Below are 57,671 nucleotides of genomic sequence, written 5' to 3'. Positions count from 1 at the left end.
TAGGTCATTGAAATTATATTTTACTTGATTGCGGCGATGTCTTTCTGATGCTGGCTGGGAGCGATTTGCTAACGGTTTTGTAGCAGGAGGGATTATAAAAAGTTGGCAGGAGCACAGGGTTTAATTTTTTTATGCTAAGCGGTAAAGAGACAAAGGCTATATTTTATAACTAAAAAGTCTCTACTCTCAAAGGAAGTTATATTAATCAGAGTCTGTATTTTTACCTTGAGTTCATTGGTTTTACACCTGTAGTAATTGGTTCCCGATGGAAGGATTAGCCAACCTCCTGTATGAAACGTGCATTTTTGAGCGGTAATAAGGTAAAATTAATTCTAATAGCTAACGGCGAGGTCGGAATATGGAACCCATTCTCATCTATTCAACAGAGAGACGATTTAACGATAGCAGTTCAGATGATATGAGATATGGTGATCTAACAGAGACATATCTGCGAAATCATCTCAATCTCCGAGATGTGTCTACAGTAGTTAATCCCTGTACGATGGAACTTATCTCTCCTTTTAGCCACCCTCAGAATCGTTTTTACTCACCAAAACCAGGGAAAAAGCTTAGTAAACAGCAATGTGTGCAACTGATGTTTGATGATTTGAGAAAACTGACATTGCCTTTTTCTTTTTGGGGGCCTTATAACAGAATTATAACGGATATGTTTACTCATATGCAGGTGGCAAACGGACACCGTTTCAGTAATGCACTTTTGAATGCAGCACTTAATCATAATATTATTTCTGATAAATCACCAAATAGTTCAATAAAAAGAATTAAGGAAATATTGGACAGAAATATCGATTGGGAAAAAAAAGAGTCTGCCTTCGGAAGCAATACCTCAAATATCAATAAATATCAAAGGCGGTATGCTTCCGAAATTTACAAGAATTCAGGATAACTTTATGGGCTGGGTTTAGCTGTACATGATACTTACAGCACAGCGATCTGCATAAAAGAGCTTGATATTGGTCAGAATGAATATAGAGCTTTAATAAGATATAAAATTCAGGGTCATTTCGGATTGGACAAGGACGATATAAGAAACTGGAAATTTAGTCAGCTTTATTTTTTTAAAACATGGTTTGTACTACAACGCTCTAAAAACTACGGTTTTAAACCTTTTTTACAGATATGGAAACCTATGTCACAATCAAAGGAAAAAAATATGCTTAAAAATAAAATAGTAATCTTAATGGCTATATTATTAGTTATTGCTGTGATTTATATTATTTCTAACAGTCGCGCCGAGATAATAGTAACCGATCAAGAGTTAAATTTTTCAAATATTGCTGTTAAACATTTTCCTGTGACTGAAAAAGGGAAAATAGCGTGGTGGAAAGAAAATAAACAAAAATTAAAGCATGAATTTAATATTCCTGTTCCAGCGAGAAATGGTGACTGGTATATCAGTATCTGGAACTATGGCGAAGGTTTTAAAGCACCACCTGAAGGTGATGTCAGAATTTTCAATTCCGAAACGCGCGATATGATGTGCTTTAATAAAGATATAAATAAGTGTATTGAAAAAGAGCTGTTGATGAGAATTGAAAACAACAGAAAGAGTGAAGTGAATCTCATAATGGACGATACTATCATAACGGTTAAATAAAAAAGAGCACTTTAAAAATAATTGTCGGAGCAGCCAAAGCAGGACGATGATGTTGCGACTCATTTTCCGCCAGCAAATCAAACTATATATCTGCACCATTCTTTTCGCCTTGGCCCTTCCTTAACCTCCACGCCGTGCTTTTTGCCTGTCTACACTTATCCTTTGGATAAGCAAAAAGGATGAAAAATGAAGCCGTTAAATTGGGCCATTATTGGGCCGGGCGCCATTGCCCGGCAGTTTGCCGCCGCAATGGCGGCAATGGAGAGAAAAGTCTATGCGGTTGGCGCCAGAAACCGCGAGAAAGGGCTGGCCTTTGCACAGCGCTACGCTATTGAGCGTGTGGATGACGATATTGCGCGGCTGCTGAGCGATCCGCAGATCGATGCGGTCTATATCTCCACGCCGCACGCCAGCCATTTCGGCTGGATGAAGCTGGCGCTGGAGCAGGGTAAACACCTGTTGGTGGAAAAAGCGATAGTGGTCAGCAGCAGCGAGCTGAATGAAATCAACCGGCTGGCGCAGCAGAAAAAGCTGATCGTTGCTGAAGCGATGACGCTGTTTCATATGCCGCTGTATCATCAGCTGAAAGCGCTGATTACCGCAGGTGAGCTGGGAAAAGTGAAAATGATCCAGGTCTCCTTTGGCTCGATTAAAGAGCCCGATCCAGAGAACCGTTTTTTTAACCCTGAGCTGGCGGGCGGCGCGCTGCTTGATATCGGCACCTATGCGCTATCGTTCGCGCGCTTTTTCCTCTCCAGCCAGCCCGATCGACTGTTGACTACCGTAAGCCAGTTCAGCACCGGCGTGGATGAACAGTCGGGCATACTGCTGCAAAATAACAGCAATGAGATCGCCACCATTTCACTGGCGTTCCGCGCCAAAATGCCGAAGTGTGGCCTTATCGCCTGTGAAAAAGGTTCCGTCACCGTGGATGATTTCCCGCGCGCGCAGCGGGCTATGCTTAACTGGGCGGATGGCAGTAGCGAAATCATTGAGGCAGGTGAAAGCGAGCGTGCCTTGCAGTATGAAATTCTCAACGTTGAACAATATATCGCGCAGGGCAGCAATCCACTGCACTATCTGACGGAAGATGTGGTCGCGCTGATGACTGATATCCGCCAGCGCTGGGGCATCCGTTTTCCTTTTGAACAGCAAGCGTGAATACAGACATCGGTCAGCCGGGCCGATCTCAACGGGGTTAAATAAGGTGAAGCGATGAAAATAACACCGCTATGGCTGATATCCATCATGTTCCCTGCTGTCGGTATGGCGCAGCAGCCGGGAGAGGCGATCGATAAGCAGCTAGAGAACTGTAAAATGCAGGCCAATACGACCGTTGAAAATAGCCAGTGCTATGTAAAGGCTACCCGCCAGTGGGACGACGAACTGAATAATCAGTACCGGCTGCTGCTTAAAGATCAAACTGAGAGCGCCCGGCAAAAAATCAGGGCCGCGCAGCGTAGCTGGATTCAGTATAAGGAGAGCTATAACGAGGCGATCGCCGCCTATTATCAGCAACAGCAAGGAAGCATATGGCCGCTGGTGGCGGCGGAAGCCAGGATGAATGTTATCCGCGATAAGGCTATCGATCTCTATAGGCTGCGTGTCAGCACCAGTCTGGCGGGAGAGGAAGGATAAGTATTTGCCGGCTGTCAGCGCCAAGCTCTTGTCCCCGGCTGGCGTAACGGGCAAAACGCCGCCGCTTTTACTGCTACCTTTACGCTAAGTTTCCCTGAGGAGCGCACAATGATACGTCCGTTAATTTCTCTGGCAGCAGGCGCGGCCCTGCTGGTGACCACGCCGCTGCTGGCCGCGCAGGTAACGGTGCAGCAGCTACAGGATAAGCTCGATCATCCCTGGGCGCTGGCCTTTCTGCCGGATAATAAAAGCCTGCTGATTACTGAACGTTCAGGAACGCTGCGGCTGTGGCAGCCGGATAAAGGGCTGTCGGCGCCGATTGGCGGCGTGCCTGAAGTATGGAGCCAGCGTCAGGGCGGCCTGCTGGATGTGGCGCTGGCGCCCGATTTCGCGCAAAGCCGCCGTCTCTGGCTGAGCTATACCGAGGCAGATCGTCAGGGAAACGCCGGCGCGGTGGTTGGCTATGGTCAGCTTAGCGCGGACAGCCGCCAGCTGAGCGATTTTAATGTCGTGCTGCGTCAGGAGCCGAAGCTCTCCGGCGGCGCCAACCTGGGCACCCGTATCGCTTTCGATGGTCAGGGATATCTGTGGATCGCCTTTGGCGATAACTTCCAGGCTCAGACGGCGCAACAGCTGGATAAGCTACAGGGTAAGCTGGTGCGCCTGAATGCCGACGGTTCGGTACCGCAGGATAACCCTTTCGTCGGGCGTAAAAATGCGCGTCCGGAAATCTGGGCTTTGGGCTTACGCAACCCGCAGGGGCTGGCGCTTAATCCCTGGACGCAGCAGATATGGGAAAGCGAGCATGGCCCGCGCGGCGGCGATGAGGTGAATATCCCGCAAAAAGGCAAAAATTACGGCTGGCCAGTTGCCACCTGGGGCGTTGATTACAGTGGTGAGAAAGTGCCGCAGGCGCAGGGCGGCGAGGCGGCGGGCACCGAGCAGCCGGTTTACTGGTGGAAAAAATCGCCCGCCGTCAGCGGCATGGCGTTCTATCACAGCGCACGCTTTCCGTCGTGGAAAAATTCGCTGTTTATCGGCGCGCTGAAAGAGAAAAGCCTGATTCGTCTCAGCCTGGACGGTGAACGGGTAACGCAGGAGGAGCGCCTGTTGCAGGATCGCGGCGAACGCATCCGCGATGTGCGGCAGGGGCCGGATGGCTACCTCTATGTGCTGACCGACGAGCGCAACGGCAAGCTGTTAAAGGTAGGTCTGGCGCCCTGAGGTTACGCGCGCCTGGCGTCGCTTATTTCACCCAGCGGGCTATTTCCCAGCCGCGCTGCTGCGCTTCCTGTAACAGCGGCGCGTCGGGATTGATGGCGCAGGCGTGATCCGCCAGCTGCAACAGCGGCAGATCGCTGACGGAGTCGCCGTAGGCCCAGGTGTGTTGAAAGCGCTGCTGCTGCTGACGCGCCCGCCAGTCGGCCACGCGCGTCGCTTTGCCGTCGCGCCACGCCGCTGCCGCGCCCGGCGCGCCGCTGTAGCGATCGGCGATAATCTCCACGCCGACGCCCAGCGCGCCGTGGGCGCCGAGCCGTTGCGCAATCGGCGCCATCAGATGTTCGCCGCAGGTGGAGATCAGCATAATGGTATCGCCGCGTCGGTGATGCCACGCGAGCCGCTCACGCGCCGCGGGATAGACGCGCGGGACGATATCGCGCTGAATGAATCGTCGCGTCCAGCCGCTGACCGTCAGGGTCGCCATACCCGTCAGCGGCGCCAGCGTACGCTGCATATAGATCTCCAGCGGCAGCGCGCCCTGGCAATACTGCGCCATCAGCACTTCTTCTTCAGCGATCAGCGTTTCGGGCGCATAGCCCTGCGAAACCAGCCAGCGTATCCACAGGCTGTTGCTGTCGGCGCAAATTAACGTTCTGTCTAGATCGAACAGCGCTAAATCCACGGTGGTTCTCCTCCGGCCAGTTTTTTTCAGGTTAGCGGAGTTTTGTGATCGTCCTGGCGCTTTTCTGCAAAATCAGAATCAGTCGCAGGTAATAAGTGCTGCATTAATACGCGCGCTAAGGTTTATCTAATAAAATCTAAAAAACTTTACGATGTAACGGTTTTAATCGCTGCGCTGACGGGTTAGCGTAGGATGCTGCGTTTCATATCCTTATGAAACATATGATTTTTCCACAGGTTATCCGATCTCAACATGAAAAAAATGCGCCTTCATGCCAGCTTTTGCACCCTGGCGATAAGCGGCACGCTGCTGCTGCTTCCCGTTGTAGTTAACGCCGAACAGGCGCCCGATGCGCCGCAGATCGAAGCTAAGTCGTGGATTCTCATGGACTATGCCAGCGGACACGTACTGGCCGAGGCCAACGCCGACGATCGGCTCGATCCCGCCAGCCTGACCAAAATGATGTCCAGCTATGTTATCGGCCAGGCGCTGAAAAGCGGCAAGATTACCAGGGACGATATGGTTACCGTTGGTACGGATGCCTGGGCTACCGGCAACCCGATACTGAAAGGCTCTTCGCTAATGTTCCTGAAGCCTGGCGATCGCATTCCGGTGTCGGAGCTGAATAAAGGCATAGTGATTCAGTCAGGTAACGACGCCAGCATTGCGCTGGCCGATTATGTGGCGGGCAGTCAGGATGCCTTTGTCGGGTTGATGAATAATTATGTGCGCGCGCTGGGGCTGAAAAACACCCATTTTAAAACCGTACACGGCCTTGATGCGGAGGGGCAGTACAGCACCGCGCGCGATATGGCGCTGATTGGTCAGGCGCTGATCCGCGACGTGCCGGAAGAGTATGCGCTGAATAAAGAGAAATCTTTTACCTTTAATAATATTACCCAGCGCAACCGTAATCGCCTGTTGTGGAGCAGCAATCTTAAGGTTGACGGCATCAAGACCGGCCATACGGCCGGCGCCGGCAACAACCTGGTCGCCTCCGCTACCGAGGGCGATATGCGTTTGATTTCGGTAGTGATGGGCGCGGCTACCGACAGTATCCGTTTCCGTGAAAGCGAAAAGCTGCTGACGTGGGGCTTCCGCTTTTTTGAAACGGTGACGCCGATTAAGGCCGATGCGCCGTTTAATCAGCAGCGCGTCTGGTTTGGCGATCGTAATGAGGTCAACCTTGGCGTGGCGAAGGATGTGGCGCTGACCATTCCGAAAGGGCAGATGAAGAACCTTAAGGCCACCTTTACGCTCAGTACGCCTTCCTTACAGGCGCCGCTGAAAAAGTATCAGCCGGTGGGCACTATCGATTTCCAGCTGGAGGGGAAAACCATTGCGCAACAGCCGCTGGTGGTGCTGGAGCCGGTGGCAGAGGGAAGCTTCTTTAGCCGCATCGTCGATTATGTGATGATGAAGCTGAACGGCTGGTTTGGACAGTGGTTCTCATAACGTGGCGCGGCGCGGAAAGGCGCCGCAGCCGCCAATAAAAAAGGTCGGCATCGCCGACCTTTTTTATCTGTCGCCCTCTCGCTGGCAAGGGCGAACTTTGTGTGGGGCTAACCACCTGCTTGCAGGTGGTTTTTTTTACGTCAGGATTATCCCAGCAGCGACCAGACGATAGCGGAGATGGAAATCAGTCCGATCAGCACCACGAAGATGTTGCTCAGCGCGCCGCTGTAGCGACGCATCGCCGGCACTTTATTGATGGCGTACATCGGCATCAGGAACAGCAGCACCGCAATCACCGGGCCGCCAAGCGTCTCGATCATACCGAGAATGCTGGGATTCCAGGTGGCGACCAGCCAGGTCGTCAGCAGCATAAACAGCGCGGTCAGGCGGTTCAGCTTGTTTTCATTGATGGTTTTGCCGCGTCCGCGCAGTGATTTAATAATCAGCCCGTTGAAGCCTTCGCGTGCGCCCAGATAGTGGCCGAGGAAAGATTTGGTGATCGCAACCATCGCCACAATCGGCGCCAGCCACGCCATCATCGGCGTATTAAAGTGGTTCGCCAGATAAGAGAGGATCGAGATGTTTTGCGCTTTCGCCTCTGCCAGGTTGGCGGGAGAAAGCGAGAGCACGCAGCTGAAGACGAAGAACATCACCGTCAGCACCATCATCACATGGCTGAACGCCAGGACACGTGAACATTTCGCCTCGGCCTCTGCGCCATATTCTTCACGTTTCGCAACGGCGAAAGCGGAAATAATCGGCGAGTGGTTAAAGGAGAACACCATGACCGGCAGCGCCAGCCACATGGTCATCACCAGGCCGTCGCCGTTGCCGCTCAGCGAAGCCTGCTGAAAAATCGCCGTGCTCCAGTTAGGGATCAGCCACAGCGCCAGCAGCATCAGCACGGCGACAAAAGGGAATACCAGCAGGCTCATGGTTTTGACAATCGCTTCTTTACCGAAGCGGATAATCATCATCAGGCCGACAATCAGCAGCAGCGACAGCAGCACGCGCGGCGGCGCCTGGATATGCAGCTGATGGGTAAGGAAACTCTCTACCGTATTGGTAATCGCCACGCTGTAAACCAGCAGAATCGGGTAGATGGCAAAAAAGTAGAGCAGCGTAATGATTTTACCCGCGCCCACGCCGAAATGTTCTTCCACCACCTCGGTAATATCTTCGCCAGGATTGCTGCCTGACAGCACGAACCGGCACAGGCCGCGGTGCGAAAAGTAGGTCATCGGAAAAGCCAGCAGCGCCATAATAATAAGCGGCACCAGGCCGCCGATCCCGGCGTTAATCGGCAGGAAGAGCACCCCTGCGCCAATTGCTGTGCCATAAAGTCCCAGCATCCACATCGTATCGGTTTTACGCCAAGTTCTGGCATTTGCTGTCGTCTGTCCGGTCTGGATTGCGGTTTGCTGTGAGGCCATTACCATCTCCATAAATAACGTATAAATACAAAACCCTCGGCATTGGGCGTCGTACGCGCAATATTTCGCTTCGGGTAAATAAAAAATGGGAGTCCACTTTCGCGGCACACTCTACCATTATCGAAATAAGTTAAAAGTGCTGACATATCGGTAACAGGTGATAAAGATCACAATCCTGAGAATAATTCAGGTCTGATAATCTGGATGTTTAATAGTTTTTAATTTAATTATCTGGCTTTGTTGGGGAATGTGGATAAAAAAGCTGTATTTTAGCTAATGTTGCAGCGTGATATAACGTCCGGAGTGTTTGTTTTTTATACAGATCTTTGTTTGCGAGATTTATTTATCAGTTACTTAGCCGTTTATCATGGTGATTTTATTGATTTTGCGCAACGAAAAAGGGCAAACATACCCATTAGCCGGAGCAGTTGCGCAATAAATAAGGGATGACGATAAATTAAAGCGAACGGAAAAAGATAAAAACGGGCCCAGAAATGGACCCGTAAGCCAGACGCATTTAATTACGTACCCAGCCTTTTCTGATAGGAACGGAAAAAAGCAGACGATAAACCTGCTGCAGATATTTCATTAAAGGTTCGCCATACCAGGGCCATGCCAGCTGTGAAAACAGACAGCCCAGCATGCCAACCAGCAGCCCGCCCAGCATATCCATCGGCCAGTGTACGCCCAGATAGACGCGCGACCAGGCGATAGCGCCGCCGATCGCCAGCAGCAAAATGCCGGACCAGATGCGATGCCAGCTGATAAACGCCAGCGCGAAGGTAAAAATGGTGGTGCCGTGATCGCTGGGCCAGGAGTCGTCCGGCGCATGGGCAAGAAACTGATGGCCGAAGCCGATAGCGAAAGGACGCGGATGAGGGAACAGCTGGCCCATGCACCAGGATATCGTCAGCGCACAGAGCAGGGCGATGCCGGTTTTCAGCACCAGCACGCGCGTTGCGCTGTGCGGCCCCCACAGCCAGAGCGCTACGATCAGCAGCGGAACAATGGCGATTAAATCTTTGGCGATAAAGGTCGCCAGCTGCAGTAACCAGGCCGCAGAGTGTGGCGTGGCGTTGATCCAGAGAAACAGCATCCGGTTCAACTCTTCTGTCATTGTTTTATCCTCATCTTTTCAGTCAGGCGCGTAACGCACCAATAAGTCAGCAGCTGTACCAGCCAAACCCACCAGCCAGCCCATAAATTATGGGAAAGAAAGTGCGCGCCGCGCATCATCTGCCCGTAGCCCATGATCAAACCCAGCGCGACCGCGCCGCCCCAGCAGAGCCAGGCCATTTTCGGGCGCGTCGGCCAGTAAAGAAAAAACAGCGCCATTAAACTGAAGCCGCTGGAGGCATGGCCGCCGGGAAAACAGCGTCCGGGGCCGCTTTCCGCCGGCGCGGCGCCCAGCAGCGGATAAGAGAACGCCCTGCCGCCGTAGGCTGCCAGATCCCACGGACAGGAGTGCGCGCTGGCGGCCTTCAGTATGCCTACCGCCAGCGCCCCGACGCCGGTCAGCAACGCCACCAGTATCCAGCGCGGCTGGCGGCGCAGCACGCCGGCAACCAGCAGCGTTACGCCAGCGGCGATAATCAAATCTTTCAGCAGGCGATGGTTAATCAGATCCAGCCAGCGGTTGTCCTTCCACGGAAAGCTTTGCGTCAGCGGATCGAACCAGTAGCCGGTCAGCGCGTTATCCAGGCTGCCGTCCCGCGCCAGCCATAAAAACAGCAGGCCGAAAAACGTCAGTAAAACAGCGTGGATAGCGTAGAAGCGTCGCGATAAAGGGTAAAGCGCCTTAATCCTAATCGCGGACGATGTTTCGGGTTGGTTTAACTTTGATGTCAGTTGCATGACCGTGCCCGTGCAGAAGCCAGGCTGGCTATAGTGGCGATTGGCGCTTAAGAAAACATTAAGAGGGGATAATGAATGGCGGGCATAAAAAAACCCGCTAATCATCGATTAACGGGCTCCACAATTTGGGATTTCAAAGAAAAGCAGTGGCACTTATTCAGACTACCCGCCCTGCAAGAAGTTCGGCCGGACGTTAAATTATTTTTTAAGCGCCGAGCGCCGGCCAGATAATCACAATCAGCGTACCCGCCAGGGTCAGCAGAACGTTGGCGATGGCGTAGGTGCCGGCGTAGCCCAGCGCCGGAATATTGCTGCGTGCGGTATCGCTGATGATCTCCATCGCCGGGGCGCAGGTGCGCGCGCCCATGATGGCGCCGAACAGCAGCGCGCGGTTCATGCGCAGCACATAGGCGCCGAACAGGTAGCAGAGCACCACCGGCAGCAGGCTCACCGCCAGGCCGCTCAGCAGCATCAGCAGGCCGGTTTCGCCCAGCCCCTGGCCCATTCCGCTGCCCGCGCTCAGGCCGACGCCGACCATAAAGACCATCAGACCAAACTCTTTCACCATCGTCAGCGCGCCCTGCGGAATATAGCCGAAGGTCGGGTGGTTGGCGCGCAGGAAGCCGAGCATAATACCGGCGAACAGCAGGCCCGCCGCGTTGCCGATGCCGAAGCTGAAGGCGCTGAACTGGAAGCTCACCATGCCGATCATCAGGCCGATAATAAAGAAGGCGCAGAAGGCGAGCAGGTCGGTAACCTGGCTATGAATAGAGATAAAGCCGATGCGATCCGCCAGGCTTTTTACCCGCCGCGCCTCGCCGCTGACCTGCAGCACATCGCCCTTGTTGAGCATAATGCTGTCATCGATCGGCATTTCAATCTGGCTACGGATTACGCGGTTAAGGAAGCAGCCGTGATCGGTCAGCTTCAGATGGCTGAGGCGTTTGTTTACCGCATTATGGTTTTTCACCACAATCTCTTCGGTGACGATGCGCATATCCAGCAGATCGCGATCGAACACCTCTTTGCCGTTGCGGAAGCTGGGATCGAGCCGCGCGTGAGCCTCAGGGTAGCCCACCAGCGAGATTTCATCGCTCAGCTGCAATACCGCATCGCCGTCGGGGCTGGCCAGGATGCCGTTGCGGCGAATACGTTCGATATAGCAGCCGGTCTGGCGATAGATGCCCAGCTCGCGCAGGTTTTTACCATCCGCCCAGGCGACCAGCTCCGGGCCGACGCGATAGGCGCGAATCACCGGCAGGTAGACCTTGCGCTGGCTGTCGGTATCCAGACCGCGCTCGCGCGCGATTTGCTGGGCGCAGGTAGAAAGATCCTGATGCTGCAGGCGCGGCAGGTAGCGGGCGCCGAAGATCAGGCTGACCAGGCCGACCAGATAGGTCAGAGCGTAGCCGAGGCTAAGATGATCCTGCATCTGCCCCAGCAGCCTGCTGTCGCTCATCGACTGGCGCAGCGTATCGCCCGCGCCAACCAGCACCGGCGTCGAGGTCATCGAACCTGCCAGCATACCCGCCGTCAGGCCGATATCCCAGCCGAACGCTTTGCCCAGGCCCAGCGCCAGCAGCATAGCGCTGCTCACCATCACCAGCGCCAGCATCAGGTAATTTTTGCCGTCGCGAAAAAAGATGGAAAAAAAATTAGGCCCGGCCTCTACGCCGACGCAAAAAATAAACAGCATAAAGCCCAGGCTAAGCGCATCGGTATTAATTGCAAAGTGTTGTTGACCAAGTAATAGCGAAACCACCAAAACACCAATGGAATTACCAAGTTGCACCGAACCGAGGCGTAATTTACCCAGGCACAGCCCTAAAGCCAGTACGACGAATAATAACAAAATATCATTACGGCTTAACAAATCTGCGACGTTTATATTCACGTATTAACTTCTTGTTTACCAGTAACTTGTTGAAAGACCTGAATTTCCAGGCTAACGTTAATTCCTGTAAGCGCTATGGCGAACCGTGCAGGCTACAGTTTCGAAAGCGATATTCAGGAGCGTAGAACAAAGGCGTTCATTTTATTCATTTATCCTACAGACCACCAGCAGAAAGCCATAGTAAAACAGATCTTTTATTAACTTTTTACTGTTAGAACTTTAACAGATTTATCGTAAGCGATTATTTTTTTGGAAGGTCCTGGTTAGCAGAAATAAACGAGGAAATTTTATGCTGTTGTATAGCGTCCGCTGGCCGGGCGTAATGCTGTGTACGACACTTTATTGCGCAACCTTTTTGCTGGCGCGTTATAGTGGCGGCGAGGAGGCTTCCGGGCACTCTTCTGAGCAAACCGGCCTGCTGCTGTTTATGTTGCCCGGCCTGATCGCCGCGCTAATTAACCGTCGTACGCCGCTGTTGCATGCCTTGTTAGCCGCGCTGGCGGCAACGCCCTGCTGTTTAATGATCGGATTTAGTCGGGCCTTTATTTCTCAGTCGCTGCTGCAGGAGCTGGCCTGGCTGACCAGCGCGGTGTTCTGGTGCGGCTCCGGCGCGCTGCTGGTGATGCTGTGGCGCGCGCTGGCGGCTTCCCGCCTGACGCGCTGATCGATGAAAAAAAACCGGCCCGCTGAGGCGCAGCGAGCCGGTTTTTTTATGCCTGAATACCAGCTGGTCAGTTGGCTTTGCTCCAGGCGTTGAAATCGGTAAAGCCGCCAATATGCCGGTCGTCGACAAAAATCTGCGGCACGGTTTCCACCGGTTTGCCGACGGTTTTTTCCAGATCCGCTTTGCTGATGCCTTCCGCCTGGATATCGACGTAGCGGAAGTTAAAGTCGTCGCGTTCGGCGCTCAGCTTCTCCGCCAGCTCCTTCGCCCGTACACAGTAAGAGCAGCCTGGACGACCAAAAATAACTGCAAGCATCGGTATCTCCTTTATGTCACATTTTTGTGTGAAATATGTCACACTTTTAAAATTGCTGGATGCATGATGAACCCTGATGCGCGCCGTTGTAAAGAAGGCTCTGCCTGTTGATCCGATGCGTGCAGGCTATTCATCATCCGTCCGGTTACGCTTTAATATAATCGCGGCAGTCGCAGCCGAAACGCCAGAGAGGAGAAACCCAGTGAAATATGCTTTGCAGCTGCCTGAAAGGGTGCTGGTGCTGGAGGCCGCTGGCATTTTGCTGCTGCTGCTGGCTTTTTTAATCGTACAGCGACTGCTGCCGTTGCCCGCCGGCTGGTCCGGGCGGGGCATCGCCACCGCGCTGTTTTTTACCGGTATCGCCCTGATGCTGCCCGCCGCCGTGACGCTGATCTGGCGTACGGCGCAGGCTATCGCTCCTGAGCTTTTTGGCCGCCGCCGCGGCGATACTGCAAAACCTGATGGAGATTCTCATGACGCCGACCATTGAGCTGTTACGCACGCACCGTTCGATACGTTCCTTTACCGATCAACCGATTAGCGAGGAGCAGCGTGAGGCGATTATCGCCGCCGCCCAGTCGGCCTCCACCTCCAGTTTTCTACAGTGCTCTTCTATTATTCGCATTACCGATAAGGCGCTGCGCGAGCAGCTGGTGACGCTGAGCGGCGGCCAGCAGTATGTGGCGCAGGCGGCGGAATTCTGGGTATTCTGCGCGGATTTCCAGCGCAATCTGCAAATCTGCCCGCAGGCGCAGCTGGGCATGGCGGAACAGCTGCTGCTGGGCTGCGTCGATACGGCGATTATGGGGCAGAACGCGATGATTGCCGCAGAGTCGCTGGGGCTGGGCGGCGTCTATATCGGCGGCATTCGTAATCATATCGCCGAAGTAACCGAGCTGCTGCAGCTGCCGCAGCACGTACTGCCGCTGTTCGGCATGTGTCTCGGCTGGCCGCAGCAGGCGCCCGATCTGAAGCCGCGTATGCCCGCCAGCATGCTGGTGCATGAAAACCGCTATCAGCCGCTGGATCCTCAGCAGCTGGCGGCGTACGATCGTCAGCTGGAAGCCTATTATCAGCAGCGCGACAGCAATCAGCGCAGCGATAACTTCAGCAATCATATTCGTCGCACTATCGTGCGTGAAAGCCGTCCCTTTATTCTTGACTACCTGCATAAGCAGGGTTGGGCAACCCGGTAATTGCAGGCGGAGATTTTCGGTTGAAAATTGCCATTCTGTCGCGCGACGCCGCGCTTTATTCCTGTAAGCGTCTGCGCGAGGCCGCGCTCCAGCGCGGCCATCAGGTCGAAATTGTCGACCCGCTTTCCTGTTATATGAATATCAACCCCGCCTCGGCGGCGGTGCACTACCGCGGGCGGGCGCTGGACGATTTCGACGCGGTTATTCCGCGCATCGGTTCCGCCACCACCTTTTACGGCACCGCGGTGCTGCGTCAGTTTGAGATGTGCGGCAGCTATCCGCTCAATGAGTCGGTAGCGATTACCCGCGCGCGCGATAAGCTGCGTTCGCTGCAGCTGCTGGCGCGTCAGGGCATCGATATGCCGGTTACCGGCTTTGCCCATTCGCCTGACGATACCCGCGATCTGATTGAAATGGTGGGCGGCGCGCCGCTGGTGGTTAAGCTGGTCGAAGGGACTCAGGGCATCGGCGTGGTGCTGGCGGAAACCCGCCAGGCGGCGGAGAGCGTTATCGATGCCTTTCGCGGCCTTAACGCGCACATTCTGGTACAGGAGTTTATTAAAGAGGCGAAGGGGTGTGATATTCGCTGCCTGGTGATCGGTAACGAAGTGGTGGCGGCCATTGAGCGTAAGGCGAAAGAGGGCGATTTCCGCTCTAATTTGCATCGCGGCGGCAGCGCGCGGCGCGTTGAGATTACGCCGCGCGAGCGCGAAATCGCCGTGAAGGCGGCGGCTACGCTTGGCCTTGACGTGGCGGGCGTGGATATCCTGCGTGCGCGGCGCGGTCCGCTGGTAATGGAGGTTAACGCCTCGCCGGGGCTGGAAGGCGTGGAAAAAACTACCGGCCTGAATATTGCCGCGATGATGATCGCATGGATAGAGCAGCATGCGCGTCCCGGTTTCAGTCTGAAAACCGGCGGATGAAACGCCTTTTTGACCGCGGGCCGTGGTTTTCAGCCCGCTTTTTCCGTAAGCTATTGCCCTTATTTTAGCGGTATAGGGCAGTAGCATATGGATTCACTCGTCGTTCCAGACTTAGACGTATTGCGACGTTGGCTGGATCAGCAAAATATTACCTGGTTTGAATGCGACGCCTGTCAGGCGCTGCATCTGCCGCATATGCAGAATTTTGACGGCATTTTCGATGCCAAGATCGATCTGGTCGATAATATTATTCTGTTTTCCGCGCTGGCGGAGGTGAAGCCGACGGCGCTGATCCCGCTGGCGGGCGACCTGTCGCACATCAACGCCGCTTCGCTGACGGTGAAAGCGTTTCTCGATATTCAGGATGACAATCTGCCTAAGCTGATTGTTTGCCAGTCCTTACTGACTGAGGCCGGCATTACCTACGGGCAGTTCGTTCATTTTATGCAGCAAAGCGAAGAGCAGATTTCGATGATCGTTATGGAAGCCTTCGCCAATAATCTGCTGATGTTGGGCGAAGAAGAAGAGCCCGTCGCCGCCGGCAGTCGTCTGCCCGTTCTGCACTGATCCTTCTCCTCGACGTTCAGCGCCTTTCCTCCCTTGCCTGCGCCTCTTCCTGCGGTTAACGCCGCACAGGCGGCGCAATTCACGTTTTTATGCTGCCATTTCCCGGTTAGCGCCAGATATTTCTCGCCTTTCAGGCCGGCTTTGGCCGATCACATAGATGTAATATGCATAAATAGTCGATAAAAGGCGTTTTTTACTCCGGGGTATGGCTGGAATGGCAAGCTGCGGCTATGCTTGCGCGGCTGCATGACGGCAGCGTTTAATCCTCACGGCTGCGGCATTGCCTGCCTGAGGCGCAGGATGAATAACGATTCACTGCCGCCGTTGATGCGCAAGGGGAGGCCTGCCGGCCTCTTTTGTTCTGCATCGTCAAGAGTGCCCGATTCTGGAGGAAGGAAACATGTTAAACAACCACGGTAAGAAATGGTTGTCTGGTGTGGTAGCTGGCGTGCTGATGGCGGCTTCCGCCGGCACGATGGCGGAACAGAAAACCCTGCATGTCTATAACTGGTCTGATTATATTGCGCCCGATACGGTGCCTGCGTTTGAAAAACAGACCGGCATCAAAGTGGTGTATGACGTTTTTGATTCCAACGAAGTGCTGGAAGGCAAGCTGATGGCCGGCAGCACCGGCTATGACGTGGTGGTGCCATCCTCCAGTTTCCTGGCGCGCCAGCTGCAGTCCGGCGTTTTCCAGCCGCTCGATAAAAGCAGGCTGCCGAACTATAAAAACCTCGATCCTGAACTGCTGAAAAAAGTGGCGCAGCACGATCCGGATAATAAATATGCCATTCCCTGGCTGTGGGCGACCACCGGCATCGGCTACAACGTCGATAAGGTGAAGGCGGCGCTGGGGAAAGATGCGCCGGAAGAGATTTTCGCCACCGTGCTGAACTACCTGGGTAAGGATCCCAACAGCAGCGATGCGAAAGATTACACCGGTCCGGCGACCGATCTGCTGCTGAAGCTGCGTCCGAACATTCGCTATTTCCATTCGTCGCAGTACATCAACGATCTGGCGAACGGCAATATCTGCGTGGCGATCGGCTGGGCCGGCGACGTGCTGCAGGCGAAAAACCGCGCGGCGGAGGCGAAGAACGGCGTCAACATCGCCTACAGCATTCCGCAGCAGGGGGCGCTGGCCTTCTTCGATATGATGGCGATCCCTAAAGATGCGAAAAACGTGGATGAGGCTTATCAGTGGCTGAACTACATCATGGATCCGCAGGTGATTGCGCACGTTTCCGACAGCATGTTCTACGCTAACGGTAACAAGGCGTCGCTGCCGCTGGTAAGTGCGGATATCCGCAATAACCCCGGCATCTTCCCGTCCGCGGAAACCATGGCGAAGCTGTTTGTGTTGAAGGTGCAGGAACCGAAGCTTGACCGTGTGCGCACCCGCGCATGGACCAAAGTAAAAAGCGGTAAGTAGTTCGCAACGCGCGAATACCATCGCAGGCGAAAGGCAGCAGAGGCGCGGTATCGGCCTCTGTTGTCTCATTTGTGCGGCCCGGAGCCGTGGTTATCCGCTTAGTGCCGGAGAGTAAAGTTAGTGAACGACGCGATTCCCCGTCATCCCCATAAAACGGCAAAGGCGCTGACGCCGCTGCTGGAGATCCGTAACCTGACCAAATCTTTTGAGGGTCAGCACGCCGTGGACGATGTCAGCCTGACCATCTACAAAGGCGAAATTTTTGCGCTGCTCGGCGCGTCCGGCTGCGGTAAATCAACCCTGCTGCGTATGCTGGCCGGCTTTGAACCGCCGACCCACGGGCAGATCCTGCTTGACGGGCAGGATCTCTCGCACGTGCCGCCCTATCAGCGGCCAATTAATATGATGTTCCAGTCCTACGCGCTGTTTCCCCATATGACGGTGGAGCAGAATATCGCCTTTGGCCTGAAGCAGGATAAATTGCCGCAGGGTGAAATCAGCAGCCGTGTCGCGGAGATGCTGGCGCTGGTGCATATGCAGGAGTACGCGAAACGCAAACCGCATCAGCTCTCCGGCGGACAGCGGCAGCGCGTGGCGCTGGCGCGCAGCCTGGCGAAGCGCCCCAAGCTGCTATTGCTGGATGAGCCGATGGGCGCGCTGGATAAAAAGCTGCGCGACCGCATGCAGCTGGAGGTGGTGGATATTCTGGAGCGCGTCGGCGCAACCTGCGTCATGGTTACCCACGATCAGGAAGAGGCGATGACCATGGCCGGGCGCATCGCCATTATGAACCGCGGCAAGTTCGTGCAGATTGGCGAGCCGGAGGAGATCTATGAACATCCCACCAGCCGCTACAGCGCCGAGTTTATCGGCTCGGTTAACGTTTTTGAGGGCCTGCTGCGCGAGCGTCGCGCCGATGGGCTGGTCATCGACAGCCCCGGCTTGGTGCATCCGCTGAAAGTGACTTCTGACGTCTCGGTGATGGATAACGTGCCGGTTTCCATCGCGCTGCGCCCGGAAAAAGTAATGCTGTGCGACCAGGTGCCCGCCGACGGCTGCAACTTCGCCGTCGGCGAGGTGGTGCATATCGCCTATCTGGGCGATCTGTCGATTTATCATGTGCGGCTGCACAGCGGACAGATGATCAGCGCGCAGCTGCAGAACGCGCATCGTTTCCGCCAGGGCGCGCCCACCTGGGGCGATGAGGTGCGTCTCAGCTGGGACGCCGACAGCTGCGTCGTGCTGACGGTATAAGAGGGCGGATATGAAACAACCTGCTGTCGCGGCGCCTGCCGGCACCCTGAGCCGTACGCTGACCCGCTTAAAAATGGCGCACGGGCGCAAGCTGGCGATCGCGCTGCCTTATCTCTGGCTGGCGCTGTTTTTCCTGCTGCCGTTTCTTATTGTGCTGAAAATCAGCTTCGCCGAGATCGCCCGCGCCATTCCGCCCTACAGCGAGCTGATTAGCTGGGCGGATGATCAGCTGACGCTGGTATTTAACCTCGGCAACTATCTGCAGCTGACTGACGATCCGCTCTATATCGACGCCTATTTGCAGTCGCTGAAGGTGGCGGCAGTCTCGACGCTGATCTGTCTGGCGATCGGTTATCCGCTGGCCTGGGCGGTGGCGCACAGCCCGGCGTCGACGCGCAATATTTTGCTGCTGCTGGTAATTCTGCCCTCCTGGACCTCCTTTCTGGTGCGCGTCTACGCCTGGATGGGGCTGCTGAACAGCAACGGCATTCTCAACCGCTTTCTGCTCTGGCTTGGCGTTATCGATCATCCGCTGGCGATTCTCTATACCAATACGGCGGTCTATATCGGCATCGTTTACTGCTATCTGCCGTTTATGGTGCTGCCGATCTATACCGCGCTGACGCGTATCGATTATTCGCTGGTGGAGGCGGCGCTCGATCTTGGCGCCCGTCCGCTAAAAACTTTCTTCAGCGTGATTGTGCCGCTGACCAGAAACGGCATTATCGCCGGTTCGATGCTGGTGTTTATTCCGGCGGTGGGGGAGTACGTAATTCCCGAACTGCTGGGCGGGCCGGACAGCATTATGATTGGCCGCATTCTCTGGCAGGAGTTTTTCAACAATCGCGACTGGCCGGTGGCCTCGGCGCTGGCGGTGATTATCCTGTTGATTTTGATTCTGCCGATTATCTGGTTCCACAAGCATCAGAATAAGACTCTGGAGGAAAAGGCATGAGCAATCTGCCCGCTGTTCGTTCGCCGTGGCGGCTGGTAATCCTGCTGCTCTGCTTTAGCTTCCTCTATGCGCCGATGCTGCTGCTGGTAGCCTACTCCTTTAACAGTTCGCAGCTGGTTACCGTCTGGCAGAGCTTTTCGCTGCACTGGTATCGCGTGCTGTTTCAGGACAGCGCGATGATAAGCGCGGTAACGCTCAGCCTGACTATCGCCGCGCTCAGCGCCACTATGGCGGTGGTGCTGGGCACCCTGGCGGCGGTGGTGATCGTGCGTTTCGGACGCTTTAAAGGCGCTACCGGCTTCGCCTTTATGCTGACCGCGCCGCTGGTAATGCCGGATGTGATCACCGGACTGTCGCTGCTGCTGCTGTTTGTGGCGATGGGGCACGCCATCGGCTGGCCCGCCGATCGCGGTATGCTGACTATCTGGCTGGCGCACGTTACCTTCTGTACCGCCTATGTTGCGGTGGTAATCAACGCGCGCCTGCGCGAGCTGGATCGCTCTGTTGAAGAGGCGGCGATGGATCTCGGCGCGACGCCGCTGAAGGTGTTCTTTGTGATTACCGTCCCGATGATCGCGCCGGCGCTGGTTACCGGCTGGCTGCTGGCGTTTACGCTGTCGCTGGATGATTTGGTTATCTCCAGCTTTGTCACCGGCCCAGGCGCTACCACCTTGCCGATGGCGATCTTCGCTACCGTGCGGCGCGGCGTTAATCCGGAAATTAACGCGCTGGCCTCGCTGATTCTGTTTGTGGTGGGGCTGGTGGGCTTTATTGCCTGGCGGCTGATGGCGAACGAGGAAAAAAAGCGCGTACGTGATATTCAGAAGGCGAGACGTGGCTAAATTCTGAAACTTTTGCCAATATTGACAGCAGAGCCTGGGCGTTGTCAGGCCGCGTCCGGCAAGGTGTCAGGCGCGTTCTGCCGCCATGCCGGGCGCAGAAGCTGCTGCGATGGAGGGGATGCGAATAATGTCGGAAGTTTTCAGAACCGGTAATGCGGTCGTTCGTCGTCAGCAGGCGCCTGTGCCGGTGACCATCGCCGGACAGGCGATCGTCGCTACCCGCTGCATCAGCCTGCTGCTGTTAGTCAATGAGCTGGGCTATGACGGCGTGGCCGATTTGGTGCATCGCAGCGCGCAGTCATGGGATTCCACCCTGATTCTGATTATCAGCCAGCTTATTTTCTGTATCGAACTGCGCTGCGCGCTGACGCTGATGCGCGGCTCCCGGCGCGGACGCTGGGGCTATGCGCTGACCCAGGCGGTGGTGGTGCTTTATATGTGCGCCGCTTCGGTGGGTGGCGTCTATGCGGAAATTTTCAGCATCAGCGGCGCTAACCGCTTCGAGATACTGCACAGCCTGATGATGCATAAGGTGCCCGATCTGCTGGTGCTGGCGCTGCTGTTTCTGCCTGCCAGCAGCCGACAATTTTTTCAGCGCAGCTGAGCGGACTGGTGGTACAATCCTGCCCCGCAACAGGTACACCCACTCATCACAGGCTAAATCATGCATTGCGCACTTTACGATGCAGACCGCTGTCGCTCCTGCCAGTGGCTGAAAATCCCCTATTCACAACAGCTGGAACAGAAACAGGCGCATCTGCAGGCGCTGCTGGCCCCGTTTCCGGTTGCGGCATGGCAGGCGCCGGTAAGCTCGGCGCAGCAGGCGTTTCGCAACAAGGCAAAAATGGTGGTCAGCGGCAGCGTTGAACGCCCGGTGCTGGGGCTGCTGCGGCGAGACGGCAGCCCGGTAGATCTGACCAGCTGTCCGCTCTATCCCGCCAGCTTTGCGCCGGTATTCGCGGCGCTGCAGCCCTTTATCGCCCGCGCCGGTCTGACGCCCTACAACGTGGCGCGCCGGCGCGGCGAGCTGAAGTTTCTGCTGCTGAGCGAAAGCACGCTGGATGGCGCTCTGATGCTGCGCTTTGTGCTGCGTTCCACCAGCAAGCTGGCGCAGCTGCGTGCCGCGCTGCCGTGGCTACAGCAGCAGCTGCCGCAGCTGGCGGTGATCTCCGCCAATATTCAGCCGGTGCCGATGGCGATACTGGAAGGGGAGCAGGAGATTGCGCTGACGGAAAATCAGGCGCTGGCTGAACGGCTGAATCATGTTCCGCTCTGGGTGCGCCCGCGCAGCTTCTTTCAGACCAACCCTGCCGTGGCGGCACAGCTTTACGCTACGGCGCGCCAGTGGGTCAGCGAGCTGCCGGTGAAGGCGATGTGGGATCTGTTTTGCGGCGTCGGCGGCTTTGGCCTGCATTGCGCCACGCCGGAAATGCAGCTGACCGGCATTGAGATTAGTGCGGAGGCGATCGCCTGCGCGCAACGTTCCGCGCAGCAGCTTGGACTGGATAAGGTGCGGTTTGCGGCGCTGGATTCAACCCGCTTCGCCAGCGGCGAAGAGGCGGTGCCGGATCTGGTGCTGGTCAATCCGCCGCGGCGCGGTATCGGCGCAGAGCTTTGCGCTTACCTGAGCAGTATGGCGCCCGCATGGCTGCTCTATTCCAGCTGTAACGCAGAGAGTATGGCGCAGGATATCGCCCGTCTTGAGGGTTACCACATTTGCCGCGTTCAGCTGTTCGATATGTTTCCCCATACCGCGCATTATGAAGTGCTGACGCTGCTGCAGCGTCGATAATATGCCGCGCCGGGCGGGCAATGCTGACCGGCGCGGAGGCCGCTTATTTGGCAAACCACCTGTCGTTGATTTTTTTCAGCGTGCCGTCAGCGGTGATGGCATCCAGCGCGCCGTTCAGCTTGCTCAGCAGCGCCTGATTATCGGGGCGTACCGCAATGCCCAGCCCAACGCCGAAATATTGCGGATCGGTGACCGCTTCGCCGACCGTGCCCAGCTGCGGGTTCTCTTTCAGCCATTCGTTTACCACCGCCGTATCGCCGAATACGCCGTCAAGACGACCGTTTTTCAGATCGAGAATGGCGTTCTGATAGCTGTCGTAAGCTACGGTGATCACTTCCGGATGTTTATCCTGCATATAGCGCTGGTGCGTGGTGCCGTTTTCCATACCGATGCGTTTGCCTTTCAGCGCCGTCATCGTCTGGTATTTATCTTTTGCCGCAATCACGATGGCCGAGTTGGCGTAGTAGGGGCGGGTGAAGGCTACCTGCTTGCTGCGCTCCGGCGTGATATCCATACCGGAAATCACCGCATCGTAGCGACGGAATTTCAGCGCCGGGATCAGGCTGTCGAAGGCGTTATTGGTAAAGGTGCAGTCCGCCTTAAGATGCTGGCACAGGGCTTTAGCTAAATCGATGTCGAAGCCGACAATTTGATTCTCGCTGCTCATGGACTCAAACGGCGGATAGGTGGCTGAGGATGCAAAACGAATTTTTTCCGCTGCGCCAGCCTGCATTGCCACACCCGCCAGCATGGCGGCCAGTAACCATTTTTTCATCGAAAGCTCTCCTTTTTCTCATTATCATTTTTTGCCCGGCGGCGAGAACTAAGATGCCATTTAATGCATGGTTATGCAATTAAAATGTATAAGTAATGAAAAAAGGCGGGGTACGCCCGCCTTTTTATACGTGATGTCAGGCTGCGCGCTTTAGCTGCGGCGCTCAAAAGCCAGCGCGCGATGCTCAATTAAACGCATCAGCAATGTCAGCAGGCCGTTAACGCACAGGTAGATCAGCCCGGCGGCGGCAAACACCATGACATCGTAAGTGCGGCCATAGAGCATCTGGCCGTGGCCCATCACTTCCATCAGCGTAATGGTATAGGCGAGCGAGGTGCTCTTAAACACCAGCACGACTTCGTTAGAGTAGGAAGAGAGGGCGCGCTTAAAGGCGTAGGGCAGCAGAATACGCAGCGTATGCTGGCGCGTCATGCCCAGCGCCGCGCAGGATTGCCACTGCCCCGCCGGAATAGCGCGTACCGCGCCGTGGAACAGCAGCGTGGTATAGGCGGCGCTGTTCAGCGACAGCGCAAGCAGGGCGCACAGCCAGGGCTGAGAAAAGAGCTGCCACAGCCAGGGAATATTCTGGATGGAAGGGAACTGCCCCGGTCCGTAATAGATTAAGAAAATCTGCACCAGCAGCGGCGTGCCGGTAAACAGGGTTATATAGCCCCTGACCAGCAGATTGACCACCGGCGTTTTCAGCGCCAGCACCACGGTGAACAGCAGCGAAAGCAGCAGCGCCGCCGCCAGCGAGGCCAGGGTCAGCGTCAGGCTGGTATGCAGCCCTTTCAGTAGCTCAGGCAAGTAGTCCAGCATCAGCGGTTCCCCCGTTCAAAGCGCGTGGTACGCAGCTCAATACGCTTCAGCACCGCCTGGCTCAGCAGGGTGACGACCAGATAGATCGCCGCCGCCACCAGATACCAGGTAAAGGGCTCCTGGGTGCGCGTGGCGATGCTGCGGGTTTGCAGCATCAGATCGTTGACGCTGATCAGCGATACCAGCGCGGTATCCTTCAACAGCACCAGCCACTGGTTGCCCAGCCCCGGCAGGGCGTGGCGCCACATCTGCGGCATAATCAGGCGGAAGAAAATCGCCGATTTTTTCATGCCCAGCGCCTGACCCGATTCCCACTGGCCGACCGGCACCGCCTTCAGCGCGCCGCGCAGCGTCTGCGAAGCGTAGGCGGAGTAGAGGATCGCCAGCGCAATCACGCCGCACAGGAAAGGGCTGACGTTGAAATCATCGATCTGCATCTGCACCGGCAGCGTAAACAGGCCGAAATTAATCACAAAGCCGTCGGAGAGCGTCAGCAGCAGCTGGGAGGCGCCGAAGTAAATAAACAGCACCACCAGAATTTCCGGCAGGCCGCGCAGCAGCGTGACCAGCCCGGTGCCGAGCCAGGCGACTGGACGCCAGCGCACCGATTCCCAGCCGGCAAACAGCATCGCCAGCGCCAGGCCAATCACCAGGGCGCATACGGCAAGGCCGACGGTCATGCCGGCGGCGCTTGCCAGAGGAAGAAATTCGTTCATCTAATTACTGTTGGAACCATTTGCTGTAGATAGTTTGATAGGTGCCGTCGGCTTTGATCTTAACCAGCGCGGCGTTAAATTTCTCCTGCAGCGCGCTGTTGCCCTGACGAACGGCAATGCCCAGACCGGTGCCGAAGTAGGCTTTGTCGGTCACCTTGTCGCCTACGGCGGCGAGGTTCGCGTTTTGCTTCAGCCACTCGTTGACCACGGCGGTGTCGCCGAAGACTGCGTCGATACGGCCATTTTTCAGATCGAGAATGGCGTTCTGATAGCTGTCATAAGGTACGGTGTTGATATCGCTCTGTTTATCCGTCAGGTATTTCTGATGGGTGGTGCCGTTCTGCACGCCGACGCGCTTGCCTTTCAGCGCGGCGATATCCGCCACTTTGCCTTTTTGCGCAATAAACAGCGCGGAGTTGTCATAGTAAGGGGCGGTAAACAGCACCTGCTTTTCACGCTCCGGGGTGATATCCATGCCCGCCATTACCGCATCAAAACGGCGAAACTTCAGGCTGGGGATCAGGCTGTCAAACGCCTGGTTGGTGAAGGTGCAGGTGGCCTCCATCTCTTTACACAGCGCATTAGCCAGATCGACATCGAAGCCGATAATATTGTTGCTGGCGTCAACAAACTCAAACGGAGGGTAAGAGGCTTCGGTGGCGAAACGGATGGCGTCAGCGGCGGAGGCGCTCAGGCTGATGCCGGCGATCAGGGCAGCAAGAACAATTTTTTTCATCTTTATGGCCTTACTTAGTGCGAAAGATAGTTGGCAAACGCTTCGGTTTGCGGCTGTGTAAAACGGCTGGCGTCACCCTGTTCAACAATATAGCCGTTCTCCATGTAAACCACGCGGCTGGCCGTTTTTCGGGCGACCTCGACTTCATGGGTAACGATCACCTGGGTGATATGGGTTTGCGCCAGTTCGTGAATAATGCTGACGATCTGCGCGGTGATTTCCGGATCGAGCGCCGCGGTAGGCTCATCAAACAGCAGCACGGCGGGCTCCATCATTAACGCCCGCGCGATGGCGACGCGCTGCTGCTGACCGCCGGAAAGCTGTAGCGGAAAGCGATCGGCATGCGGCGTCAGGCGCAGACGCTCAAGCAGTTTATCGGCGCGCGCGTGGGCCCGATCTTTATCCAGACCCAGCACGCGGCAGGGCGCTTCGATCAGGTTCTGCTTCACCGTCAGGTGCGGCCAGAGGTTGTACTGCTGAAAAACCATGCCGACATTTTGCCGCAGTTCGCGGATCGCGCTGTCGCCCGGCTTCTGGCTGAAATCAAAATGATGGCCGGCGATATCCAGCGTTCCGGAACGCGGCATCTCCAGCAGGTTTAATACGCGCAGGAGCGAACTTTTACCCGCGCCGCTGGGCCCCAGCAGCACCAGCGTTTCGCCTTCCGGGCAGGTGAGCTGTATATCAAACAGCGCCTGCTGGGCGCCATAAAAGCAATTAATACCGTTAAGTTGAATACTCATGCGCATAAACTGAATAGCCATTGATGCCGCAGATCTTAACGTTGACAGCATAGTTATGCAATCATTGTGCGTTAAAATTTATTAATGAAAAGCAAAACGCGGGAAGTTCAGCACAAGATAGCGCGTTGCCCGCAAGGCGCGGTGCATACAGGCGGCGATTTTAATCAGGTTGCGATAACCATAGCGCGCCCCCTGAGCGACGCGCTAAACGACGGATTATTTTTCCAGCAGCTGGGTCAGCGTGCCGCCGCCGGGGTGCTGCCAGTTCGCCACGTAGCGCACGTCATCAACCGTCCAGCAGGTGCCTTCGCGCACCATCAGCACCTCATCCTGCCAGCTAACGCGCCGGTCGCCTTCCCGCGTCAGGCTGACGCGCAGGGGAATATTACGCGCGTCGGTATTGGGGATGGTGGAGGCGTTCGCTACTTTTGCCGTCGACGGGCCCTGCGCCAGGCTGGAGAAGAGATCGCCCTGACGCCATTCCGCAGGTTTATCGCTGCGGGTATTGGCTTCCAGCAGGCTTTGATAAAGCTTTTCGCTCAGATAAGGGCGGTAGCGCGCCAGCAGCTGATTATCCGGCAACCCCTGGGTTGGCTGCGCGATACGCAAATCGTAAAACTTCTGCGCCACGCTATCCGGCCCGCCCTCAGTGCAGGGCGCCGCGCGCGTACCGATATCTTTATAGGCTGGTTCGACGGTAGTACAGGCGCTTAGCAGCATGGCCGCAGGCAGCAACAGGGCAATCGCGTTGTTTTTCATCTGATTTCCTTATGTCATCAGGCAAGGCTTTGTTTTAGCATAGAGTATAGTCCCGCTTTTTTACCGGCACGGGCTAAACTGTCGTTGAATCAGAAAAGGAGAAAGAGATGAAGTTAACTACCACCCCTGGGCTGGAAGGCGAGGTGATCACCGAGTATTGCGGCGTGGTCACCGGCGAGGCGATCCTCGGCGCCAATATTTTCCGTGATTTTTTTGCCGGTATACGCGATATCGTCGGCGGACGCTCCGGCGCCTATGAAAAAGAGCTGCGCAAGGCGCGTCAGCTGGCGTTTGAAGAGATGGAGGCGCAGGCAAAAACGCTGGGCGCTAATGCTATTGTCGGCATCGATATCGACTATGAAACCGTGGGCAAAGACAGCAGCATGCTGATGGTCAGCGTGAGCGGTACGGCGGTAAAAACGCGGTGAAACGCGGCGTCTGGCTGCTGCTGACGCTGCTGCTGGCCGGCTGTGGTTCGGGCGGTCTGCAGCAGCGCCAGGGCTACAGCGTCGATACGCGTCACGCGGCGTTGGGCGCCAGGCCGCGCATAAAAAGCGTGGTGATTCACTATACGGCGGAGGATTTGCCCTCGTCGCTGGCGACGCTGACGGATAACGCGGTCAGCGTGCACTACCTGATTCCTGCCCATCCGTCGCGGCATCGTGGTACGCCATTAATCTTGCAGCTGGTGCCGGAAGAGCAGCTCGCCTGGCATGCCGGCGCCAGCTACTGGCGTGGCGCGACGCGCCTTAACGATACCTCCGTCGGCGTTGAGCTGGTCAATGCCGGCTACCGCTATACGCCGCAGGGACGGCAGTTTTATCCCTTTGCCCCGCAGCAGATCGACGCGCTGTTGCCGCTGCTGCGTGATTTAACGCAGCGCTACGGCATTGAGCCGCAAAATATTGTCGGCCACAGCGATATCGCGCCGCAGCGTAAACAGGATCCCGGCCCGCGCTTTCCGTGGGCGCAGCTGGCAGCGCAGGGCATCGGCGCCTGGCCGGAAGGTTCAAGGGTGAAGGCGCTGTTACAGGAGCGCGATCCGCATCAGCCGGTAGAGCAGGAAGCGCTGCTGGCGCTGCTGGCGTGCTATGGCTATCAGGTAGATGCAGCGCTGACGCCGACAGAGCGGCAAAACCTGATTGCCGCTTTTCAGATGCATTTTCGGCCCGCCGACTACCGCGGGCTGGCCGATGCGGAAACGCTGGCGATCGCTCAGGCGCTGGTGGAAAAATATGGCGGCTGGAAGCGACACGTTACTGTGCCGCGAGGAAAGCCTTCCACTGGGCAACCACCTGCTGTAGCGCGGCGCGATCGACATCCAGATGGGTAACCAGCCGCGTAACCGGCGCTGCCGAAATCAGGATATTGCGCGCCTGCATCCACGCCTGCAGCGGCGCCGCCTGTTCCGGCGGCAGCTGGGCAAAGACCATATTGGTATGCTGGCTGACCCTGATACCCAGCGCCTGTAGCTGTTGCGCCAGCCAGTCGGCGTTATCATGATCTTCCCGCAGCCGCATCACGTTATTTTCCAGCGCATAGCGTCCCGCCGCCGCCAGAATGCCCGCCTGACGCATACCGCCGCCGGTCATTTTGCGCCAGCGCCGCGCGCGCTGTATATAGTCTGTGTCGCCGCACAGCAGCGAACCTACCGGCGCGCCCAGCCCTTTTGACAGGCAGATGGTCAGGGTATCGCAATAGCAGGCGAGGGAGGATAGCGGCAGCTCCAGCGCGACGGCGGCGTTAAAGATGCGTGCGCCGTCAATGTGTAACGCCAGCTGCCGCTCACGCGTAAAGCGCCAGGCTTCAGCCAGGTAAGCGACGGGCAGCACCCGGCCGCCAAAGGTATTTTCCAGGCTTAGCAGGCGGGTACGGGCGAAATGCATATCGTCAGGTTTAATCGCCGCCGCTACTTTTTCCAGCGGTAGCGTGCCATCTTCCGCGGCTTCGATCGGCTGCGGCTGGATACTGCCCAGCACCGCCGCGCCGCCCGCTTCATATTTATAGTTATGCGCCTGCTGGCCGACAATATACTCATCGCCGCGCTGGCAGTGGGAGAGCAGGGCGACCAGGTTGGCCTGGGTGCCGGTAGGTAAAAACAGCGCCGCCTGCTTACCGCTCAGGCGCGCCGCCTCCGCTTCCAGCGCGTTAACCTCCGGATCGTCGCCATAGACATCGTCGCCGGTGCGGGCGGAAACGATCGCCGACAGCATGGCCGGTGACGGACGGGTAACCGTATCACTGCGTAAATCTATCAACGGGATGCTCCTCAAAAAAACGGGCACCTGCGTGCCCGTACGGAAGGGAAGATCTGTTTTACCGCAGCCAGTTGGTTTTTGCCAGTTCGACAACCTCATCGCCGCGGCCATTGATAATGGCGCGCAGCATATAGAGGCTGAATCCTTTGGCCTGCTCCATTTTGATCTGCGGCGGCATTGCCAGCTCCTCTTTCGCCGTGATGACATCCAGCAGCACCGGACCATCGTGCGCGAAGGCTTGCTGAATGGCGCTATCGAGATCGGCGGCGTGCTCTACCCGAATGCCTTTCACGCCGCAGGCGTTGGCGATAGCGGCAAAGTCGGGGTTCTCTAAATCGGTGCCGTCGGTCAGATAGCCGCCCGCCTTCATCTCCATCGCCACGAAGCCGAGCACGCTGTTATTAAATACCACCAGCTTCACCGGCAGCTTCAGCTGCGCCACGGTAATAAAATCGCCCATCAGCATGCTGAAGCCGCCGTCGCCGCACATCGCCACCACCTGGCGCCGGCGATCCAACGCCTGCGCGCCCAGCGCCTGCGGCATGGCGTTCGCCATCGAACCATGATTAAACGAGCCCAGCAGACGGCGTCTGCCGTTCATTTTCAGGTAGCGCGCCGCCCAGACGGTAGGCGTGCCGACATCGCAGGTGAAGATCGCGTCGTCGTCGGCGAAGTCGCTGAGCCGCTGCGCCAGATACTGCGGATGGATCAGCTGCTTATCGTTCGGCTGCGCCAGATCGTCCAGCCCTTTACGCGCGTCGGCATAGTGCTCCAGCGCGGTTTCCAGAAATCCCCGATCGGTTTTGACTTCCAGCCGCGGCAGCAGCGCGTTAATCGTCGCCTTTACGTCGCCCACCAGCGCCATATCGACGTGGCAGTGCGCCCCTATGCGGCCGGGAGAGATATCAAGCTGGATGATTTTCGCGTCGGTGGGATAGAAGGCGCGATAGGGGAACTGGGTGCCGAGCAGCACCAGGGTATCGGCGTTCATCATCGCATGATAGCCGGAGGAGAAGCCGATCAGCCCGGTCATGCCGACGCTGTAGGGATTATCATACTCAATATGCTCTTTGCCGCGCAGCGCATGTACCACCGGCGCTTTCAGCGCGGCGGCCAGTGCGACCACCTGCTGATGCGCGCCCGCACAGCCGCTGCCGCACATTAGCGTTATGTTTTGCGATTCATTCAGCAGCGCGGCCAGCTTTGCCAGTTCGCTTTCCGGCGGCTGGATAATCGGCTGCTGCGGGGGATACCAGACCGGGGAGGCTTCTTCCGGCGCGGGCTTCAGCGCCACATCGCCCGGCAGCACCACTACCGAGACGCCGCGGTTAAGGATTGCCTGGCGCATGGCGATGCCCAGTACCTGCGGCAGCTGTTCAGGGTTAGAGACCAGCTCGCAGTAGTGGCTGCACTCGCGGAATAGTTCCTGAGGATGGGTTTCCTGAAAATAACCGCTGCCGATTTCACTGGAGGGAATGTGCGCGGCGATAGCTAACACCGGCACATGATTACGATGGCAGTCGAACAGGCCGTTAATCAGATGCAGGTTGCCTGGCCCGCATGAGCCGGCGCACACCGCCAGCTCTCCGCTGAGCTGCGCTTCGGCGCCGGCGGCAAAGGCGGCGACCTCCTCATGGCGCGTCGGCATCCAGCTGATGGTGCCCATGCGGTTGAGGCTGTCGCTCAGCCCGTTCAGAGAATCGCCGGTAACGCCCCAGATACGTTTGACTCCGGCGCTTTCCAGCGTTTGCGCAATCAGCGCGGCAACGGTTTGTTTCATAGTGGCTCCTTACTGTTGTGAGCTATCATCCCGCTGACGAGACTTGGCTAATGCCAGAAAGTCTAGTCAAGGTTGATGAAGCTGACGGGCCACTATGAAACCAGGTGTGTCAGCGCGATCAGGCCAGCTCGATATCGCCCGCTGGCTGACAGCTACAGGCCAGCACGTAACCGGCGGCGATTTCCGCTTCGGTCAGGCCGACGGTGCTGCTGGTCTGATACTCGCCGCGCGCGACGCGCGTTTTACAGCAGCCGCATACCCCGGCGCGACAGACCGCTTCCACCGGCACCTTATGCTGTTCCATCGCTGCCAGCAGCGACCAGCCTGCCGGGAACTCAGCGCCCTGCAGCGGTCGTGAAGCGCTGCTCAGACGATAACGCACGCCGCTGTCGCTCTCTTCCGCCGGCGCGGCGGCGGTAAACTGCTCGCGCAGCACCTTGAGCGCGCCCATAGCGCGCACGTCGCTCTCCGCCTGATCCATATAAGGCTGCGGGCCGCACATCATTACGGTACGGCGCGCCATGTCAGGTACTTGCCGGGCCAGAATATCGCGCGTCAGGCGCCCGACGAGCATATGCGCCTCCGGCTGCTGCTCCGCGATAATGGTCAGCTTCAGCCAGCTGCTGAGCTGCTGCAGCTCTGCGGCGAAAATGACGTCGCGCGGCGAACGCACGCTGTAGATCAGCTGTACGTCGGTTTCCGGGCGGTTGCGGTGCAGCCAGCGCGCCATTGACATTACCGGGGTAATGCCGCAGCCCGCCGCCAGCAGCAGATAGTGCGCAGCGGGATGCTGTTCGCAGCTAAAATCGCCCTGCGGATCGGATAACCAGACGAAATCGCCCGGCTTCACCTGCTGCGTCAGCCAGCTGGAGCCTTTACCCTGCTCAATATGGCGAATAGTCAGGGTAATAAAGCGGCTCTGGCCCGGCGTGGAAGAGAGCGTATAGGCGCGTACTTCTTCGCTGTTGCCGATGCGCACCAGCGCAAACTGGCCCGCCTGCCAGCGGTAGAAATCGTGATCGATCAGCGCCAGCGTCCAGACATCCGGCGTTTCCTGAATAATATGATGAACCTGCATGCGCCAGGGACAAAGCGTAGTGATATTCATGATTTACTCCTGTGGCGCCAGAATGGCGGCAAGATCGTTTTCTGCCGTGGTAACCGGGATCATACCGAACTCTTTTTCCAGGATAGCGAGCAGATTGTCGGTCAGGAAAGCCGGCGCGGTCGGACCGGTGCGGATATTTTTCACGCCGAGCGCCAACAGCGTCAGCAGCACCACGATCGCTTTCTGTTCGAACCAGGAGAGGATCAGCGACAGCGGCAGGTCGTTGACGCCGCAGTTCAGTTTTTCCGCCAGCTTCACCGCCAGCACGATAGCGGAATAGCTGTCGTTGCACTGACCGACATCCAGCAGGCGCGGCAGGCCTTCCAGCGTACCGAAATCAAGCTTGTTGAAGCGATATTTGCCGCAGGCCAGCGTCAGGATCAGACAATCTTTCGGCACCGCCAGCGCCAGATCGGTATAGTAGCTGCGCTTGTCGCGGCTACCGTCGCAGCCGCCCACCAGGAAGACGTGGCGCAGTTTTTTCTGCGTGGCTAATTCGATAATGGAGTCGCAGGCGTCAAGCAGCACGCGGCGGCCAAAGCCAACGGTGATTTCATGCGGGATTTCATCCCACGGGAAGCCCGCCATGCTCTGCGCCTGTTCGATAACCGGCGTGAAATCATCGCCGTCGAGGTGGTTAACGCCCGGCCAGCCGACGATGCTGCGCGTCCAGATACGGTTATCGTAGTCGCCGACGGTCGGATCGATAATGCAGTTAGAAGTCATTACGATCGGGCCAGGGAAGCGGGCGAATTCGGTCTGCTGGTTTTGCCAGCCGCTGCCGTAGTTACCTACCAGGTGCGGATATTTGTTCAGCCCCGGATAGCCGTGAGCAGGCAGCATTTCGCCGTGGGTATAGACGTTGATGCCGGTGCCTGCGGTCTGCTCCAGCAGCAGCTGCAGATCTTTCAGGTCGTGACCGGAGATCAGAATCGCTTTACCCGCTACCGGGCGTACGTTGACCTGTACCGGCTGCGGATCGCCGTAGGTGGTGGTTTGCGCTTCATCCAGCATTTCCATGATGGCGAAGTTCATTTTACCAATATGCATCGCCTCGGCCAGCAGCTCTTCAATGCTGTTCGGACGGGTGCCGAGCCAGGCCATGATCTGGTGATACTGCTTATAGATATCGTTATCGTAGCGGCCATGAACGTGCGCATGTTCCATATAGGCGGCGGCGCCTTTCAGGCCGTACAGGCAGAGCAGGCGCAGGCCAACCACATCTTCGTGATCTTCGCCGGCGTTGAGAGCGAAAGCGTGCGCCTGCTGCTGCAGGATTTCGGCGTCGTTGCTGTTAAGCGTCAGGTTGGCCAGCGGATGTTCCGGCTCGGTCAGGCCCAGCAGCGAGCAGCGCGCCTTCAGGCGGTCGCGGTAGCTCTGCGCCTGAAAGGCGAAATCAATAATGCGGCTGGAGTCGAAGTTAACGTTCGTCAGCGTTGAGAAAAAAGCGCGTGGTGCGAAACTGTCAATCTCATGTTCGATAAAGCCTTCCGTGCGCGCGTGCAGCGCCCATGCGGAGAGGCTTTGCAGAACAGCGATCAGCAGATCCTGCAGATCGGAAGTTTGCGCCGTTTTGCCGCACATGCCCTGCGCCCAGGCGCAGCCATTGCCCGCGGGGGTTCTTATGGTTTGCTCACATTGAATACAGAACATAATATCGTCTCTTTATAAGTTGTATTTCAGATGCAACTTATAAACGATCACCAGGGGTAGCAGGCAAGCAGAGCCTGAAATAATTGCATTTGATTTGATCTAAAGCAAAAGAGACGCGGGGCTGGCGGCCTCTTAGCGGCCGCGCTTATTTCAGGAGGAAAACAGGGCGATCAGTACCGGCGCCGCCAGGCTGAGCGCAAAGCCGTGTACGATAGCCGCCGGTACGATTTCAAGGCCGCCGGCGCGCTGCAGTACGGGCAGCGTAAAGTCCATGGAGGTGGCGCCGCACAGGCCGAGCGCGCTGGAGCGATGCTGCCCGATCAGCGCCGGTATCAGCATGATCGCCAGCAGTTCGCGCAGCAGATCGTTAAAGAAAGCGGCGCTGCCGATCACCGGGCCAAAGCTTTCGCTCATTAAAATGCCGGAAAGCGAATACCAGCCGTAGCCGCTGGCCAGCGCCAGACCGGTGGTTATTGGCAGGCCCAGCGCCAGCGCCGCCAGCGCGCCGCCGACGAAGGCGCTGAGACAGACGACTATCGCCACCATCATGCCGCGTCGGTTTAACACAATCTGGCGCAGCGTCATACCGCTGCCGCGCAGCTGCAAACCAACCAGAAACAGCAGCAGGAACAGGGCGTATTCGCTTGCCTGGGTGGCATGGTGCAGCACTTCCCAGCCGCCCAGGCCGAGCAGAAAACCCAGCAGTACCACGCCCAACAGCTTCAGCGATTCCAGCGCCATATGCAGTCGGGAAGGCAGCGCTTCCTGCTGATGCTGATGGCGCCAGGGATATCTTTTTTCCAGCAGGCGCAGCGCGATAAGGTTGCAGGCCAGAATAGCGATGACGCTGACGCCAGCGATATGCAGGATCGCCAGTAGGTTAGCCGCCAGGTTGTCCAGAAACGCCAGGCTGATGCCCATAAAAAAGAGGATGATATAGACCATCCAGCTTAGCAGACGGTTAACGCCGCGTTGCAGCGCGGCAGATTTCAGCGGCAGCAGATAACCGATAATCAACGGCAGAAGAATAATAAGCAGGCCTGAATACATATCCCTGTGAAATCCGTAAATAAATTTGATGATGGTCACGCTAGCTAAAAAACCGTACGGCGTAAAGCGCAACCTGAACAGGGCCTGGTTTCCGGCGCGTGACGCTTTCTCCGCCACGCATTGATTACGCCGCCTGACCTGCCGGTTTAGCCTTATCCCCCATAGGGCGTAATTTTTTCAATCTGAGCTTTTTTGCCGCCGCCGCGGGAAAATAATCTGGTTTTCCCTAAAAGATGTATTTAATATGCAACTTATAAATTCATCGTGAGGTAAAGGTCATGTCATTACGCACAACATCTTTGGGTGAAATTGCCATTGCAATCCCAGGCTCCACCGCGCTGTTCCACAAATACGATCTCGATTTCTGCTGCGGCGGCAAACATACGCTGGCTGAGATGGCGGAACGACGCGGCCTGGATATCGATCGGATCGAGCAACAGCTCCAGCAGCTGATGCAGCAGGAAAATAATGATGAAAACTGGCGTGAAGCCCCGCTTGCCGCGCTGATCGATCATATTATTACGCGCTACCACGACGGCCACCGTCAGCAGCTGCCCGATCTGATCGCCATGGCGGAAAAAGTGGAACGCGTACATGGCGCAAAAGCCGCCTGTCCGCGTGGTCTGGCGAAAGTGATTGACGAGGTATATCAGCACCTCAGCGCACATATGATGAAAGAAGAGCGGGTGCTGTTCCCGATGATTAAACAGGGCTTCGGTCCGCGCGCTTCCGACCCGATCGCGGTAATGGAATTTGAACACAACGAAGCGGGCGAACAGCTGGAAGTGATTAAATCACTGACCAACAATCTGACGCCGCCGCAGGAAGCCTGCACCACCTGGCGTGCGCTCTATAGCGGCATTGATAATTTTATTCAGGAACTGATGCAGCATATCCATCTGGAAAATAATCTGCTGTTCCCGCGCGCGCTGCGCGGCGAGTAACAGCGGCACGATTTTTCCGGCTAACGCAGGCTCTTATCGCAGAGCCTGCGCTTTTCATAAGCGCCAGCTCCCCCGCTTAAATCCGTACTATCCTTTCTTCAGCCCGCAGCGGCGCTACGCCTTGCGGTTGCTTTTCTGCGCCCGCGCGCCGCTTGCTGGCGGTAAAAACCTTGTCGCCGCCGTAAATAAAAAAAGAGACTCTTCAGCGGGTTAATCCGGTGCGGCACAAAGGGTGTAGCGCGCGCCGGCGCCAGCATTATGCTCTAAGCGCGCCCGCATCCGGATCGATAAGAAAGCGCCGGCAGGATGGCTGGCGTGACAGGGGAAGAGCGGGGCAGGGTTGAAATTATTGTGGACGTCCCCACCTCTGTTTGGTCTTCCATCGTAAGCTATAAAAAATGCCAGCGTCGGTCACTGGCATTTTTCAGTCGGGTTGTACAGAATGTGTCAGCACTGGTTCAGGCCCGGACGCCTTCAGCAGCCGCTTCAAGTGGAACGATCAGGCTGGCGTGGTTTCCTTTTGGTCCCTGATGGACAGCAAACTGTACGGCTTGCCCGGCTTTTAGCGTCCTGTATCCCTCCATTTGAATTGAGGAATAGTGGGCAAAGATATCATCGCCGCCGCCGATCGGACAGATGAAGCCGAATCCTTTGGCGTTGTTGAACCATTTAACTGTACCCTTCTCCATGCTTCTGGTTTCCTCGCAAGACGTTTTTGCTGATTAGGTGAGGTGATTAAAGCTACGTTGAGTTGTTTAAAACTCAATCAGCCGTGGTTTGTAGAATGTAAAGAAACGGGGTAAAGCGTCAAGCAATCGACGGGGTCAGATCTCGATCAAATCGTCAAACTTTGAGGCAGTTAACGCTATTGCTAAATTTGTGATAGCGGTCGCGCCGACGTCGCGGCGGATATTTTTTCACCCGCGCGAAGCCCGACGGCGTGCGTGTTACAATCATGGTATGGCGCGGAGTTTTTCGTGCCGGCGCGCAATACAGATTACGATGGAATTCTATGGGAAACACTAACGACTGGCTTAACTTTGAACATCTGGCGGAAGAGAAACTGCGTGAGGGGCTGCAGCCGCCTTCAATGTATAAAGTTATACTCAACAACGACGATTACACACCGATGGAATTTGTGGTTGACGTACTGCAAAAGTTCTTTTCTTATGATATTGAACGTGCAACGCAACTGATGCTCAGGGTGCATTATCAGGGCAAAGCAATCTGCGGCGTCTTTACCGCTGAGGTGGCGGAAACCAAGGCGGCGCAGGTAAATCGCTATGCGAAAGAACATGAGCATCCGTTGCTGTGTACGCTGGAAAAAGCCTGATCGGCCTTGTGCCATTCCGGCATAAACCGTAGGGCGATAATTGGGGGAGGTGCCTAATGCTCAATCAAGAACTGGAACTCAGTTTAAACATGGCTTTCGCCAGAGCGCGTGAGCACCGTCATGAATTTATGACCGTCGAGCATCTGTTACTGGCGCTGCTCAGTAACCCGTCGGCCAGAGAGGCACTGGAAGCCTGTACGGTGGATATTGTGGCTCTGCGGCAGGAGCTCGAAGCCTTCATTGAACAAACCACGCCGGTGCTGCCGGCAACGGCGGAAGAGCGCGATACGCAGCCGACGCTCAGCTTCCAGCGTGTGCTGCAGCGTGCGGTTTTCCATGTTCAGTCGTCCGGGCGCAGCGAAGTTTCCGGCGCGAACGTGCTGGTAGCCATTTTCAGCGAGCAAGAGTCGCAGGCGGCCTATCTGCTGCGTAAACATGAGGTCAGCCGCCTTGATGTGGTGAACTTTATTTCCCACGGTACGCGTAAAGATGAGCCCGGCCAGGCGCAGGGGCCGGAAAACCCAATTAACGAAGAGCAGGCAGGCGGGGAGGAGCGTATGGAAAACTTCACCACCAATCTCAACCAGCTTGCTCGCGTTGGCGGTATCGATCCGCTAATCGGTCGCGACAAAGAGCTGGAGCGTACCGTGCAGGTGCTGTGTCGCCGCCGCAAGAACAACCCGCTGCTGGTGGGCGAATCGGGCGTCGGTAAAACGGCGATTGCGGAAGGTCTGGCCTGGCGTATCGTGCAGGGCGACGTACCGGAAGTGATGAAAGATTGCACCATCTATTCGCTGGATATCGGCTCGCTGCTGGCCGGTACCAAATATCGCGGCGATTTTGAAAAACGCTTTAAGGCGCTGCTGAAACAGCTGGAACAGGATGAAAGCAGCATTCTGTTTATCGATGAGATTCATACCATCATCGGCGCCGGCGCCGCCTCCGGCGGGCAGGTGGATGCGGCTAATCTGATTAAGCCGCTGCTGTCGAGCGGGCGTATCCGCGTGATGGGATCCACTACCTATCAGGAGTTCAGCAACATCTTTGAAAAAGATCGTGCGCTGGCGCGTCGCTTCCAGAAAATCGACATCACCGAGCCGAGCATTGATGAAACGGTGCAGATTCTTAACGGCCTGAAACCGAAATATGAAGCGCATCACGATGTGCGCTATACCGCCAAGGCCGTACGTGCGGCGGTGGAGCTGGCGGTGAAATATATCAACGATCGCCATCTGCCCGATAAGGCGATTGATGTGATTGATGAAGCGGGCGCGCGCAGCCGGCTGATGCCGGTCAGCAAGCGTAAAAAGACGGTTAACGTGGCGGATATCGAATCGGTCGTGGCGCGCATTGCGCGTATTCCGGAGAAGAGCGTTTCCGCCACCGATCGCGATACGCTGCGTAACCTCGGCGATCGGCTGAAGATGCTGGTGTTTGGACAGGATGACGCCATTGAAGCCTTAACCGAAGCGATCAAAATGAGCCGCGCCGGTCTGGGCCATGAGCGTAAACCTGTGGGGTCCTTCCTGTTTGCCGGCCCTACCGGGGTAGGTAAAACGGAGGTGACGGTACAGCTGGCGAAGGCGCTCGGCATTGAGCTGCTGCGTTTCGATATGTCCGAATATATGGAGCGGCATACCGTCAGCCGCCTGATCGGCGCGCCTCCGGGCTACGTTGGCTTCGATCAGGGCGGCCTGTTGACCGATGCGGTGATTAAACATCCGCACGCCGTGGTGCTGCTGGATGAGATTGAGAAAGCGCATCCGGACGTGTTTAACCTGCTGTTGCAGGTGATGGATAACGGCATGCTGACGGACAACAACGGACGCAAGGCGGATTTCCGTAATGTGGTGCTGGTGATGACCACTAACGCCGGGGTAAGGGAAACCGAACGTAAATCGATCGGGCTGATCCATCAGGACAACAGCACCGACGCGATGGAAGAGATCAAAAAGATCTTTACGCCGGAGTTCCGTAACCGCCTCGACAATATAATCTGGTTCCGCCATCTCTCTACCGGCGTGATCCATCAGGTGGTGGATAAGTTTATCGTCGAGCTACAGGCGCAGCTGGATGCGAAGGGCGTGTCGCTGGAAGTAAGCGACGAAGCGCGCGACTGGCTGGCGGTAAAAGGTTACGACAAAGCGATGGGCGCGCGTCCAATGGCGCGCACTGTGCAGGAAAACCTGAAGAAACCGCTGGCTAACGAGCTGCTGTTTGGTTCGCTGGTGGATGGTGGTTCGGTGTCGGTGACGCTCGATAAAGAGAAAAACCAGCTGGCCTACCATTTTGTCAGCGCCGAGAAGCGCAAAACCGCAGGCACGGTGCACTAGTTCGTTAAAGTGCGCCAGTAAAACCGCAGGTACGGCGCGCCAGGTCGTCAAGGGGCGCCAGTAAAAAAGGCCGGATAAACCGGCCTTTTTCATTACAACTTTAAGCTACTACCGCTGGCGATAGCCCTTACTATGGGCGCTGCCTGTCACACGCTAATATAACGCCGCCTGTTATGCAGAGGGGTTGTCGCGCGGGGAGCGCTGAAAACGCGAAAGGCCGGATTATCCGGCCTTGTTAGCAGACAGGCGTTAGCCTGCACCTCAACGCAAAACGTTATTAACGACTACGGAAGACAATGCGGCCTTTGCTCAGGTCGTACGGGGTCAGCTCAACAGTGACTTTGTCGCCCGTCAGAATGCGGATATAGTTTTTGCGCATTTTACCGGAGATATGAGCGGTAACCACGTGTCCGTTTTCTAATTCCACGCGGAACATGGTGTTAGGTAACGTATCAAGTACGGTACCCTGCATTTCAATATTGTCTTCTTTGGCCATCGAATCCTCTGGGTGGACTTCCAAGTTTTGAACCGGCAAGATAATGCCGAATTCCACGAATTATGTAAAGAATAGTTGGTTATTATACCAACGCCTACATGCACCTGTAGCGCAGCATGCAGGCATAACCTTCGTCGTCTGGTGACAGTGACGCTAGCGGGGGGAACAGCGGCTAAGAATCTGCTAAGCGGCGCCAGCCGTAAATAACAGTTCTGAAGATGCATGGTAATTCCCGGCTCGGTAACTCCGCTGCGCTGGCGCAATAAACGGACGACATACCAAACTCGCCTATTATACCACTATTCCTCACGGTTGCGTGTAAAACATCGGCCCGGCGCTAAAAAGCGTATCGGCTCGCCAGCATTCCTCATTGAGCGGCGCCTGCGCCAGCCGGCCGAGCGCCAGCAAATAGTCAAGGCGCGGGATCTCTTGCGCGCCGAGCGAGGCGGTATGCGGATTAATAATCTGGCAGTCAATAAGCTGCCCGCCGTGCCGCTTAAAGTGCTGGCAAAAAACCAGCAGCGCGGTTTTCGAGGCGTTTTCCCGCCGGCTGAACATAGATTCGCCGCAGAAAATTTGCCCCAGCGCCAGTCCGTACAGGCCGCCGACCAGTTCATCGTTGTACCATACCTCAACCGAATGAGCGTGACCGGCATCATACAGCCGCCCCCATGCGCGTTTGACCTCCGGCGTAATCCAGGTGCCTTCATCACGCGCGCTGGCGCAGCCCTCAATCACGTCGGCAAACGCGCGATTCATCGTCACGCGGTAGGGCGAACGGCGATGAAAACGCTGCATGCTGCGGCTGAGATGAAAGGCGTCCGGCAGCAGCACCGCGCGCGGATCGGGCGACCACCATAAAATAGGATCGCCCGGCGAAAACCACGGGAAAATACCGCGGTGATAGGCGTTAAGCAAGCGCGCCGGACTTAAATCGCCGCCCATCGCCAGCAGGCCGTTGGGTTCGCGCAGCGCCATTTCCGGCGGCGGAAAATTGAGCGAGTCGCGTGACAGCTGAATCAATCGCATCTCTGAGAAGCCCCGCAGTTTGAAAAACTATGACTATAGCGTAAAGCGCTGCTGAAAATGCCAGTAGCGTCCGCGTTTCGCCATTAATTCGTCATGTTTGCCCTGCTCAACGATTTCGCCCCGCTCCATAACGCAAATACGATCGAAATTCTCTATTCCCTGCAGGCGGTGGGTCACCATGATGGTGGTTTTATCAGCGGTTACGCGCGCCAGCAGAGCCAGGATCTGCTGTTCCGTTTCCGCATCCAGCCCTTCGGTCGGCTCATCCAGCAGCAGGATGGAGCTGTTGCGCAGCAGCGCCCGCGCGATAGCCAGCCGCCGCAGCTCGCCGCCGGAAAGCTGGCGTCCGCCTTCGCCCAGCCAGGCGTTAAGGCCCTGGCCGTCAGCCAGCAGCTTCTCCAGCCCTACCTGCTTCAATACATCAATCAGCGCTGCATCGCTGCTCTCTGCCGCCGCCAGCAGCAAATTGTCGCGCAGCGTCTGGTTAAACAGGTGCACCCGCTGGCTGACCACGCCAATCGCAGCGCGCAGCGCAGGCTCGCTCCATTGCGTCAGCGCTATATCCGCGATGCGGATTTCACCGTGCTGCGGATCCCAGGCGCGCGTCAGCAGCTGTAACAGCGTGCTTTTGCCGCAGCCCGTCGGGCCGAGCAGCGCCACGGATTCACCCGGCTCTACCCGGAGCGAAAGACGCTGCAGAGCGGGCGCCAGCGCGTTGGGATAGGAGAAGGTTACCTCGTTTAGCTGCAGCGCGCCGTCGCCGCTCGTTGCCTGTTCCTGCTGTGGAAAGCGCACGGCGGGCCGCTGGGCAAGAACCTGCTGGATGCGGGCGGCGGAGGCGAAAACCTGACCAAGGTGTAAAAATGCGCTCCCTACCGGCGCCAGCGCTTCAAACGCCGCCAGCGAACAAAAGACGAACAGCGCCAGCAGCGCGCCGGGCGGCTGCCACTCGCCGACGCCGCCTGCGCTCAGCCAGAGTATCAGCGTTACCGTTGCGCCGCTAATCAGCAGCAGTAATGACTGGGAAAGCCCCGTCAGGCTGGCCTGACGCCGCTGCGCCTGCTGCCAGCCGGCTTCAATCTCATTCAGCTGTTGACGGCTGTTTTCGAGACTGCCGTAAAGCGATAATTCAGCCTGCGCCTGTAGCCAGCGGGTTAGCTGCTGACGATAGCGCGCGCGCTGAAGCGTCATGGCTGCGCCAGCGGGGCGGCCGATACGGTAAAAGAGCGGCGGCAGCAGCAGCAGCGTAAGCAGCATAATCGCGCCCAGCGTCAGCGTCAGCGTAATATCGAGCCAGCATAGCCCCAGCGTCACCACGATAATCACCGCCAGCGCGCCGGTAAACGGCGAGATAATGCGCAGATAGAGGTGATCGAGCGTATCGACATCGGCGACAAAGCGGTTAAGCAGATCGCCCTGACGGAAATGCGCTATGCCCGCAGGCGACAGCGGCAGCAGACGGCTAAAGGTAAAGACGCGCAGATGCTGCAGTACGCGGAAAGTGCCGTCATGACTGACCAGCCGTTCAAAGTAGCGCGCCACGGTGCGGATAATCGCCGCGCCGCGCACGCCGGCGGCGGGAAGCATATAGTTAAAGCTGTAAAGGCCCGCGCCGCCCACCAGCGAGGCGGCGGCAAGAAACCAGCCTGACAGGGTTAACAGGCCGGTGCTGGCTAACAGCGTGAGGATCGCCAACAGCACGCCGAGCGTCAGGCGCCAGAAATGGCGGCGGTAGAGCCGCAGGAAGGGTCGCAGAATCGCCATTATGCCGGTTCTCCCTGACGGTGAGCGAGCAGAGCGGCAAAAGGTCCCGGCTGTCGGGCCAGCTGCTGCCAGGCGCCGCGCTGTATTATTTGTCCATCGCGCATTACCCAGATTTCATCCCACTGCGCCAGATCGTGCAGCTGATGGGTCACCAGCAGCGTGGTCTGCCGTTGTGAGGCGGCCAGCAGCGCGCGCATAACGTGCTGTTCGCTGTTGGCATCAAGGCTGGCGGCCGGTTCGTCAAGCAGCAGCAGCTGGCAGGGTTTCAGCAGCGCCCGCGCGACGGCGATACGCTGCGCCTGGCCCTGCGACAGACCGCCGTTTTGATCGCCGATTGCACTCTCCAGCCCCTGCGGCAGTCGGGCGATAAACTCATCCACCCCAGCCAGCTGCAGCAGCTGCGCTAAATGCGCGTCGGACACCGCCCGACCGTTGAGAATATTCTCCCGCACCGTCGCCTGCGGCAGCTGAGGATTTTGCCCCACCCAGGCAAGCGCCTGATGCCAGCTGGCGCGCTGCAGATCGCGCAGCTCAACGCCGTTAATTAACAGCGATCCCTGGTAGGGGAGAAAGCCGAGCAGTACGTTGATTAAAGAGCTTTTACCCGCGCCGCTCTGGCCGACCAGCGCGATACGGCGTCCCGGCAGCAGCGTAAAATCGAGCGGTCCGGCCAGCGTGGCGCCGTCCGGCGCCATAATCTTAAGCTGGCGCGCCTCGATATGCAGCGGCACATCGCCTGGTAATAGCTGTTGTTGATCCGCCGGCCGGGGAGGCTGATGCGCGCTAAGAAAATGGTGTAACGCGTCGGCTGCGCCGATCGCCTGCGCTTTGGCATGGTAAAAGGCGCCGAGATCGCGCAGCGGCTGGAAAAATTCCGGCGCCAGAATCAATGCCAGGAAACCGGCAAACAGCGTAACGGACGCGCCGTAATGACCAAAATCGAGTTCGCCAAGATAGGAGAAGCCGAAGTAAACGGCGACGATAGCAATAGAGACCGAGGCGAAAAATTCCAGCAGCGCCGAGGAAAGAAACGCCAGACGCAGCACTTCCATCGTGCGCTGGCGAAAATCTTCAGTAGCGGCGGCAATGGCCTGGGTTTCCGCCGTACCGCGATGGAACAGGCGCAGCGTATCCAGCCCGCGCAGCCGATCGAGAAAATCGCCGCTAAGGCGCGCCAGGGCCTGAAAGTTGCGACGGTTCGCATCGGCGGCGCCCATACCGACCAGCGCCATAAACAGCGGGATCAGCGGGGCGGTAACCAGCAGAATGATACCGGCGGCCCAGTTTACCGGAAAAATAACCAGCAGGATCAGTGCCGGCACCAGCGCCGCCAGGCTCATCTGCGGCAGATAGCGGGCATAATAATCCTGCATCTCTTCTGTTTGCTCCAGCAGCAGCGTGGCCCAGCTGCCGGCAGGTTTGCCCTGAATCCAGGCCGGCCCCAGCTGCTGCAGACGATCGAGCACCTGCTTGCGCAGCGCGCGGCGAATCTTCTCGCCGGAGCGGTAGCCGGCCTGCTCGCGCAGCCAGCCGAGCAGGGCGCGGGCGGCAAAGCAGAGCAGCAGCAACAGCATGGCGGGCAGCCACTGCGCACGCGGCTGCTGCGCCATAATTAACCGATCCATCAGCGTCGCCAGCAGCCAGGCCTGAGCGATAATCAGCAGGGCGCTGGCCAGACCCAGCAGCGTAGAAACCGTAGTCCAGGGGCGAGCATGTATCCGCTGTTGACGCAGCCAGCGGGTAAGTTGTTGTTGACGTTTTTTTTCCATGCGAGGCCGTTTCATTATAAAAAACAGGCTGGTCGATGCAGCAGGTGCAGGCCAGCGGAGGCGCAGGCAATGTAGCATGGCGGCAAGAAAAAAGGCGACTGTTGTACAGTCGCCCACGGAAAATAAGATCAGTTAATTAACAAGTTAAGTATTATTTTTAACTAAACCGTCCAGGTAGCGCTCCGCATCCAGCGCCGCCATGCAGCCGGTACCGGCAGAGGTGATCGCCTGACGATAGGTGTGATCCATAACGTCGCCCGCGGCAAATACGCCGGGGATGCTGGTCTGGGTCGCATTGCCGTGCAGGCCAGATTGCACCTTAATATAGCCGTTTTCCAGCTCCAGCTGACCGGCGAAAATCGCGGTATTGGGGCTGTGGCCGATAGCGACAAACAGGCCCGCCACTTCCAGCACTTCCGTCTGCTGCGCATCCTGAGTAGCGCGCAGGCGTACTGCGGTAACCCCCATTTGATCGCCCAGCACTTCATCCAGCTCGCGATCGGTATGCAGCACGATATTGCCGTTGGCTACTTTTTCCATCAGGCGGTTGATCAGGATCTTTTCCGCGCGGAAGCTGTCGCGGCGGTGGATCAGATGCACCTCAGCGGCGATATTGGCAAGATAGAGCGCCTCTTCCACGGCGGTATTGCCGCCGCCAACCACCGCTACTTTCTGCTGGCGATAAAAGAAGCCGTCGCAGGTGGCGCAGGCGGAAACGCCTTTGCCTTTAAACGCCTCTTCAGAAGGCAGGCCAAGATAACGGGCGGAGGCGCCGGTAGCGATAATCAGGGCGTCGGCCGTATATTCTCCGCTGTCGCCGATCAGGCGAAACGGACGATTCTGCAAATCAACGCTGTGGATATGATCGAACACGATCTCGGTGTTGAACTTCAGCGCATGTTCGTGCATCCGCTCCATCAGCAGCGGCCCTGTTAAATCATCAGGATCGCCAGGCCAGTTCTCTACATCGGTGGTGGTGGTTAACTGGCCGCCTTTTTCCAGGCCGGTGATCAACACCGGATTCAGGTTGGCGCGGGCAGCATAAACGGCTGCGGTGTAACCTGCCGGACCAGAGCCCAGAATAAGCAATTTACTGTGTGTGGCCGTACCCATGAGATCCTCATTATTTAACTGGCGACATGGAAACCGATTGTAGGGAATTTGCCGGCGCAAAAAAAGCGATCTGCGATTTTGTTAACAATTGATGTAAAAGGTTTAATCAATAGGTCGCGCCGGGCGACAAAAGAAGCGGGGAAAAGCGCGTGTAAAAAGCCAGGGCTCGGCCAGAAGGCGCGGAATAACCGCTTTAAATGGTTCCGGCCGCAAGCTCGCTGGCATGTTCTCCTGATTTTCAATGTTTTGCTTTGACAATCGCCTGCGCTTTTGCGAAAACATTGTGGGAAGCAGAGAATATTTGGGCTATGTAAACAGGGTTTCATACCACTTTTTATATTTAACGCCGAATAAACTCAGCCTGTGATTGGCAATGACGCATGGTGTGGACAGACAGCATGCCTCATGCGAATGAACGCTGGCACAGCAACAGGCGCATGTCTTCGCTTAACAAAAGACCCTGTACATCTATCAGGTTCAGGGTATGGCAGGCAAAGGGAAGGAATGAAGAGAGACAATAATAATGGTAGATAATAAAAAACGCCCCGGAAAAGACCTCGACAGAATCGACAGAAATATTCTGAACGAGCTACAGAAAGATGGTCGTATTTCTAACGTTGAACTTTCCAAACGCGTTGGGCTATCGCCTACGCCGTGCCTCGAACGTGTACGCCGCCTGGAACGTCAGGGCTTTATTCTCGGCTACACTGCGTTACTCAACCCCCATTATCTTGACGCATCCCTGCTGGTTTTCGTTGAGATTACTCTGAATCGCGGCGCGCCCGACGTGTTTGAACAATTTAACGCCGCAGTGCAAAAACTTGAGGAAACTCAAGAGTGTCACCTCGTTTCCGGCGATTTCGACTACCTGCTGAAAACGCGCGTGCCCGATATGTCCGCCTATCGTAAGCTGTTAGGCGAAACCCTGCTGCGTCTGCCGGGCGTTAACGATACGCGCACCTACGTAGTGATGGAAGAGGTGAAACAGAGCAACCGGCTGGTGATTAAAACGCGATAACACAGGGCAGGTGCAAAACCTGGTGGTATTCGGTACACTCCTGTGAATTCATACAGGCACAGCGTCGGTTAACCCGGCGCTGTTTCCTTCATAGTTTACAGGCACCTGGAGAGTTCTCTTGAGCCAGGAATATACAGAAGATAAAGATGTGTCTCTTAAGCCGCTGAGTAGCGGTCGTCGCCTGCTCGAGGCGCTGCTGATTCTTGTGGCGCTGTTTGCCGTCTATCTGATGGTGGCGCTGGTCAGTTTTAATCCTTCCGATCCCAGCTGGTCGCAGACCGCCTGGCATGAACCTATCCATAATCTGGGCGGCAGCGTCGGCGCCTGGCTGGCCGATACGTTACTGTTTATTTTTGGCGTGATGGCCTATGCCATTCCTCCGGTGATTCTTGGACTGTGCTGGATCACTTTCCGTCAGCGCGATCGCGAAGATTATATCGATTATTTTGCCGTCGGCCTGCGGCTGATCGGCGTGCTGGCGCTGGTGGTGACCACCTGCGGCCTGGCGGCGCTCAACGCTGATGATATCTGGTATTTCGCCTCCGGCGGCGTAATTGGCAGCCTGGTCAGCAACGCGATGGGCCCCTGGCTGAACGGCGCCGGCGGAACCCTGGCGCTGCTCTGCATCTGGGCCGCCGGGCTGACGCTATATACCGGCTGGTCCTGGCTGACGATTGCGGAAAAGATCGGTGCGGTGGTTATGGGCGTGCTGACCTTTGCCAGCAACCGCTCGCGTGCCGACGAAGCCTGGTATGACGATGATGAACCGGCTCCGGCGCCGAAAATTAAACGCGCGACGCGGCTGGATGACGAGGATGTGCTGCTGTCTTCGCCGCGTAAGCCGCGGGAAGAGGATGAAATAGCAGAGGATCCGCTGCTGGCTTATGCGCCAGATGGTGAAAAGAGCGTAACGTCGATTCCACACAGCGATATTGCGCCGCCACCGGCAGTGACCGCTCAGGCCCAGCCAACGGCCGCTCCATCCGCCGTCGGGCAAATGCCGGCGGCTCAGCCGCAGCCAACGGCCGCACAGCATGATGCCCGTTCTGCGGACAGCCAGCAGGGCGAGGCGTTACAGCCAGCTTCCGCGCCGAGTGCGTCTCAGGCAAATCAACAGTCGGCTTCGGCTGACGGCGTTGCGCCGCCGCTTTACCGCTTTGAAGTACCGCAGCAGGCAAGCGACGCCTTTACGCCGTCCGCCGGGGATGAGGGGCCGCAGATGGGCAACTGGCAGGATGCCGCCGCCTCAGCGCCGCAAGCGGATGCCGCGGCCGCAGCGGCCGTTGCTTCCGCTGCCGTTTCACCGCCGGCTTCCCCCTTTATGCCAGCCAGCGCGCCGGAAGAAAATAATCCGCAGATTAAACAGGGCATCGGTCCTGAGCTGCCGCGTCCGAAGCCGGTCAAGCTGCCGACGCGCCGCGAGCTGGCCTCCTGGGGCATTAAGCTGCCGTCGCAGCGCCAGGCGGAAGAGAAAGCTAAACAGCAGGCGCAGCAGCAGGCGAACGCGCCGCAGGATGATGAGCAGGCCGCCGTGCAGGATGAATCTCAGCTGCGCGATGCTTTTATGGCGCAGCAAAATGCGCGCTACGGGCAGGATTACGTCAGCGAAGAGGAAGATAACGCCCGACAGCAAGAGGCGCTGGCGCAGCAGTTCGCGCAGCAGCAGCAGCAGCGCTACGCGCAGACGGAACAGGCTGAAACTGCCTTATCACAGACGATAACGCAGCCGCTGCAGGCCGTTCAGCCGGAAAACCAGCCGCGCTATACGCAGCCGACCCGACCGGAATTAACCTGGCAGCATCAGGCGCCACCGGATAATACGCCGTCTGAAACGGCAGGCTTTACGTTGGATCCTGCCGCCGTCTTTGATTTTTCCCCGCTGGAAGATCTGGTTGATGAAGGCCCAGGCGAGCCGATTTTCACCATCGCCGCGCCGCCGGAGCCGGAAACGCCCGCCAGCGAGGCGCAGTGGCAGCAGCCGGCGCAGCAGCCGGAAGCGCACTATTATCGCGAGGCGGAAGTGGTTGCGGCGCCGCAGCCTGCCGCACCGGTTGTTGCTCCTGGTTCGCCATCCGGCTGGCAGAACGCGCCGCAGCCGGTCTCCTCATCTACACCTGAGCCGCAGGCCGCGTTCTCTGCGCCAGCAGAACCGCAGTCCGCCTTTGCGCCAGCGGCTGAGCCGCAGGCGCCGGAAGCCGGCGAATCGCTGGCGGATAGCCTGATCCATCCTTTCCTGATGCGTCACGAGCAGCCGCTGCATAAGCCGACTACGCCGCTGCCGACGTTAGATCTGTTGACCTCGCCGCCGGCAGAAGAAGAACCGGTCGATATGTTCGCGCTGGAACAGACCGCCCGTCTGGTTGAGGCGCGGCTGGCGGACTATCGTGTTAAGGCCGAGGTGGTCGGCATTTCGCCGGGGCCGGTTATTACGCGCTTTGAGCTGGATCTGGCGCCGGGCGTTAAGGCCGCGCGCATCTCCAACCTGTCGCGCGACCTGGCGCGTTCGCTCTCGGCAGTCGCCGTGCGCGTGGTAGAGGTGATCCCCGGCAAGCCCTACGTTGGCCTGGAGCTGCCGAACAAGCGCCGCCAAACCGTTTATCTGCGCGAGGTGCTCGACTGCGCCAGCTTCCGTGATAATCCCTCACCGCTCTCGGTGGTGTTGGGCAAGGATATCGCCGGCCAGCCGGTGGTGGCCGATTTGGCGAAAATGCCTCACCTGCTGGTGGCCGGTACTACCGGTTCCGGTAAATCGGTCGGGGTAAACGCCATGATTATCAGCATGCTGTATAAGGCGACGCCGGAAGAGGTGCGCTTTATCATGATCGACCCGAAAATGCTGGAGCTGTCGGTCTATGAAGGCATTCCGCACCTGCTGACGGAAGTCGTGACCGATATGAAGGATGCGGCCAACGCGCTGCGCTGGAGCGTCGGTGAGATGGAGCGACGCTATAAGCTGATGTCCGCGCTGGGCGTACGTAACCTGGCGGGCTATAACGAGAAGATCGAACAGGCTGAAGCGATGGGACGTCCGATCCCCGATCCGTTCTGGAAGCCGGGCGACAGTATGGATACGCTGCCGCCCACGCTGGAAAAACTGCCTTACATCGTGGTGATGGTGGATGAGTTCGCCGATCTGATGATGGCGGTCGGTAAAAAAGTTGAAGAGCTGATCGCCCGCCTGGCGCAGAAGGCGCGTGCCGCCGGTATTCACCTGGTGCTGGCGACGCAGCGTCCGTCGGTAGATGTTATCACTGGCCTGATTAAGGCCAATATTCCTACGCGTATCGCCTTTACGGTATCGAGTAAAATTGACTCGCGCACTATTCTCGATCAGGGCGGCGCTGAGTCGCTGCTGGGGATGGGCGACATGCTCTATATGCCGCCGAACTCCTCGATTCCGGTGCGCGTCCATGGCGCCTTTGTTCGCGATCAGGAAGTACATGCGGTGGTGCAGGACTGGAAAGCGCGCGGGCGTCCTCAGTATATCGACAGCATTACCGCCGGCGACGAGGGCGAGGGCGGCAGCCTGGGAATGGATGGCGATGAGGAGCTGGATCCGCTGTTCGATCAGGCCGTGGCCTTCGTGGTGGAAAAACGTCGCGCCTCCATCTCCGGCGTGCAGCGGCAGTTCCGCATCGGCTATAACCGCGCTGCGCGTATTATCGAACAGATGGAAGTACAGGGCATCGTTTCGCCGCCGGGCCATAACGGCAACCGTGAGGTGCTGGCGCCGCCGCCGCACGAAATGTAATAAAACGGCGTTCGCGCTGTCAGAGAGTAAGCGGGCCGGCATGACCGGCCCGCTGTTTATTTATGCATCAGGCAGCTTCTGCCGCCGCGCTTTCAGCATATTCTTCTGTCGGGAAGCGGACTGTCAGTCTAATCTGTAACAGGAGTTGGGACTGGCACGAAATAAAACGACGTGAAAAGGAATCGGTAGTCATGAAAAAATTAGTAATTGCATGCGGTTTACTTGCAGCGCTGACCTCCGCCGGTGCGCTGGCCGATGCCTCCAGCGAGCTACAGCAGCGCCTGGATAAAGTCAGCAGCTTCCATGCCAGCTTCAGTCAGAAGGTGACCGACGGCAGCGGAGCAAACGTGCAGGAAGGGGAAGGCGAGCTGTGGGTAAAACGTCCAAACCTGTTCAACTGGCATATGACCGCGCCGGATGAAAGCATTATCGTTTCCGATGGCAAAACGCTGTGGTTTTATAATCCCTTTGTTGAGCAGGTCAGCGCTACCTGGCTGAACAGCGCCACCAGCAATACGCCGTTTATGCTGATTGCGCGCAACCAGCGCAGCGACTGGCAGCAATATAATGTGAAGCAGCACGGCGATACCTTTGAGCTGACGCCGAAAAGCGATGCCGGCAATTTGAAACAGTTTACGGTGAACGTTTCCAGCAACGGTACGATTAATCAGTTCAGCGCCATCGAGCAGGATGGTCAGCGCAGCAGCTATATGTTAAAAAGCCAGCAAAACGGGGCGGTCAGCGCCGATAAATTTACCTTTACGCCACCAAAAGGGGTGACGGTAGACGATCAACGTCAGTGAGGTTGAGTTGAGTAATCTCTCGCTTGATTTTTCTTCTGAGCAGTTTCAACCGCTGGCCGCGCGTATGCGGCCAACGCTGCTTGAACACTATATCGGGCAGCAGCACCTTCTTGCGCCTGGAAAACCACTTACGCGCGCGATTGAAGCGGGTCATCTGCACTCCATGATCCTCTGGGGGCCGCCCGGCACCGGTAAAACCACGCTGGCTGAGTTGATTGGTCGCTACGGTAACGCCGACGTCGAGCGCATCTCTGCCGTGACTTCCGGCATTAAAGAGATCCGTGAGGCGATCGAACGCGCGCGCCAGAATCGCCAGGCCGGACGGCGCACTATTCTGTTTGTCGATGAGGTGCATCGCTTTAATAAAAGCCAGCAGGACGCCTTTTTACCCCATATTGAAGATGGCACCATCACCTTTATCGGCGCCACCACTGAAAATCCCTCTTTTGAACTGAACTCGGCGCTGCTGTCGCGTGCGCGCGTCTATTTGCTGAAGTCGCTCACTACGGAAGAGATTGAAACGGTACTGGAGCAGGCGCTGACCGACAACGAGCGCGGGCTGGGTAAAGAGAATATTGCGCTGCCGGCGGCAACGCGCCGTATGATTGCAGAGCTGGTTAATGGTGATGCGCGTCGGGCGCTGAACACGCTGGAAATGATGGCCGATATGGCGGAGAGCGACGCGCAAGGGAAGCGTACGCTGACGCCTCAGCTGTTAAACGAGGTTTCCGGCGAACGTGCGGCGCGTTTCGATAATAAAGGCGATCGCTATTACGATCTGATTTCCGCGCTGCATAAATCGGTGCGCGGCTCGGCGCCGGATGCCGCTCTCTACTGGTATGCACGCATTATTACCGCCGGCGGCGATCCGCTCTATGTGGCGCGCCGTCTGCTGGCGATAGCTTCTGAGGATGTCGGCAACGCCGACCCGCGCGCCATGCAGGTCGCTATCGCCGCCTGGGATTGCTTTACCCGCGTCGGTCCGGCGGAAGGCGAGCGCGCCATCGCTCAGGCGATTGTTTATCTTGCCTGTGCGCCGAAAAGTAATGCGGTCTATACCGCTTTTAAGGCGGCACTGCGCGACGCGCGTGAAAAACCCGATTTTGATGTGCCGGAACATTTGCGCAATGCGCCGACAAAATTAATGAAGGAAATGGGGCTGGGCAAGGCCTATCGCTACGCCCATGATGAACCCAACGCCTACGCGGCGGGAGAGGAGTATTTCCCGGCGGAAATGGCGCAGACCCGCTACTATCAGCCCAGCAGCCGCGGGCTGGAAGGTAAAATTGGCGAAAAGCTCGCCTGGCTGGCGGAGCAGGATCAAAATAGCCCGACAAAACGCTACCGCTAGCCCAGGCGTTGCGGTAAGGTTAGCGCAATAGCCAGGTGGACCCTGAAGGAACGCTTTGGTTCAACACTCTTTTTTAATTACAGTAAGCACAGGATAAGCATGCTCGATCCCAATCTGCTGCGTAACGAGCCAGACGCAGTCGCAGAAAAACTGGCACGCCGAGGATTTAAACTGGATGTGGAGACGCTCAACTCGCTTGAGGAGCGCCGTAAAGTTCTGCAGGTAGAAACGGAAAACCTGCAGGCCGAGCGTAACGCCCGTTCTAAATCCATCGGACAGGCGAAAGCGCGCGGGGAAGATATTGAGCCACTGCGTCAGGAAGTTAACGCGCTGGGCGAGCGTCTGGATGCGGCGAAAGCTGAGCTGGATGCGTTGCAGAACCAGATTCGGGATTTTTCGCTCGCTTTACCTAACCTGCCGGCTGATGAAGTTCCGCTGGGCAAAGATGATTCTGAAAACCTGGAAATCAGCCGCTGGGGCGAACCGCGCCAGTTTGACTTCCCGGTGCGCGACCATGTCGATCTGGGCGAGCTGGCGAAAGGGCTGGATTTTGCCTCGGCGGTTAAACTGACCGGCTCGCGTTTCGTGGTAATGCAGGGACAGATCGCGCGTCTGCATCGCGCCCTGAGCCAGTTTATGCTCGATCTGCATACGCAGCAGCACGGCTATACCGAAACCTATGTCCCTTACCTGGTTAACCATGCCACGCTGTATGGCACCGGTCAGCTGCCGAAGTTTGGCGAAGACCTGTTCCATACCCGTCCGCTGGAAGAAGAGGCGGACAGCAGCAACTATGCGCTGATCCCGACGGCGGAAGTGCCGCTGACCAACCTGGTGCGTGACGAAATCGTCGAGGAAGAATCCCTGCCGATCAAGCTCACCGCCCATACGCCGTGCTTCCGCGCCGAGGCTGGCTCTTACGGACGTGATACCCGCGGCCTGATCCGTATGCACCAGTTTGATAAAGTTGAAATGGTGCAGATTGTGCGCCCGGAAGATTCAATGCAGGCGCTGGAAGAGCTGGTTGGCCATGCGGAAAAAGTGCTGCAGCTGTTGAATCTGCCCTATCGTAAAGTACTGCTCTGCACCGGCGATATGGGCGCCGGCTCTGCCAAAACTTACGATCTGGAAGTATGGCTGCCGGCGCAGAATACTTACCGTGAGATCTCCTCCTGCTCCAATATGTGGGATTTCCAGGCCCGTCGCATGCAGGCGCGCTGCCGCAGCAAGCATGACAAGAAACCGCGTCTGGTGCACACGCTGAACGGCTCAGGCCTGGCCGTAGGCCGTACGCTGGTAGCGGTGCTGGAAAACTACCAGCAGGCTGACGGACGTATCGAAGTGCCGGAAGTGCTGCGTCCCTATATGGGCGGCCTGACGATTATTGGCTAAGCCCTGGCGTCTTCCCAGCCCGCCGCTTATCCCGGCGGGCTTTTTTATTTCTCATGGAAAATCAGAGCTGGCGAAGATAGTCATTAACCGGTTTTGCCTCTGCCCTGGCGTCTGCGGTTTTAATCTTCTCTGGCGCGGCAGCGCGTTATTTTTAACGGTTTTGACATATTTCACCAGGGCGCAACCAGCAGCCTCTTCGGTCAGCGTCTACTTATTTCTGGTAAATAAAAACGTGCCCGCCATTATTTATCTGCCGCGATAAACCAAAAAATAAATATATCGAACTGCACCGCCTTATTAAAATTAACTTATTGATTTATCTGTATTTCAGTGTTTTTCTAACGTGAGTTTACCCGTCAGCGCGTGGCGATTAATAAAAAAATTAAATCGGGCTGAGGCAAATTGTGCCGCCGGAAAATTCTGCTGATTGACTTTAAAAACAGGAGTGGCAATATTCGCGCACTTTCCCTCACTTCCCTGTGATTTTTGCCGATGTCCACCTGGTCTCGTCCCGTTGTGCTGCTGCTTTGCGGCCTGCTGTTGCTAACGGTTTCCATCGCCGTGCTGAATACGCTGATTCCGTTATGGCTGGCTCATGATAATTTGCCTACCTGGCAGGTGGGTATGGTGAGCTCTTCCTATTTTACCGGCAATCTTATCGGCACCTTGCTGGCCGGCTGGCTGATCCGACACTACGGCTTTAACCGTAGCTATTACCTGGCTTCGCTGGTTTTTGCCACTGCTACCGTCTCGCTGGGGTTGAGCGACGGTTTCTGGAGCTGGACATTATGGCGGCTGGTAGCCGGCGTTGGCTGCGCCTGGATCTGGGTAGTGGTAGAGAGCGCTCTGCTGTGCAGCGGGACGCTACGTAATCGCGGTCAGCTGCTGGCGGCCTATATGATCGTTTATTACCTCGGTACGGTGGCCGGCCAGCTGCTGGTCAGCAGAGTACCCACCGGCATAATGAATGTGCTGCCGTGGGTCAGCGCGGTGATTCTGGCCGGTATGCTGCCTGTTCTGTTGATGAAAATTCAGCCGGCAGCCAGTGAAGAAGGGAACGCGTCGGGAGGCATGTGGCCTATGCTGCGCCGCCGTAGTTCAAGGCTGGGAATTAACGGCTGCATCATATCCGGCATCGTGCTGGGTTCGCTGTATGGTCTGATGCCGCTCTATCTTGCCCATCAGGGCGTCAGCGATGCCAATGTCGGTTACTGGATGGCGCTGTTAGTGAGCGCCGGGATTGTCGGGCAGTGGCCGATTGGGCGTATTGCCGATCGCTACGGGCGGCTGCTGGTCCTGCGGGTGCAGGTATTTGTGCTTATTCTTGGCGCCGTAGCGATGTTGAGCAATACCGCAATGGCGCCGGCGCTGTTTATCCTCGGCGCCTCAGGCTTTACCCTTTATCCGGTAGCGATGTCCTGGGCCTGTGAAACGGTTAAGCATCATGAGCTGATAGCGATGAATCAGGCGCTGCTGCTGAGCTATACCGTCGGCAGCCTGGCGGGGCCGGGCATGACGGCGATGCTGATGCAGCACTATTCCGATCGCCTGCTGTTTGTGATGATTGCCGCCGTGGCGCTGGTCTATCTGGTTATGCTGTTACGCAAGGCGGATCAACATATTACGCCGGTGGCTCAGGCCTGATTATGCAAAAGGGCGACCGCGTCGCCCTTTTTTGCTTTTCTGGCACTTCAGCCTGCTTTAATAGATCACTTTATGGCCGTATCCTTCAAGGATATGCTTGATGCGGTCCATGGTGTCCGCTTTCGGCGGTTTTACGCCTTCCAGCTTATATTCTTCGCCCATTGCAATCCATTTATGCTTGCCCAGCTCATGATAGGGCAGCAGCTCAATCTTCTCGATATTGCTCATATCACGGGTAAATTCGCCCAGACGATGGGCGGAATCATCATCATCGGTATAGCCGGGGACGATAACGTAGCGTATCCAGGTGCGGATGCCTTTTTTCGCGATATAGCGCGCAAAATCCATTACGCGGTGGTTAGATACGCCTACCAGAATTTGATGGACATCATCATTAATCTGCTTCAGATCGAGCATTACCAGATCGGTTACTTCCAGCAGCTCGTCAATAACCGGATCGTAACGTCGTACGAAGCCGTTGGTATCCAGGCAGGTATGAATGCCTTCCGCTTTACAGGCGCGGAACCAGTCGCGAACGAAGGCCGCCTGCAGCATAGCCTCACCGCCTGAAGCGGTAACTCCGCCGCCGGAGGCGTTGATAAAGTGACGATAGGAGAGTACATCCCGCATCAGTTCTTCCACCGTGACCTCTTTACCGCCGTGAGTATCCCAGGTATCGCGATTATGGCAGTAAAGGCAGCGCATCAGGCAGCCCTGAAAGAAGGTTATAAAGCGGATTCCGGGACCATCAACGGTGCCGCAGGATTCAAATGAGTGAATACGACCGGTACATGACATTGCGATGAGTTCTCCAAAGTGAACCTGCCTGGCAGGTGACGCAGTCTTTAGGGCTGCTGCGTTCATTTGAGTCTGATTTGCCAGATGACCTTATTATAGATCTCTGGCAAATCAGGCTGCTGGTGAAAAGGCTCCCGAAGGAGCCTTTAATCACAACAGCGAGGAATTACAGGGACTTAGTGAAAGTACGAGTAATAACGTCCTGCTGCTGTTCTTTCGTCAGCGAGTTGAAACGTACGGCATAGCCGGAAACGCGAATGGTCAGCTGCGGATATTTTTCCGGGTGTTCCATCGCATCCATCAGCATTTCACGGTTCATTACGTTAACGTTCAGATGCTGACCGCCTTCAACCATGGTGTTCGCGTCGACTTCATGGTGGAAGTAACCATCCATCAGACCCGCCAGGTTGGTTTTACGCACGTCATCATCTTTACCCAGCGCGTTCGGTACGATAGAGAAGGTGTAAGAGATACCATCTTTAGCGTAAGCGAAAGGCAGTTTTGCTACCGAGGTCAGAGAAGCTACCGCGCCTTTCTGATCGCGACCGTGCATCGGGTTGGCGCCCGGTCCGAAAGGTGCGCCGGCGCGACGGCCGTCCGGAGTATTACCGGTTTTCTTACCGTAAACCACGTTAGAGGTGATGGTCAGTACAGACTGAGTCGGTACTGCGTTACGGTAGGTGTTCAGTTTCTGAATTTTCTTCATGAAACGTTCAACCAGATCGCAAGCCAGGTCATCTACACGCGGATCGTTGTTACCGAACTGCGGATATTCGCCTTCGATTTCGAAGTCTGTTGCCAGGCCATCTTCATCGCGAATCGGTTTAACTTTGGCGTATTTGATGGCTGACAGGGAGTCAGCAGCCACGGACAGCCCGGCGATGCCGCATGCCATGGTGCGATAAACATCACGATCGTGCAGCGCCATCAATGCAGCTTCGTAGCTGTATTTATCGTGCATGTAGTGGATGATGTTCAGCGCAGTGACATACTGCTTAGCCAGCCAGTCCATGAAGTGGTCGAGACGCGCCATAACGGTGTCGAAATCCAGCACTTCATCAGAGATCGGCGCTTCTTTCGGGCCGACCTGCATCTTCATTTTTTCATCGACGCCGCCGTTGATTGCGTACAGCAGCGTTTTAGCCAGGTTGGCGCGCGCGCCGAAGAACTGCATCTGTTTGCCGACAATCATCGGGCTAACGCAGCAGGCGATAGCGTAATCGTCGTTGTCGAAGTCAGGACGCATCAAGTCATCGTTTTCATACTGAACGGATGATGTGTCGATAGAGACTTTCGCTGCATATTTTTTGAAGTTGATAGGCAGCTGTTCTGACCACAGGATGGTCATGTTCGGTTCCGGAGACGGACCCATGGTGTACAGGGTGTTCAGGAAACGGAAAGTTGTTTTGGTTACCAGCGTACGGCCATCAACGCCCATACCTGCCAGTGATTCAGTTGCCCAAATCGGGTCGCCGGAGAACAGTTCATCATATTCCGGCGTACGCAGGAAGCGTACCATACGCAGTTTCATGACCAGATGGTCGATCAGTTCCTGAGCTTCTTCCTCAGTCAGTTTACCGGCCTGCATATCGCGTTCGATATAAACATCCAGGAAGGTGGAAACGCGACCGAAGGACATGGCTGCGCCGTTTTGTGACTTAACGGCAGCCAGGTAAGCAAAGTAGGTCCACTGTACGGCTTCACGCGCGTTGGTTGCCGGACGAGAAATATCGCAACCATATTTGGCCGCCATCTCTTTCAGCTGGCCCAGCGCACGATGCTGTTCAGCGATCTCTTCACGCAGACGGATAGTGGCTTCAAGGTTAACGCCATTTTCCAGATCGCTCTGCAGAGAAGCGAACTGTGCAAATTTATCCTGCATCAGGTAGTCGATACCGTACAGCGCTACGCGACGGTAGTCGCCAATGATACGGCCGCGGCCATAGGCATCAGGCAGACCGGTCAGCACGCCGGATTTACGGCAGCGCAGGATATCCGGA

The 57,671-nt window shown here is 56.8% G+C and carries 52 protein-coding genes and 1 pseudogene (1 of these 53 only partly in view); 28 read left to right on the top strand and 25 right to left on the bottom strand.

Going from position 1 to position 57,671, the window contains the following annotated elements; genetic code table 11:
* Positions 1-358: 358 nt before the first annotated feature.
* From FKM52_RS02620 to FKM52_RS02600, 5 genes and pseudogenes are all read left to right on the top strand, one after another.
* Positions 359-1,078, top strand: a pseudogene (locus FKM52_RS02620) (DUF3289 family protein); the annotation flags it as partial.
* Between the two features lie 72 nt (positions 1,079-1,150).
* Entirely contained in the window at positions 1,151-1,618 is a 468-nt protein-coding gene (locus tag FKM52_RS02615; RefSeq protein ID WP_342777788.1) for a DUF943 family protein, read from the top strand.
* A gap of 186 nt (positions 1,619-1,804) precedes the next feature.
* Positions 1,805-2,779, top strand: a complete 975-nt coding sequence (locus FKM52_RS02610) for a Gfo/Idh/MocA family protein (RefSeq protein ID WP_141174625.1) — start codon at positions 1,805-1,807, stop codon at positions 2,777-2,779.
* Between the two features lie 54 nt (positions 2,780-2,833).
* Complete coding sequence (locus FKM52_RS02605; protein WP_141174624.1) at positions 2,834-3,256, top strand: lysozyme inhibitor LprI family protein; 423 nt, start codon at positions 2,834-2,836, stop codon at positions 3,254-3,256.
* A 108-nt stretch (positions 3,257-3,364) separates the two neighbouring features.
* The gene (locus tag FKM52_RS02600; RefSeq protein ID WP_141174623.1) at positions 3,365-4,480 is read left to right on the top strand and encodes a PQQ-dependent sugar dehydrogenase; all 1,116 of its coding nucleotides are present in this window, start codon (positions 3,365-3,367) and stop codon (positions 4,478-4,480) included.
* Between the two features lie 22 nt (positions 4,481-4,502).
* Here FKM52_RS02600 and FKM52_RS02595 read toward each other — a convergent pair whose 3' ends face one another.
* Complete coding sequence (locus FKM52_RS02595) at positions 4,503-5,159, bottom strand: HAD family hydrolase (protein ID WP_141174622.1); 657 nt, start codon at positions 5,157-5,159, stop codon at positions 4,503-4,505.
* Between the two features lie 252 nt (positions 5,160-5,411).
* On the opposite strand from FKM52_RS02595, the gene FKM52_RS02590 reads away from it, so the two are divergent.
* Positions 5,412-6,614, top strand: a complete 1,203-nt coding sequence (locus FKM52_RS02590) for a serine hydrolase (protein WP_141174621.1) — start codon at positions 5,412-5,414, stop codon at positions 6,612-6,614.
* Positions 6,615-6,760: 146 nt separating this feature from the next.
* Here FKM52_RS02590 and FKM52_RS02585 read toward each other — a convergent pair whose 3' ends face one another.
* The 4 genes from FKM52_RS02585 to FKM52_RS02570 form a co-directional block, all read right to left on the bottom strand.
* Positions 6,761-8,047 carry an HAAAP family serine/threonine permease gene (locus FKM52_RS02585; protein ID WP_141174620.1) on the bottom strand — a complete coding sequence of 429 codons (1,287 nt, stop codon included), beginning with the start codon at positions 8,045-8,047 and terminating at the stop codon, positions 6,761-6,763.
* Between the two features lie 517 nt (positions 8,048-8,564).
* A complete protein-coding gene (gene ybjG, locus FKM52_RS02580; protein ID WP_141174619.1) occupies positions 8,565-9,164 on the bottom strand; it encodes an undecaprenyl-diphosphate phosphatase in 600 nt (199 codons plus the stop codon).
* Positions 9,161-9,901, bottom strand: a complete 741-nt coding sequence (locus FKM52_RS02575) for a phosphatase PAP2 family protein (protein WP_141174618.1) — start codon at positions 9,899-9,901, stop codon at positions 9,161-9,163. Before FKM52_RS02575 ends, ybjG begins: the two co-directional genes overlap by 4 nt.
* Positions 9,902-10,106: 205 nt before the next feature.
* Positions 10,107-11,795 carry an aspartate:alanine antiporter gene (locus FKM52_RS02570; protein ID WP_141174617.1) on the bottom strand — a complete coding sequence of 563 codons (1,689 nt, stop codon included), beginning with the start codon at positions 11,793-11,795 and terminating at the stop codon, positions 10,107-10,109.
* 289 nt (positions 11,796-12,084) lie between these two features.
* Between FKM52_RS02570 and ybjM the strand changes: the two genes are divergently transcribed.
* Positions 12,085-12,459: an inner membrane protein YbjM gene (gene ybjM / locus FKM52_RS02565; RefSeq protein WP_141174616.1), complete on the top strand. Its 375-nt coding sequence runs from the start codon at positions 12,085-12,087 to the stop codon at positions 12,457-12,459.
* Between the two features lie 67 nt (positions 12,460-12,526).
* On the opposite strand, the gene FKM52_RS02560 is transcribed toward ybjM, so the two are convergent.
* Complete coding sequence (locus tag FKM52_RS02560) at positions 12,527-12,775, bottom strand: GrxA family glutaredoxin (protein WP_141174615.1); 249 nt, start codon at positions 12,773-12,775, stop codon at positions 12,527-12,529.
* Positions 12,776-12,977: 202 nt separating this feature from the next.
* Here FKM52_RS02560 and FKM52_RS02555 point away from each other — a divergent pair, with 202 nt between their 5' ends.
* The 10 genes from FKM52_RS02555 (at position 12,978) to rlmC (ending at position 21,736) form a co-directional block, all read left to right on the top strand.
* Positions 12,978-13,265, top strand: coding sequence for a DUF1418 family protein (locus tag FKM52_RS02555; RefSeq protein ID WP_141174614.1), 288 nt, complete (start codon positions 12,978-12,980; stop codon positions 13,263-13,265).
* Positions 13,249-13,971, top strand: a complete 723-nt coding sequence (nfsA, locus tag FKM52_RS02550) for an oxygen-insensitive NADPH nitroreductase (protein ID WP_141174613.1) — start codon at positions 13,249-13,251, stop codon at positions 13,969-13,971. The genes FKM52_RS02555 and nfsA overlap by 17 nt, the downstream gene beginning before the upstream one ends.
* Before the next feature lie 20 nt (positions 13,972-13,991).
* Positions 13,992-14,894 carry a 30S ribosomal protein S6--L-glutamate ligase gene (gene rimK / locus FKM52_RS02545; RefSeq protein WP_141174612.1) on the top strand — a complete coding sequence of 301 codons (903 nt, stop codon included), beginning with the start codon at positions 13,992-13,994 and terminating at the stop codon, positions 14,892-14,894.
* 87 nt (positions 14,895-14,981) lie between these two features.
* Positions 14,982-15,461 (top strand): YbjN domain-containing protein, encoded by a 480-nt coding sequence (locus FKM52_RS02540; RefSeq protein ID WP_141174611.1) that lies wholly within the window; start codon positions 14,982-14,984, stop codon positions 15,459-15,461.
* A gap of 400 nt (positions 15,462-15,861) precedes the next feature.
* Positions 15,862-16,893 (top strand): extracellular solute-binding protein, encoded by a 1,032-nt coding sequence (locus FKM52_RS02535; protein WP_141174610.1) that lies wholly within the window; start codon positions 15,862-15,864, stop codon positions 16,891-16,893.
* A 120-nt stretch (positions 16,894-17,013) separates the two neighbouring features.
* The gene (potG, locus tag FKM52_RS02530) at positions 17,014-18,147 is read left to right on the top strand and encodes a putrescine ABC transporter ATP-binding subunit PotG (protein WP_141174609.1); all 1,134 of its coding nucleotides are present in this window, start codon (positions 17,014-17,016) and stop codon (positions 18,145-18,147) included.
* Between the two features lie 10 nt (positions 18,148-18,157).
* Entirely contained in the window at positions 18,158-19,102 is a 945-nt protein-coding gene (potH, locus tag FKM52_RS02525; RefSeq protein WP_141174608.1) for a putrescine ABC transporter permease PotH, read from the top strand.
* Entirely contained in the window at positions 19,099-19,944 is an 846-nt protein-coding gene (gene potI, locus FKM52_RS02520; protein ID WP_141174607.1) for a putrescine ABC transporter permease PotI, read from the top strand. Before potH ends, potI begins: the two co-directional genes overlap by 4 nt.
* Before the next feature lie 127 nt (positions 19,945-20,071).
* Positions 20,072-20,548: a YbjO family protein gene (locus FKM52_RS02515; RefSeq protein ID WP_141174606.1), complete on the top strand. Its 477-nt coding sequence runs from the start codon at positions 20,072-20,074 to the stop codon at positions 20,546-20,548.
* 60 nt (positions 20,549-20,608) lie between these two features.
* Positions 20,609-21,736 (top strand): 23S rRNA (uracil(747)-C(5))-methyltransferase RlmC, encoded by a 1,128-nt coding sequence (rlmC, locus tag FKM52_RS02510; RefSeq protein WP_141174605.1) that lies wholly within the window; start codon positions 20,609-20,611, stop codon positions 21,734-21,736.
* A gap of 43 nt (positions 21,737-21,779) precedes the next feature.
* On the opposite strand, the gene FKM52_RS02505 is transcribed toward rlmC, so the two are convergent.
* The 6 genes from FKM52_RS02505 to FKM52_RS02480 form a co-directional block, all read right to left on the bottom strand.
* The gene (locus FKM52_RS02505) at positions 21,780-22,511 is read right to left on the bottom strand and encodes an arginine ABC transporter substrate-binding protein (protein ID WP_141174604.1); all 732 of its coding nucleotides are present in this window, start codon (positions 22,509-22,511) and stop codon (positions 21,780-21,782) included.
* 150 nt (positions 22,512-22,661) lie between these two features.
* Entirely contained in the window at positions 22,662-23,330 is a 669-nt protein-coding gene (gene artM, locus FKM52_RS02500; RefSeq protein WP_141174603.1) for an arginine ABC transporter permease ArtM, read from the bottom strand.
* Complete coding sequence (gene artQ, locus FKM52_RS02495) at positions 23,330-24,046, bottom strand: arginine ABC transporter permease ArtQ (protein ID WP_141174602.1); 717 nt, start codon at positions 24,044-24,046, stop codon at positions 23,330-23,332. Before artQ ends, artM begins: the two co-directional genes overlap by 1 nt.
* A 4-nt stretch (positions 24,047-24,050) precedes the next feature.
* Positions 24,051-24,782, bottom strand: a complete 732-nt coding sequence (gene artJ / locus FKM52_RS02490) for an arginine ABC transporter substrate-binding protein (protein WP_141174601.1) — start codon at positions 24,780-24,782, stop codon at positions 24,051-24,053.
* 14 nt (positions 24,783-24,796) lie between these two features.
* Complete coding sequence (artP, locus tag FKM52_RS02485) at positions 24,797-25,525, bottom strand: arginine ABC transporter ATP-binding protein ArtP (RefSeq protein ID WP_141174708.1); 729 nt, start codon at positions 25,523-25,525, stop codon at positions 24,797-24,799.
* Between the two features lie 216 nt (positions 25,526-25,741).
* A complete protein-coding gene (locus FKM52_RS02480; protein ID WP_141174600.1) occupies positions 25,742-26,284 on the bottom strand; it encodes a lipoprotein in 543 nt (180 codons plus the stop codon).
* Positions 26,285-26,391: 107 nt separating this feature from the next.
* Between FKM52_RS02480 and FKM52_RS02475 the strand changes: the two genes are divergently transcribed.
* Positions 26,392-26,712: a heavy metal-binding domain-containing protein gene (locus FKM52_RS02475; protein ID WP_141174599.1), complete on the top strand. Its 321-nt coding sequence runs from the start codon at positions 26,392-26,394 to the stop codon at positions 26,710-26,712.
* The gene (locus tag FKM52_RS02470; RefSeq protein WP_141174598.1) at positions 26,709-27,617 is read left to right on the top strand and encodes an N-acetylmuramoyl-L-alanine amidase; all 909 of its coding nucleotides are present in this window, start codon (positions 26,709-26,711) and stop codon (positions 27,615-27,617) included. Before FKM52_RS02475 ends, FKM52_RS02470 begins: the two co-directional genes overlap by 4 nt.
* Here FKM52_RS02470 and ltaE read toward each other — a convergent pair.
* From ltaE to FKM52_RS02445, 5 genes are all read right to left on the bottom strand, one after another.
* Positions 27,541-28,542: a low-specificity L-threonine aldolase gene (gene ltaE / locus FKM52_RS02465; RefSeq protein WP_141174597.1), complete on the bottom strand. Its 1,002-nt coding sequence runs from the start codon at positions 28,540-28,542 to the stop codon at positions 27,541-27,543. The two genes, FKM52_RS02470 and ltaE, sit on opposite strands and share 77 nt — an antisense overlap.
* A gap of 58 nt (positions 28,543-28,600) precedes the next feature.
* Positions 28,601-30,322, bottom strand: a complete 1,722-nt coding sequence (poxB, locus tag FKM52_RS02460) for a ubiquinone-dependent pyruvate dehydrogenase (RefSeq protein ID WP_141174596.1) — start codon at positions 30,320-30,322, stop codon at positions 28,601-28,603.
* 118 nt (positions 30,323-30,440) lie between these two features.
* Positions 30,441-31,430 carry an NADH oxidoreductase gene (hcr, locus tag FKM52_RS02455; RefSeq protein WP_141174595.1) on the bottom strand — a complete coding sequence of 330 codons (990 nt, stop codon included), beginning with the start codon at positions 31,428-31,430 and terminating at the stop codon, positions 30,441-30,443.
* 3 nt (positions 31,431-31,433) lie between these two features.
* Complete coding sequence (gene hcp, locus FKM52_RS02450) at positions 31,434-33,083, bottom strand: hydroxylamine reductase (protein ID WP_141174594.1); 1,650 nt, start codon at positions 33,081-33,083, stop codon at positions 31,434-31,436.
* Positions 33,084-33,233: 150 nt separating this feature from the next.
* Positions 33,234-34,133 (bottom strand): LysO family transporter, encoded by a 900-nt coding sequence (locus FKM52_RS02445; RefSeq protein ID WP_141174593.1) that lies wholly within the window; start codon positions 34,131-34,133, stop codon positions 33,234-33,236.
* A gap of 278 nt (positions 34,134-34,411) precedes the next feature.
* Here FKM52_RS02445 and ytfE point away from each other — a divergent pair, with 278 nt between their 5' ends.
* On the top strand, positions 34,412-35,077 hold the full coding sequence (gene ytfE, locus FKM52_RS02440; protein ID WP_141174592.1) for an iron-sulfur cluster repair protein YtfE: 666 nt from the start codon (positions 34,412-34,414) through the stop codon (positions 35,075-35,077).
* Between the two features lie 458 nt (positions 35,078-35,535).
* On the opposite strand, the gene cspD is transcribed toward ytfE, so the two are convergent.
* Positions 35,536-35,766 (bottom strand): cold shock-like protein CspD, encoded by a 231-nt coding sequence (gene cspD, locus FKM52_RS02435; RefSeq protein WP_141174591.1) that lies wholly within the window; start codon positions 35,764-35,766, stop codon positions 35,536-35,538.
* Between the two features lie 323 nt (positions 35,767-36,089).
* On the opposite strand from cspD, the gene clpS reads away from it, so the two are divergent.
* Together clpS and clpA are read left to right on the top strand one after the other, a co-directional pair.
* Positions 36,090-36,410 carry an ATP-dependent Clp protease adapter ClpS gene (gene clpS / locus FKM52_RS02430; RefSeq protein WP_141174590.1) on the top strand — a complete coding sequence of 107 codons (321 nt, stop codon included), beginning with the start codon at positions 36,090-36,092 and terminating at the stop codon, positions 36,408-36,410.
* A 56-nt stretch (positions 36,411-36,466) separates the two neighbouring features.
* Positions 36,467-38,743, top strand: a complete 2,277-nt coding sequence (clpA, locus tag FKM52_RS02425) for an ATP-dependent Clp protease ATP-binding subunit ClpA (RefSeq protein WP_141174589.1) — start codon at positions 36,467-36,469, stop codon at positions 38,741-38,743.
* A 277-nt stretch (positions 38,744-39,020) separates the two neighbouring features.
* Here clpA and infA read toward each other — a convergent pair whose 3' ends face one another.
* From infA to trxB, 5 genes are all read right to left on the bottom strand, one after another.
* The gene (gene infA, locus FKM52_RS02420; protein ID WP_002211347.1) at positions 39,021-39,239 is read right to left on the bottom strand and encodes a translation initiation factor IF-1; all 219 of its coding nucleotides are present in this window, start codon (positions 39,237-39,239) and stop codon (positions 39,021-39,023) included.
* A gap of 306 nt (positions 39,240-39,545) precedes the next feature.
* Positions 39,546-40,268, bottom strand: coding sequence for a leucyl/phenylalanyl-tRNA--protein transferase (gene aat, locus FKM52_RS02415; protein ID WP_141174588.1), 723 nt, complete (start codon positions 40,266-40,268; stop codon positions 39,546-39,548).
* Positions 40,269-40,301: 33 nt separating this feature from the next.
* On the bottom strand, positions 40,302-42,032 hold the full coding sequence (cydC, locus tag FKM52_RS02410; protein WP_141174587.1) for a heme ABC transporter ATP-binding protein/permease CydC: 1,731 nt from the start codon (positions 42,030-42,032) through the stop codon (positions 40,302-40,304).
* A complete protein-coding gene (gene cydD / locus FKM52_RS02405; RefSeq protein ID WP_141174586.1) occupies positions 42,032-43,801 on the bottom strand; it encodes a heme ABC transporter permease/ATP-binding protein CydD in 1,770 nt (589 codons plus the stop codon). The genes cydC and cydD overlap by 1 nt, the downstream gene beginning before the upstream one ends.
* Positions 43,802-43,945: 144 nt before the next feature.
* Entirely contained in the window at positions 43,946-44,914 is a 969-nt protein-coding gene (gene trxB, locus FKM52_RS02400) for a thioredoxin-disulfide reductase (protein WP_141174585.1), read from the bottom strand.
* Positions 44,915-45,437: 523 nt separating this feature from the next.
* Here trxB and lrp point away from each other — a divergent pair.
* The 6 genes from lrp to FKM52_RS02370 all read left to right on the top strand — a co-directional run bounded on the left by lrp (position 45,438) and on the right by FKM52_RS02370 (position 54,873).
* Entirely contained in the window at positions 45,438-45,932 is a 495-nt protein-coding gene (gene lrp, locus FKM52_RS02395; protein WP_017347019.1) for a leucine-responsive transcriptional regulator Lrp, read from the top strand.
* A 118-nt stretch (positions 45,933-46,050) separates the two neighbouring features.
* On the top strand, positions 46,051-49,683 hold the full coding sequence (locus tag FKM52_RS02390) for a DNA translocase FtsK 4TM domain-containing protein (protein ID WP_141174584.1): 3,633 nt from the start codon (positions 46,051-46,053) through the stop codon (positions 49,681-49,683).
* A gap of 191 nt (positions 49,684-49,874) precedes the next feature.
* Positions 49,875-50,486: an outer membrane lipoprotein periplasmic chaperone LolA gene (lolA, locus tag FKM52_RS02385; protein ID WP_141174583.1), complete on the top strand. Its 612-nt coding sequence runs from the start codon at positions 49,875-49,877 to the stop codon at positions 50,484-50,486.
* Positions 50,487-50,493: 7 nt separating this feature from the next.
* Entirely contained in the window at positions 50,494-51,837 is a 1,344-nt protein-coding gene (locus tag FKM52_RS02380) for a replication-associated recombination protein A (protein WP_141174582.1), read from the top strand.
* 99 nt (positions 51,838-51,936) lie between these two features.
* Positions 51,937-53,229 (top strand): serine--tRNA ligase, encoded by a 1,293-nt coding sequence (gene serS, locus FKM52_RS02375; RefSeq protein WP_141174581.1) that lies wholly within the window; start codon positions 51,937-51,939, stop codon positions 53,227-53,229.
* Between the two features lie 492 nt (positions 53,230-53,721).
* Positions 53,722-54,873, top strand: a complete 1,152-nt coding sequence (locus FKM52_RS02370) for an MFS transporter (protein WP_141174580.1) — start codon at positions 53,722-53,724, stop codon at positions 54,871-54,873.
* Positions 54,874-54,930: 57 nt separating this feature from the next.
* On the opposite strand, the gene pflA is transcribed toward FKM52_RS02370, so the two are convergent.
* Complete coding sequence (gene pflA / locus FKM52_RS02365) at positions 54,931-55,671, bottom strand: pyruvate formate lyase 1-activating protein (protein WP_141174579.1); 741 nt, start codon at positions 55,669-55,671, stop codon at positions 54,931-54,933.
* A 166-nt stretch (positions 55,672-55,837) separates the two neighbouring features.
* On the bottom strand, positions 55,838-57,671 hold the 3' portion of the coding sequence (gene pflB / locus FKM52_RS02360; protein WP_141174578.1) for a formate C-acetyltransferase. The gene runs 461 nt beyond the window's last position; only the last 1,834 of its 2,295 coding nucleotides appear in the window; its start codon lies off the right edge, out of view — the gene reads right to left on this strand; it ends in the stop codon at positions 55,838-55,840.

The sequence above is a fragment of the Mixta tenebrionis genome, from assembly GCF_006517625.1.
GTDB lineage: Bacteria > Pseudomonadota > Gammaproteobacteria > Enterobacterales > Enterobacteriaceae > Mixta > Mixta tenebrionis.
Note: the sequence above shows the minus strand (reverse complement) of the source record. Positions and strands in the feature narration are given on the sequence as shown.

Excerpts from the sequence above, each read along its gene's own strand:
- FKM52_RS02615 (WP_342777788.1), top strand. The coding sequence starts at position 1,151 with ATGTCACAATCAAAGGAAAAAAATATGCTTAAAAATAAAATAGTAATC.
- FKM52_RS02610 (WP_141174625.1), top strand. The coding sequence starts at position 1,805 with ATGAAGCCGTTAAATTGGGCCATTATTGGGCCGGGCGCCATTGCCCGG.
- FKM52_RS02605 (WP_141174624.1), top strand. The coding sequence starts at position 2,834 with ATGAAAATAACACCGCTATGGCTGATATCCATCATGTTCCCTGCTGTC.
- FKM52_RS02600 (WP_141174623.1), top strand. The coding sequence starts at position 3,365 with ATGATACGTCCGTTAATTTCTCTGGCAGCAGGCGCGGCCCTGCTGGTG.
- FKM52_RS02590 (WP_141174621.1), top strand. The coding sequence starts at position 5,412 with ATGAAAAAAATGCGCCTTCATGCCAGCTTTTGCACCCTGGCGATAAGC.
- FKM52_RS02585 (WP_141174620.1), bottom strand. The coding sequence starts at position 8,047 with ATGGCCTCACAGCAAACCGCAATCCAGACCGGACAGACGACAGCAAAT.
- ybjG (WP_141174619.1), bottom strand. The coding sequence starts at position 9,164 with ATGACAGAAGAGTTGAACCGGATGCTGTTTCTCTGGATCAACGCCACG.
- FKM52_RS02575 (WP_141174618.1), bottom strand. The coding sequence starts at position 9,901 with ATGCAACTGACATCAAAGTTAAACCAACCCGAAACATCGTCCGCGATT.
- ybjM (WP_141174616.1), top strand. The coding sequence starts at position 12,085 with ATGCTGTTGTATAGCGTCCGCTGGCCGGGCGTAATGCTGTGTACGACA.
- FKM52_RS02560 (WP_141174615.1), bottom strand. The coding sequence starts at position 12,775 with ATGCTTGCAGTTATTTTTGGTCGTCCAGGCTGCTCTTACTGTGTACGG.
- nfsA (WP_141174613.1), top strand. The coding sequence starts at position 13,249 with ATGACGCCGACCATTGAGCTGTTACGCACGCACCGTTCGATACGTTCC.
- FKM52_RS02540 (WP_141174611.1), top strand. The coding sequence starts at position 14,982 with ATGGATTCACTCGTCGTTCCAGACTTAGACGTATTGCGACGTTGGCTG.
- FKM52_RS02535 (WP_141174610.1), top strand. The coding sequence starts at position 15,862 with ATGTTAAACAACCACGGTAAGAAATGGTTGTCTGGTGTGGTAGCTGGC.
- potH (WP_141174608.1), top strand. The coding sequence starts at position 18,158 with ATGAAACAACCTGCTGTCGCGGCGCCTGCCGGCACCCTGAGCCGTACG.
- potI (WP_141174607.1), top strand. The coding sequence starts at position 19,099 with ATGAGCAATCTGCCCGCTGTTCGTTCGCCGTGGCGGCTGGTAATCCTG.
- FKM52_RS02515 (WP_141174606.1), top strand. The coding sequence starts at position 20,072 with ATGTCGGAAGTTTTCAGAACCGGTAATGCGGTCGTTCGTCGTCAGCAG.
- rlmC (WP_141174605.1), top strand. The coding sequence starts at position 20,609 with ATGCATTGCGCACTTTACGATGCAGACCGCTGTCGCTCCTGCCAGTGG.
- FKM52_RS02505 (WP_141174604.1), bottom strand. The coding sequence starts at position 22,511 with ATGAAAAAATGGTTACTGGCCGCCATGCTGGCGGGTGTGGCAATGCAG.
- artM (WP_141174603.1), bottom strand. The coding sequence starts at position 23,330 with ATGCTGGACTACTTGCCTGAGCTACTGAAAGGGCTGCATACCAGCCTG.
- artQ (WP_141174602.1), bottom strand. The coding sequence starts at position 24,046 with ATGAACGAATTTCTTCCTCTGGCAAGCGCCGCCGGCATGACCGTCGGC.
- artJ (WP_141174601.1), bottom strand. The coding sequence starts at position 24,782 with ATGAAAAAAATTGTTCTTGCTGCCCTGATCGCCGGCATCAGCCTGAGC.
- artP (WP_141174708.1), bottom strand. The coding sequence starts at position 25,525 with ATGAGTATTCAACTTAACGGTATTAATTGCTTTTATGGCGCCCAGCAG.
- FKM52_RS02480 (WP_141174600.1), bottom strand. The coding sequence starts at position 26,284 with ATGAAAAACAACGCGATTGCCCTGTTGCTGCCTGCGGCCATGCTGCTA.
- FKM52_RS02475 (WP_141174599.1), top strand. The coding sequence starts at position 26,392 with ATGAAGTTAACTACCACCCCTGGGCTGGAAGGCGAGGTGATCACCGAG.
- poxB (WP_141174596.1), bottom strand. The coding sequence starts at position 30,322 with ATGAAACAAACCGTTGCCGCGCTGATTGCGCAAACGCTGGAAAGCGCC.
- hcr (WP_141174595.1), bottom strand. The coding sequence starts at position 31,430 with ATGAATATCACTACGCTTTGTCCCTGGCGCATGCAGGTTCATCATATT.
- hcp (WP_141174594.1), bottom strand. The coding sequence starts at position 33,083 with ATGTTCTGTATTCAATGTGAGCAAACCATAAGAACCCCCGCGGGCAAT.
- FKM52_RS02445 (WP_141174593.1), bottom strand. The coding sequence starts at position 34,133 with ATGTATTCAGGCCTGCTTATTATTCTTCTGCCGTTGATTATCGGTTAT.
- ytfE (WP_141174592.1), top strand. The coding sequence starts at position 34,412 with ATGTCATTACGCACAACATCTTTGGGTGAAATTGCCATTGCAATCCCA.
- cspD (WP_141174591.1), bottom strand. The coding sequence starts at position 35,766 with ATGGAGAAGGGTACAGTTAAATGGTTCAACAACGCCAAAGGATTCGGC.
- clpS (WP_141174590.1), top strand. The coding sequence starts at position 36,090 with ATGGGAAACACTAACGACTGGCTTAACTTTGAACATCTGGCGGAAGAG.
- clpA (WP_141174589.1), top strand. The coding sequence starts at position 36,467 with ATGCTCAATCAAGAACTGGAACTCAGTTTAAACATGGCTTTCGCCAGA.
- infA (WP_002211347.1), bottom strand. The coding sequence starts at position 39,239 with ATGGCCAAAGAAGACAATATTGAAATGCAGGGTACCGTACTTGATACG.
- aat (WP_141174588.1), bottom strand. The coding sequence starts at position 40,268 with ATGCGATTGATTCAGCTGTCACGCGACTCGCTCAATTTTCCGCCGCCG.
- cydC (WP_141174587.1), bottom strand. The coding sequence starts at position 42,032 with ATGGCGATTCTGCGACCCTTCCTGCGGCTCTACCGCCGCCATTTCTGG.
- cydD (WP_141174586.1), bottom strand. The coding sequence starts at position 43,801 with ATGGAAAAAAAACGTCAACAACAACTTACCCGCTGGCTGCGTCAACAG.
- trxB (WP_141174585.1), bottom strand. The coding sequence starts at position 44,914 with ATGGGTACGGCCACACACAGTAAATTGCTTATTCTGGGCTCTGGTCCG.
- lrp (WP_017347019.1), top strand. The coding sequence starts at position 45,438 with ATGGTAGATAATAAAAAACGCCCCGGAAAAGACCTCGACAGAATCGAC.
- lolA (WP_141174583.1), top strand. The coding sequence starts at position 49,875 with ATGAAAAAATTAGTAATTGCATGCGGTTTACTTGCAGCGCTGACCTCC.
- serS (WP_141174581.1), top strand. The coding sequence starts at position 51,937 with ATGCTCGATCCCAATCTGCTGCGTAACGAGCCAGACGCAGTCGCAGAA.
- FKM52_RS02370 (WP_141174580.1), top strand. The coding sequence starts at position 53,722 with ATGTCCACCTGGTCTCGTCCCGTTGTGCTGCTGCTTTGCGGCCTGCTG.
- pflA (WP_141174579.1), bottom strand. The coding sequence starts at position 55,671 with ATGTCATGTACCGGTCGTATTCACTCATTTGAATCCTGCGGCACCGTT.